Raw genomic sequence first — 55,881 nt, forward strand, 5'->3', positions numbered from 1 at the left:
GGACGCAGAAATCAGGCAGATAAGCGATGCCGATGCCTTGCAGGGCAAAGCAGATCCGCGCCTCTAAATTGTTGCAGACCATTGAGGGCGGCAATTGCAGATCGACTTCCTGACCGGCTTCGCGCAACGGCCAGACCTGCAACTTGCCGGTGTTGGGAAAGCGAAACTGGATGCACGCATGACTGAGCAAATCGATGGCGTGCTGCGGTTCGCCGTGGGCCTGAAAGTAGTTCGGCGCGCCCACCAGAATCATCCGGTAGCTGCCGATCAGGCGTGAGGTCAGGCTGGAGTCCGGGACTTCCCCGGCACGTAATACCGCGTCATAGCCTTCTTCGATCACATCGACCCGACGGTCATCGAAGGTCAGGTCGAGATCGACCGCTGGATAGGTTTTCTTGAATTGCGCCAGCACCGGCAGAAACGGTTCGCCGACCAGTGGCAGGCTGATTTTCAGGCGTCCGCGCGGGGTGGCGTTGGTCTGCGAAAACTCCATTTCTGCCGCTTCGATTTCACCGAGGATGCGCAGGCTGCGTTCCAGAAACCGCGTGCCGTCTTCAGTAAGTGTGACGCTGCGAGTGCTGCGGTTGAACAGCCGCACGCCGAAGCGTTCTTCCAGACGCACGATGCTTTTGCCGATGGCCGAGGCGGACACCCCAAGCAGGCGGCCGGAGGCGACAAAGCTGCGGGTTTCGGCGACCGACACAAAAACGTTCAACGCATTCAGACTGTCCATCACGGCGCTCGATTGAAGTGGCAGGCGTTACTTTACCTTAGCCACTGCGGACGAAAACGTCCGCATATAACGGAGTGTCGACCTACTTAATCCGCAAGGGTGACGGCTTTTATCATCGGTGCCACAGTCAACCACCGAGATTACCGTCATGTCCGACACTATGCAGCGCTGGGAAATTTCCGCGTTTGGCCTCGCCAACCTCAGCCAGGTCCAGGCCCCACGTCCCACCCCGAAAGCGGGGGAGATTCTGGTCAAGATCGACGCCGTCTCGCTTAACTACCGTGACACCCAAGTGGCGGAAAACGGCATGACCGCGGCACTGAATTTTCCCTTCACACCCGCCTCGGACATGGCCGGTACGGTCGTTGCGGTCGGCGAGGGCGTGACCCGGTTTCAGGTCGGCGAACGGGTGATCTCCACCTACATTACCAACTGGATCGACGGCAATCCCAAGACCTGGGCCGAGATGCCGACTCAGGGTGGACCGATCCCGGGGATGCTCGCCCAATACGTGGTGACTCCGGCTGACTGGTGCGTCCGTGCGCCGAAACATCTCAGTGCGGTCGAGGCCAGTACGTTGCCAATCGCTGCGCTCACCGCGTGGATGGCGTTGATTGAACTGGGCCATCTGCACGCCGGGCAAACCGTGGTGGTGCAGGGCACTGGCGGGGTTTCGCTGTTTGCCGTGCAACTGGCGGCGGCCAGCGGTGCCAAAGTCATCGTCACCAGCAGCAGCGAGGAGAAGATCGCTCAGGCCATCGCCCTTGGCGCCACTCACGGGATCAATCGCACGACCACGCCTGAATGGCAGACAGCGGTGCTGCAACTGACCGAAGGGCGCGGCGCCGATCACATTCTGGAAATGGCCGGTGGCGACAACCTCGGTCGCTCGTTGCAAGCGGTAGTGCCCGGTGGCCGGGTGTCGATTATCGGTCTGCTCGATTCTGATGAACTGCGCACGCCGATCATGCCGCTGCTGGGTAGCCGCGCTTCGATTGTCGCCGTGGCGGTCGGCCCGCGTCGGGCGCTGGAAGACATGGTGCGGATGATCGATCACCACGGGATCAAACCGGTGATTGATGCGACTTATGCTTTTGATCAGGTGCCGGAGGCGTTCGCCCATCTCAATCGCGGGGCGTTTGGCAAGGTTGTGGTCGATTTCAACAAGGTCTGATCACGCCACAAGTCCCTGTGGGAGCGGGCTTGCCCGCGATGACGGCTTACCAGTCGGCAGATCTATTGCCTGACCCACCGCAATCGCGGGCAAGCCCGCTCCCACAGGGTTCCAGGTTGCCTGACCGATCTTTACTTCTGTGATGAGTTTTTATGACCCGTTCCCCGCATCCCATGTCCGTCATGCCCTTTATCATTCTGGGCCTGTTCGGGCTGTACACCCTGGAACTCGGCGTGGTCGGCATCTTGCCGCTGATCGTCGAGCGTTTCGGCGTCAGCGTCGCTCAGGCCGGGCTGTTGATGAGTTTGTTTGCCTTTATCGTGGCGATTTCCGGGCCGTTTCTGGTGCTGGTATTTTCGCGTTTCGACCGTAAGAAAGTGCTGGTCGGCGCGCTGTTGTGCTTCTCCCTCAGCAGTGTGTTTTCCGCGTATGCGCCGAACTATTCGACGCTGATGGCGCTGCGGATTGTTCCGGCGATGTTGCACCCGGTGTTCTTTTCGGCGGCGTTTGCCGCAGCGATTTCGCTGTACCCCAAGGAGCGCGCAACCCACGCCACCACGGTCGCGTTCATCGGCACCACCCTCGGTCTGGTGTTCGGCGTGCCGATTACCGCGTGGGTGGCGGGGCGATTTTCTTATGAGGCTTCGATTCTGTTCTGCGCTGTCGCGACGTTGTTGGCAGGGCTCGGGCTGCTGCTCAAATTGCCGCGCCAGAACAGCGCACCGGAAAGCTTCGCCAGCCAGTTGTCGATCCTGAAAAAACCACCGGTGTGGCTGGCGATCATCGCCACCGTGCTGGTGTTTACCACCAAGTTTGCGGTGTACAGCTATGCCGCCGAATACCTGAAAAACCAGACCGGGCTGGACGGCGAAACCATCAGTTTTCTGCTGGTGATTTTCGGTGTGGGCGGGGTACTCGGTAATTTGCTGGCGGGGCGGATGTTGGGCAGTCATCTGGTGGCGACCGCGTTGCTGTTTCCGATTCTGCTGAGCGGCGCTTATCTGATTCTGGCGAGTTTCGGCAGCGCCTCGATCGGTTCGATGCTGCTGATCGTGTTGCTCTGGGGCGCGATTCACACCAGCGGCATGATCATTACGCAGATGTGGCTGACCAGCGCCGCACCCGAGGCGCATTCGTTCGCCACCAGTCTGTATGTGTCGGCGGCCAATGCCGGGATCGCCCTCGGCTCGTGGATCGGCGGGGTTTTCATAAACACCTGGGGATTGCCGGGGACGATCTGGTGCGGATTGATCTTCGCGCTGCTGTCGCTGATCACCATTGGCGCCAAGGCGATGTTCTACGGCGGAGCCGGTCAGCGCCCGAATCTGCGCGGCGCCAGTGTCGCTTAGTGCGCCTTGCGCAGGGCGCCGATAAACGCCTGCAACGCTGACGACATCTGCCGGTTGCTCGGGTAATACAGGTAGAACGCGGGGAAGGGTGTCGACCACTCTTCCAGCAGCGCCACCAGCGCGCCGCTGTCCAGTTCGTCCTTGATCCACTCGCGAATCCACACGGTAATGCCCAGCCCGTCCAGCGCCGATTGCAACGCAACGGCGCAATCGCTGACCACCAGCGAACCCTTCACACTCAACTCGAACGGCAGCCCGTCGCGGAAAAACCGCCATTTGTACAGCCCGGTTTCGCCGGAGCGGCGCCAGTTCACACAGCGATGCTGCAACAGATCAGCGGGTTGGTGCGGGCGACTCTTGTCGTGCAGATACTGCGGCGAAGCGATGGCGATCTGCGTCAGTGGTTCGCTGAGTTTGAGCGCGACCATGTCCTGTTCGATGAACTCGCCGAGCCGAATCGCCGCATCGTAGCCTTGGGCGACGATGTCGGCGGTGCTGTCGTCGGTGGTCAGCTCAAGTTTGATGTCCGGATAGGCAGCCTGAAACGCCGGCAGGATCGGCTGAATGAAATGCAGCATCGCCACCTGCGGCGCGCAGATACGTAAGGTGCCGACCGGTGTGTCGCGATATTCGTTGAGTTGCTCCAGCGCCGCGTCGAGGTCGGAAAAAATCTCGCCCAGACGTTCGAAGAGCTTGGTTCCGGGTTCGGTGGTGGACACGCTGCGCGTCGTGCGGTTGAGCAGTCGCACACCAAGGCGCTCTTCCAGGCCCTTGATGGTCTGGCTCAGCGCCGAAGGCGAGACGCCCAGTGCTTGCGCGGCGCGAGAGAAATTGCGCTCGCGGGCAACCGCAAAAAATGCCCTGAGATGGCCGAACTCTTGATCGCGCATTATGTATGTCCAGCTTCACAATGTTTGTAGATGTTTTGGCATTCTAAATAAAGCTTCCCGGTCAGACAATGCGGTTACAGGCCAATGCGCCGACCGCTACCGAGGAGCCTTCCATGTCTTTCAATGCCCATTTTGATGTTTTGACTTCCGCGCTCAAACCATTGCCCGACGCGCAGCGCTTGCTGCTGATCAAGGGCGGAACCCTTATCACCCAGGACCCGCGACTGGGCAATTTTGCCGAAGGCGATGTGCTGATCCGTGGCACCGAGATCGTCGAAGTCGGGCGCAACCTGGAGGCCCCGGACGCCGAGGTGATCGACGCCAAAGGCATGATCGTCATTCCCGGTATGGTCGACACCCATCGCCATGCTTGGGAAGGCCAGTTGCGCCGGATCAATCCCGACTCGCCGACGCTGGAAGATTACTGCAACGCCACGCATTTTTCGTTCGCCAAATACTACCGCCCGCAAGACATGTACGTCGGCAACATGCTGACGGCGCTGGGCGCGATCAATGCCGGCATCACCACCATCATCGACAACTCGCACAACGCCCGCAGCGGTGCGCATTCCGATGCCGCCATCGACGCCTTGCAGGATGCCGGCATTCGCGCCGTGCATGCGCCGGGCGCGCCGTTGTCGGGGGAGTGGGAATCGAGCCAGTGGCCGGGCGATCTGCGCCGTCTGAAAGACAAATACTCACGCTCGCCCGACTCGCTGGTGACGCTGGCAATGATGGCGCAGATCGATCGCGAACAATGGGCGGTCGCCCGAGAGCTGGGGCTGAACATCGTCACCGAGTTCTTCGGCGCCGGCATGGCGGCGGAACTTGAGGCTTTGAACGAAGAAGGTCTGCTCGGCCCGGACAACATTTTCAACCACTGCACCTGCCTGCCGGATCAGGGCTGGTCGATCCTGCGTCACGCCGGGGTCAAGGTGAACGTTTGCCCGCGCTCCGATGCGCATTACGGCCTGGAGGACGGGGTTTTCGCCTGGCAAAAAGCCGTCGATCACGGCATGCAGCCGGGACTCAGTGTCGACAACGAAAGCTCTTACGGTGGCGACATGTTTGGCGAAATGCGCGTGGCGTTTTACCTGCAACGGGCGGCTGCACACAGTGCGCGTTTCCACGGTCAGCCTGCGCCGGATCTGGTCAGCGCCGCGCAACTGCTCAAAGCCGCCACCCTCGACGGCGCAGCCTGCGCCGGTCTCGATGCGCACATCGGCAGTATCACGCCCGGCAAACAGGCCGACATCGTGCTGATCCGCACCGACAACCTCAGCGTCTATCCGTCCAACAATGCCCTCGGCACGGTGGTGCATGCCGCCGAACGTGGCGATATCGACACGGTGATCATCGCCGGGCGTATCCGCAAACAGGCGGGTGTGGTGCTGGGCGTGGATCGCGAGCAACTGGACCGTGCCACCGAAGAATCGCGCAGCCATCTGTTCAACGCTGCCGGCTATAGCCCTGATCCCTTCGCGGAGCATTTCGCCCCGCTGCATTCGCACTGAGAGGTGAGCGGTCATGATCATGATTTCCTTTGCTCTGGCCCTGCTGGCCGGAGTGGCGATAGCCGTGCAAGCGGCGGTTAACAGTCAACTGGCCGGGGCCATGACCGGCAACACATTGGCAGCGGCGTTCTACTCGTTTCTCAGCGGCATGCTGGTGCTTGGTGCGCTGGCGTGGCTGCGCGGTGGCCTCGGGGATGCGTTGAGCGTGATCCCGGCGCAACCGGGCTGGCGGCTGGTGGGCGGAGTGCTGGGGGCCGGGGCGATTTTCTGCACCGTGTGGCTGGCACCGAAAATCGGCCTGGCGAACCTGCTGGTGCTGGTGATTGCCGGGCAGTTGCTGTCCTCGGTGGCCATCGACCACTTCGGCTGGCTCGGCGCGGTGGTACGCCCGGCCGCGTCGATCAAGATTGCCGGCGCGGCGGTGGTACTGCTGGGCGTGGCACTGACGCTGTTTGGCGAACGCTTGATCGCGCTGCTGGCCAGGCCTTTCTGATCTACAAAAATCCCCCTGTGGGAGTGAGCCTGCTCGCGATGGCGTCAGCCCATTCAACATTTGTGGCGACTGACAATACGCCATCGCCAGCAGGCTAGCTCCCACAAGGATTCCGTGTGCCTTTTGATTCAACTTGATAGGTGTCGCCGTGTCTGCATTCATTGATTTCGGGATGCGCAATGGATTGTCGACCCTCGCCAGCGCATTGCTGCTGGCAGCTTTCAGCAACGGAGCGCATGCGGATTTTCTCGCTGATTCCCACGCCTCATTCGAAACCCGCAACGTCTATTTCAATCGTGACTTTCGCGACGGTCCTTCGACCCAGCAATCGAAACGTGAAGAGTGGGCGCAGGGCCTGATGTTCAAGTTCGAATCCGGTTACACCCCGGGGCTGGTGGGGTTCGGCGTTGACCTGCTGGGCATGGTCGGCGTGCGCCTCGATTCCAGTCCGGATCGCGCCGGCAGCGGATTGTTGCCAGTGCGCAGTGACGGTCGTGCCGCCAGCGAGTACGGCAAGCTCGGGGTAACGGCGAAGGTCAAGGTCGCTGCGACCGAGCTCAAGGTCGGATCGCTGATGCCGATCCTGCCGACGCTGCGCCCGCAGGACGGAATGATTCTGCCGCAAACCTTTCGGGGGGCGTTGCTGACTTCGCAGGATCTGCCTGGCGTGGTGCTGACTGCCGGGCAACTGGACCGGGTCAAGGGCCGCAACGACACCAGCTACGAACCGATTGCCCTGAACAACAAGAACAACCGCTTCGCGACCAATGCGCAAGGCGCGCATCTGAATCTGTTCGGCGTCGACCGGCAGCTGAATGACAACCTCAAACTCAGTTATCACTACGCGTCCCTGAGTGATGTCTACGACCAGCACTTTGTCGGACTGACCGATGCGCGCCCATTGGCGGCGGGCACGGTGAGCAGTGACCTGCGGTTTTTCTCCAGCGAAAGCCAGGGCGCGGCCAAGGCCGGAAAAATCAGCAATCAGTCGCTGAACGGCATGGTCGGTTATGCCGTCGGCGGGCACAAAGTCAGTGTGGGTTACCAGGTAATGACCGGCGATAGCGCCTTTCCGTATGTCGAAGGCAGCGATGCGTATCTGGTGAACTACGCGCAGATCGGTGATTTCGCCGAAGCCAAAGAGCGTTCTTGGCAAGTGCGCTATGACTTCGATTTCGAGCGGCTGGGCATCCCGGGTCTGACCTTCATGAGTCGTTACGTCGACGGCGATCACGCCCAGGTTGCCGGCAAGACGGGCGAGGAGTGGGAGCGCAACACTGAAGTGAAATACGTGTTCCAGAGCGGCACGCTGAAGAACCTCGCCTTGCGTGTGCGCAACGCGACTTATCGCTCGTCGTTCAGCCGTGATGCCGATGAAACGCGGATTCTGCTGACCTACACCAAGGCGCTGTGGTGAGGATGTCCGTTAACCGCGAAAGCGCAGCGCCTCCAGCAACAAGGCAAATGCCGGCGCTGCCTGACGTCGGCTCGGGTAATAAAGGTGATGACCGGCGAATGTCGGGCACCAGTCCTCCAGCACCTGCACCAGACGGCCGTCGGCCAGATACGGTGCGACGATGTTTTCCGGGATGTAGCTCAGGCCAAAACCGTCCAGCGCCGCGTCGAGCAACGGGTAAACGCCGTTGAGAGTGATCTGTCCGGCAACGCGCACCTTGAGGCGCTCGGCGTCTTTTTCGAACTCCCAGGTGTACAGCCCGCCATTGGTCGGCAAGCGCAGATTGTTGCAGGCGTGATCGGTGAGGTCGCGGGGTGTTTGTGGGTGAGCGCGGTTGGCGAAATAGGCCGGCGAGCCGACCACCGCCATGCGCATGTCCGGGCCGATGCGGGTGGCGATCATGCCTTGGGCGACGTCTTCGCCCAGTCGTATGCCAGCGTCGAATCCCTGGCCGGCGATATCGACGAAACCGTAATCGCAGCAAATCTCTACGGAAATGTCCGGGTACTTGGCGAGGAACTCCTTCAACACCGGGCGCAACAGCCAGTCCAGCGCGTGATCGGTGGCGCTGATGCGGATCTTGCCGGCCGGGGTTTCGCGCAGGTTGCTGAGGGCAGTCAGCTCCAGTTCGATCTCATCGAAGCGCGGGCCGATGGTTTGCAACAGATGTTCACCAGCCTCGGTGGGCGAGACGCTACGCGTGGTACGGGTCAGCAGGCGCAGGCCCAGACGTGCTTCGAGACTGCGGATCGTATGACTAAGCGCCGATTGCGAAACACCGAGTTTGGCCGCCGCTTTGGTGAAACTGCGTTCACGCGCCACGGCAAGGAAGGCGAGCAGGTCACTGGCGTTTTCTCGAAGCATTGATGAGTGTCCTGCATAAGTTTTTTCGAATTCTAGTCGATTATCTGAAGAGTACATCCCTCTAAAGTAACCACTGATCCTGTAGGAGCTGCGGAACGCTGCGATCTTTTGATCTTGTCTTTAAAAAACAAAGTCAAAAGATCGCAGCCTTCGGCAGCTCCTACAGGGGTTGTGTAGTGATTGGAATTTTTGAGGACATGTCATGAACCCGATTAGCGCCTGCGCTTTGACTCTTTCCATGTTGGCTGCCGATGCACAGGCCAGCGAACCGGCCCGTGTGACCATCACTCCGAACGGCTCGCAACCTTCGGCCAAAGGCCCGGCCAACTGGTTCACCGGTACCGTGCGGGTTGATGCGCCGTTCAAGGGCTCTGATGCGGCGCGGGTCAGTGGCGCGACGGTGACATTTGAACCGGGGGCGCGGACGGCGTGGCATACCCATCCGTTGGGGCAGACGTTGATTGTCACTGCCGGTGCCGGATTTGTGCAGGAATGGGGGCAACCGCTGCGCGAGATTCGACCGGGCGACACGGTGTGGATCGCCCCGGATGTCAAGCACTGGCACGGTGCTGCGCCGACCACTGCGATGACGCATATTGCGATTGCCGAAGTGCTGGACGGCAAAGTGGTGGATTGGATGGAGCAGGTGGGGGATGCGCAGTATCCGCGAGCCGAATAACCACGCGAACCGTGTAGGCGCTGCGGCACGCTGCGATCTTTTGATCTTGAAAGCTAAAGTCAAAAGATCGCAGCGTGCCGCAGCTCCTACATGGGGCGAGGTGTTCTTCAGATCATTTCCGGCAATGACGAAAGAATCTTGTCCAGCGTAATCGGATACTCCCGCACCCGCGCCCCGGTGGCGTTATAGATCGCATTCGCCACCGCTGCACTCACGCCACAAATCCCCAATTCACCGACCCCTTTGGCTTTCATCGGCGATGAAATCGGGTCGGTCTCCTCAAGGAAAATCACCTCCTGATGCGGGATGTCGGCATGCACCGGCACCTCATATCCAGCCAGATCATGATTGACGAAAAACCCCAGCCGCTTGTCCACCGCCAACTCTTCCATCAATGCCGCCCCGACGCCCATGGTCATCGCGCCGATCACTTGGCTGCGCGCCGCTTTCGGATTGAGAATCCGCCCGCTGGAGCACACCGCGAGCATCCGTCGCACACGCACTTCGCCGGTCGCTGCATCCACCGCCACCTCGACAAAGTGCGCGCCGAAAGTCGACTGCTGATACTGCTTGGCGAGGTCGCCGAATTCGATACTGTCCTCAGCTTCTATCGCACCGTTCTGCGCGGCACTGCGCAGCGCCACGCTCTTGTTGCCGAGGCGTACCTGACCGTCGACGAACTGCGCTTCGCCCGTTCCCATAGCAAGTTTGTCGGTGATCGCTTCGCGCAGTTTCATGCACGCGGCGTACACCCCGGCTGTTGAGCAATTACCTCCGAACTGACCACCAGACCCGGCGGACACCGGGAAATTCGAATCGCCCAGATGCACCGTCACGTCATGCAGACCCACGCCCAGCATCTCGGCGGCCGTCTGCGCGATGATCGTGTAGCTGCCGGTGCCGATGTCGGTCATGTCGGTTTCCACAGTAATCTTGCCGTCGCGCTCCAAACGCACCCGCGCACCGGATTTGACCAGCAGGTTGTTGCGGATTGCCGCGCCGACGCCCATGCCGATCAGCCAGCGACCTTCGCGGCGGCTACCGGGCTGCGCGTTGCGCTTGTCCCAGCCGAAACGCTCGGCGCCGGTTTGCAGGCACTCGATCAGGTGTCGCTGGGAAAACGGCCGCTCGGTTTTCACCGGATCGACCTGTGTGTCGTTGAGGATGCGGAACTGCACCGGATCAAGTTTTAGCTGCTCGGCCATCTCGTCCATGGCAATTTCCAGCGCCATCAGCCCCGGCGCTTCCCCGGGGGCGCGCATGGCGTTGCCTTCGGGCAGATCCAGCGGCGCCAGACGCATGCTGACCAGGCGGTTTTCAGCGGCGTAGAACAGCAGGCTCGGTTGCGCCGCGAGTTCGACTTTGCCGTCAGCCAGATTGCCCGACCAGCCTTCGTGAGCGATGGCGGTGAGCTTGCCGTCCGCCGTTGCGCCCATGCGGATGCGCTGGATGGTGGCGGGGCGGTGGGTGGTGTTGTTGGCGACTTGCGGCCGGGCGAGTGCGACTTTGACCGGTCTGCCGGCCAGCCGTGAGCCAAGTGCGGCGAGGATCGCATCGGCGCGAATGAACAATTTGCCGCCGAAACCACCACCGATGTACGGCGAAATCAGGCGCACTTTTTCCTTGGGCAAACCGAGTGTTGCGGCGATGTCGCCGACGCTCCAGGCGATCATCTGGTTCGACGTCCACAGGGTCAGTTGATCGCCGTTCCATGCCGCCAGTGTGGAGTGCGGTTCCATCATCGCGTGGGACTGATCGGGTGTGGTGTAGGTCTGATCGAACTGCACTGGCGCCGCTGCGAATGCCTTGTCGAAATCGCCGTGGCGGGTGTCCGGCAATTCGTCTTTGGGCTCGACGCCACGATCCCGCACGCTGGCCAGATCGAATTCGCCTTTGGCCGCAACGTAATCGACTTTGACCAATTGCGCGGCGGCACGCGCCTGCTCGAAGGTCTCGGCGACCACCAGCGCCACCGCCTGGTGATAGTGCTGCACCTCGGGCCCGGCCAGCAGGTGCGCGGCGTTGTATTTGCCCTTGCCGAGGTTGCCGGCGTTGGCGGCGGTGACGATGGTCAGCACCCCCGGCGCGGCTTTCGCTTCATCCAGATCAATGTTGGCGATGCGGCCCTTGGCGATGGCCGAACCGACCATGAAACCGTAAGCCTGATTCGCTACTGCCTCATGCTGCTCATAGGCGTAGGGCGCTTGGCCGCAGGTTTTCAGCGAACCTTCGATGCGCTCGGTGGGTTTGCCGACCACTTTCAACTGGTCGATAGGATTGGTCGTGGCCGGAGTCTCGAATTTCATGCCTCGTCCCTCGCTTGAGCCAACACCGAGGCCAGCGTGCGCTCGACCAGCGTCAGTTTGAATTGGTTGTCGTGGGTCGGTGTGGCGCCGTCGAGCAAGCGCTCGCTGACCGCTTTCGCGCCTTTGGGCAGCAATGATTCCGCCGCTTCGACGCGCCACGGTTTCGGTGCGATACCGCCGACGGCGACTCGGCCGCTGCCGTCCTTTTGCAGGATCAGACCGACTGACACCAGCGCGAACGCGTACGACGAGCGATCCCGTACCTTGTGATAAATGTGCGTGCCGCCAACCGGTGCCGGCAATGTCACCGCGATAATGAATTCGCCCGCGCCGAGGCCGGTTTCGATGTTCGGCGTATTACCAGGTAACTGATGAAAATCCGCCATGGCGATGCTGCGGGTGCTGCCATCGGGTTTGACCGTTTCAATCTGCGCATCGAGTGCGCGCATGGCGATGGCCATGTCGCTCGGATGGGTGGCAATGCACGCGTCGCTGACGCCGATGATGCCCAGTTGCCGAGTAACCCCGCCAATCGCCGCGCAACCGCTGCCGGGATTGCGTTTGTTGCAGGCCTGATGGGTGTCGTAGAAGTACGGGCAGCGGGTGCGTTGCAGCAGATTTCCGGCAGTGGTCGCCATGTTGCGCAATTGTCCCGAGGCCCCAGCGAGCAAGGCCCGGGAGAGCAGGGCGTAGTCTTTTCTGACGCGGTTGTCGGCGGCCAGATCGGTGTTGCGCACCAGCGCCCCAATGCGCAAACCGCCCTCGGGTGTGGCTTCGATCTGATCCAGCCCCAGGTGATTGATGTCGATCAGGTGCAGCGGGGTCTCGATGTCGAGTTTCATCAGGTCCAGCAGATTGGTGCCGCCAGCAATGAACTTGGCGCCGTTGACCTGCGCGGCCAGCGCGGCAGCGGCTGCGGGGGAGTCGGCGCGGCTGTAATTGAACGCTCTCATGATTGCACCTGCGCGACTTCACTGATGGCTTCGATGATGTTCGAGTAGGCGCCGCAGCGGCAGATGTTGCCGCTCATGCGCTCCTGTAATTCAGCGGCGATCAGTTGCGGTGGCTCGGTGAGGCTGGGGCTGGCGTGGCTGGGAATGCCGTCGCGGATTTCCTTGATTACCGCCACCGCCGAACAGATCTGCCCCGGCGTGCAATAGCCGCACTGATAACCGTCGTGTTTGATGAACGCCGCCTGCATCGGATGCAGGTTATCCGGCATGCCGAGGCCTTCGATGGTGGTGATCTCTGCACCGTCCTGCATCACCGCCAGGCTCAGGCATGAGTTGATGCGCCGACCATCGGCGATCACCGTGCAGGCGCCGCACTGGCCGTGGTCACAGCCTTTTTTGCTGCCGGTCAGATGCAGGTGTTCGCGCAAGGCGTCGAGGAGGGTGGTGCGCGTGTCTAACTGCAATTCGCGCGGCTTGCCGTTGACGTTGATCGTCACCTTCACGTTCATCGGTTGCTCCAGATTGGCGGCGTAGGCCTTGAGGCTGATGAACGGCGGCATCGCGAATGCTGTAGCGGTCACGGCGCCAAGGATCAGAAATCCGCGTCGGGAAATCGTCATGGTTCGATTCCTCTCTTTTCATCAGGACGGCAGGAAGTTGCTGGCGTGTTTGCCAGTCTCGTTCTAGGAGTGACCGTCGAAGAAAGGAAAAGGTTTTGTCGGATTTGCGTCATAGAGTTATGCGCAAGACTCATGAATCAATCCAGCGGCCTGTTTGCGCGGAGGTGGACGCGATAGTGGCAATTCAGTAGCATCGCCGCTTTTTTAGCCAGCTCTCTCAAGGATGAACATGCTCGTCGCTTCTGTTCTGCGTTCTTTCCCTGCACTTTTCAGCTCTGTGTTTACTGCTTGTTTACTCGCGGGTTGCGCACCGGTGGGAACCTATCAGGACGCCACGGAGGCTGACGCTGCCAAACTGCGTTTTGTGGCCAGCACGGACAATGCCACGGTGAGTTATTTTGATGCCGAGCATTGCGATGGTCTGACTACGGGCATCTTGAACAACCTGTTCCTCGCCGACAGTCCGCGTCGTGTGGGTATGAGCGTAGCGCCTCCGGAAAAGGCCCGCGGCTATCTCGAAATCAAGCTGACACCCGAAAAAGACGTGTATCTGCATATCAATACCCAGTCGGGTTACTTGGTTTGCGGTTTGGGGTTTAATTTCAAGCCTCAGCGCGGTACCGAGTACGAAGTGGCCTTCAGTCTGACTGGCAACGAGTGCTCAACACTGGTTCAGCGTCTGCAACGGATTGACGGCAAAGACGTGCGTACCCCGCTTATGGTTGACAGTGGTGGCCCGCCGGCCTGCAGTCGCAACCCGATCTCCTCGAAACCACCGCAGTTGCTGCCGGATACACCAGAGCGCACAGCCCTGATGGACAGGATTATCGACGGCAGCGCCATGTTCATAGCCCAGACTGATCCGAAAAAGCAGCCGGAAGCGAAATTATCTTCAGAGGCACTTGATGTATTGATCAGTGAACGCAAGGCCAAGCTTGGCTTTTCCATGCCGGATGATTACTGGGCCTTGTATCGCCAGAATCTCATCAAGTTTGATGAAGACAACTCGACCAAAATGACACAGGTGTTGCAGCGCACTTCTGACGAATATCGAAAGTTCCTGCGCAGTGTTGACGACAAAAAATTGAAAGAGTGGGCGCGCGTCGATGACACGTCAGGCAAGCGTGGCAATGCAGTACCTGTTGAACAAGAGAAGTCGATGATCGTGTTCTATTTTCAAGCGTCGAAAGCGGTGACTTTCGAAACCATTAACAAGCACGTCGAGCGTATGGCGAAAATGGACTCACAGTACGACGTCTGCTCGCGCCTGGACGATTGCTGGAAGCGCTGACAGGTATCGTCATCCCCGGTCAATAAAGCCCGCTGAGCCGAAATGGTCAGCGGGCTTTTTCATGTGGGGAAATTAAAAATGAGCGCTCGCCCGGACGCTGGTACGCGCAGGCGCAGGGGCCTCGATGTCCAGCAAATGGGTGGCGAGTATGTCGCTCAGAAAGCGGAATTGATCGTTGATGCCGACCACTTCATTGCTGAAATGATTGGTGGCGGCGGGCATCAGCAGATCTTCGAAATCTTCGTTGAATACCAGCGCTTGTGATGTACGTGATTGCACTTGCTGGTCGTAATAGTTGCTGCCGAAGTCCGGGAAACTCACGGAGAGATTGATGGTGCGAATCATGATGTGTACTCCTCGTTGCGTCTCGGATGGGTGAATCCTGAGCCAGATGCTTTTGCGGCGGAAAGGCAATCGTCGCGATGGTGAATATCGATGACAGTGATAATTGAGAGATATCTGTGGGTTTGATGGCCTCATCGCTGGCAAGCCAGCTCCCACAGGGTCTGAGTGTATGGCGCAGCTCACTGTGGGAGCGAGCTTGCTCGCGAAGAGGCCGGTACATCCAGCATCAATGGCAAATGACGCACCTATACTCAAATCCGCCACCTCCCAATCAAGGACGCCGCCACCGTGAATCTGCGTGCGCTGGCCATCGCCGCACCGTTGCTTTTGGCTGGCTGCGCCACATCAGCGCGGGCCCCGGCGCCGGCGCCTGCGGTAGTCGTCTCGCCCGCGACCTGGCAGCAGATCGACCGCGACATCGTCAGCGCCTCACAGCAAGCCACCGAGCAAACCAAACTGTTTGCCCGGGGTTCGATGGAACATTGGCGCATTCGCGTCTATGAGCAAACTGAAGAAAATTTCATCCCGTGGTTCAGCAGCTACTGGACCCAGGAATGGCTGTCGATGAAGGTCAGTTGGTACACGATCAGTGCCGGTGGCGAGCAGGATGCGTCGGCCACTCGACTAGCGTCGTATCTGCTTGAGCAATATCAGGAAAGGGTATTGGCGCCGGTGGCGGTGGAGATCGACCCGGATGCGATCCTCGGTCAGTCCACTGAGTTTTATGCGCAGCAGATGGCCACGCAAATGCCGCTCATCGCCCAGCGTTATGGCGTACCTGTCGCGCAACTCAACGGGCGATTGCAGAAAGTCCCGGCGATTGCCCTTGGCCCGCCACCGGCAAGGGATGCGTCGCTTTATCAGATCATCAGCACCACGCCGTTGAATACCTTGCCGGCGTATGCGGCATTGATCGACAAGATCCACACCGATGGCGGTGCCAAGGGCATTGCCTCGACCGACGCCGGCATGGCCCCGGTGGCCAAGCGTGCGAGCCAGCGCATGGAGTCGGAAATGGCTCCACGCGGCGCCGCCAGCGCGGTGGCGGCAGCGGCGGGCAAACTCGTCGGCGGGTTGATATCGGTCGGTGTCGTGGGCATCCGCGCAATCATTCAGGCCAATGACCGCCCTGACAGCGAAGCGCTGATCCGCAGCAGCCTGGGCAACACCTTCGACAAGGCCTGGCTGAAACTGGTGCAGAACCCGACCACCGGGGTCATGGCCGGCACGTTGCACATGGCGGGGCAGGTCGAGCGCAGTCTGGGCGGTGATGAACAACCGTCGGTCGGGTCGGGCGTCAATCGTGTCGAATGGCAGCCGCCGCAATCGACTAATCAGCAGATCGAACCCAACGTACAAGGAGAATGAGCATGTCTTACGTCGATATTTTTGTAGCGCCCGTGCCTTCCACCCACCTTGAACAGTATAAAAAACACGCTGAAATCGCTGCGAAACTGTTCAAGGAGTATGGCGCCCTGAACGTGGTGGATTGCTGGGGCGATGATGTGCCGGACGGCAAGCTCACGTCGTTTCCGATGGCGGTGAAACTCAAGGAAGGCGAAACCGTGGTCGCCGGCTGGTTGATCTGGCCGGACAAGGCTACGCGTGATGCCGGCATGGCAAAAATGATGGCAGATCCGCGGATGCAACCGGACGTCAATCCGATGCCGTTTGACGGGCAGCGGATGATCTTTGGCGGCTTCAAATTCATCATTCAAGCCTGATGCCGGTGTGAGTGACATCTGTGAATCCACAAAACCCTGTGGGATGCCTCGGTTTCTTGAACACCACAAATCCTTGTGGGAGCTAGCCTGCTAGCGATTGGGCCGGCCCGGTCAATATCTCTATCGACTGATCCACCGCTTTCGCCAGCAGGCTGGCTCCCACAGGTTTTGTGGTTAGTCTGAAGACGGCGTGATCCGGCAGCTCTTGCGGTTGCGGATCTGCTCGTCCGACGGTCGTTCCTGGACGAATTCGAAACGCGGTTCACCCTCGCTGTAATGCACCAGCCAGCCCCATTCCAGCTCGGTCTCGTCCTGCCCGGGGCTCGGCGGTCGGGCCCACCACGGTTCTTTGCTGAGGATCTCGCGCATGGCGGTCTCCGGTTGATGGCAATCCATGAACTATAGCTGCGTGTCACGGGTCGTCAGATAAGGCTGTGTAGAATCGGCCGACGACGAGTGAAGGAGCAGGGCCATGACCGATGAAAAACGCAGGGATGCCCCGTCAAAACGGCTGTTTTTCGCCTTGGATTGCTCACCTGCGCAGCGCAAGGCGATTGCCCAGTGGCGCGCAGAGTTGAGCCTGCGAACCGGCAAACCGGTGCCCGCCGACAACTTTCATCTGACTTTGCTGTTTCTCGGAGAAGTGCCATTTGCGCAGATTGGCGAAGTTTGCGAGGCAGCCGCCAAGGTCAGCACGCCGGGTGAGGCACTGAAGATTTCGCTGGATCGCTTGCAGGTCTGGCATCGCGCCGGGGTGTTGTCGCTGGCGCCGGAACAGGCGCCGCAGTCGTTGCTGCGATTGGTTTACGCACTGGAACAGGCGATGTTGCCTTTCGGCTTTGAGGCATCACCACGCGAGTTTCGCCCACACCTGACACTGGCCCGTGACTACCGTGCACCAGAGCCGGAATCGACCACGCCGCCAGAGTTCTTCCTGCGTGCCGAGCACTTCGCCTTGTTCGAGTCGCACAAGGGACATTACCGCGCACTGGCCGAATGGCCACTGACCTGAACCGACAAAAAAAGGCGCCCGAGGGCGCCTGAATTCACCCGAGCCGAGGGAGCCGGGTGAGGCCGTTCATAGAGAGGTTGCAGCGGTGGTAAGGCGCTGCGTGAACGGGAAAACAGCAAATTCTTGAACCGCACTGAATCCCTGTGGGAGCCGGGCTTGCCCGCGATGAGGCCGGTACATTCAACATCGTTGTCGTCTGAACCACCGCCATCGCTGGCAGGCCAGCTCCCACAGGTTCTTCAGTGCTGCCACAATCTTCAGTCAACCAATAAAGCTCGGGTTACTTGCCGAGTTTCACCCGGGTCCAGCCGCGGGTCATGATCCGCTGGGTGGCAATCGGTTGATCCGGCACCGCATACAACGTCGCCATCACATCCTGCGGCGGGTACGAGCCCGGGTCGTTGCGGATGGCTTCATCCACCAGTGGCGTCGCCGCTGCGTTGGCGTTGCTGTAGCCGATGCTGTTGGTGATCTCGGCGATGATGTCCGGGCGCATCAGGAAGTTCATGAACAGGTAAGCGTTCTCGACGTTGGCGGCATCACGCGGGATCGCGACCATGTCGTAGAAACTGCCGGCGCCTTCCTTGGGAATGCTGTATTTGATCTGCACTTTGTTGCCGGCTTCTTCGGCGCGAGCCTTGGCCTGCAACACGTCGCCGGAGTAACCGACCGCGACGCAGATGTTGCCGTTGGCCAGATCCGAGATGTACTTCGAGGAATGGAAGTACGCCACCGAAGGCCGAATCTTCATGAACAGCGCTTCAGCTTCAGCGATGTGCTTGGGCTCTTTGTCGTTCACCGGATAGCCCAGATAGTGCAGGGCGGCTGGAAGCATTTCAGTCGGCGAGTCGAGGAAGCTGATGCCGCAGGCTTTCAGTTTTTCGGCGTTCTCCGGTTTGAACAGCAAGTCCCAGGAATTGGTCGGGGCATTGGCGCCGAGCACTTCCTTGACCTTGTCCGGGTTGTAGCCGATGCCGATCGAGCCCCACATGTACGGGAACGCATGAGCGTTATCCGGATCACTGGCGGCGGCGTTTTTCAGCAGCACCGGGTTGAGATTCTTCCAGTTCGGCAGCCTGGATTTGTCCAGTGTCTGATAGACCCCGGCCTTGATCTGCTTGGCCAGAAAGCTGTTGGACGGCACCACGAGGTCGTAGCCGGATTTACCCGCGAGCAAGCGTGCTTCAAGGGTTTCGTTGCTGTCGAACACGTCGTAAGTCACGCGGATACCGGTTTCGTCCTCGAACTTTTTCACGGTGTCCGGGGCGATGTAATCCGACCAGTTGTAAACACGCAGAACCTTGTCGCTGGCCTGGGCGCCTGTGGCGATCACGCCTATCAAGGACAGTGTCAGCAGCGTTCTGCCAAACATTTTCATCGGTACAACTCCATTCTTTTTATTCAAAAGCTTTTAAGCAAAAGCACAAAGCTAAAACAGGTGCACACATAACCTGTGGCGAGGGAGTTCTGTGGCGAGGGGATTTATCCCCGTTCGGCTGCGAAGCAGTCGTAAAACCTTTGCACGCGATCTATCTGACTCTACGCAGTACAGGTTTTGGGGCCGCTTCGCGACCCTACGGGGATAAATCCCCTCGCCACATTGGATCTCCGTTAAATTTTAAGCTGCGGTGGCCGCACGTTGCGGCTGTTGCCACGATTCATTTGCGGTCTGATCCATTGCTTCCTGGATCGCACGTTTGCGGTTGGCTTCTGCCCTGCGACCGAAGTACCAGACCAGGAACGTCACCAGCGACACCGCCAGCAGAATCAGGCTTGCGACCGCGTTGATCTCAGGCTTCACACCCAGACGCACCGCCGAGAACACTTCCATCGGCAGAGTCGTCGAACCCGGGCCGGATACGAAGCTCGCCAACACCAGGTCATCCAGCGACAAGGCAAACGACATCATCCCGCCCGCCGCCAGCGACGGCGCGATCATCGGAATGGTGATCAGGAAAAACACCTTGAACGGCTTGGCACCGAGGTCCATCGCCGCTTCTTCGATCGACAGATCGAGCTCGCGAAGGCGGGCGGAAACTACCACGGCAACGTAGGCTGCACAAAACGTGGTGTGCGCGATCCAGATAGTGACGATGCCACGCTCCTGCGGCCAGCCGATCAGTTGCGCCATCGCCACGAACAGCAGCAACAGCGACAGACCGGTGATCACCTCAGGCATTACCAGTGGCGCAGTCACCAGACCACCAAACAACGTGCGACCCTTGAAGCGCGTGACGCGAGTCAGGACGAACGCGGCCAATGTGCCCAGCGCCACCGCAGCAATCGCGGTGTAGCAGGCGATTTCCAGCGAGCGCACTACCGAGCCCATCAGTTGCGTGTTGTCGAGCAGGCCGGCGTACCACTTGATCGACCAGCCGCCCCAGACCGTCACCAGTTTCGACGCGTTGAACGAGTAGATCACCAGGATCAGCATCGGCAGATAGATGAACGTCAGGCCGAATATCAGCATGAACTTAGCAAAACCGAAGCGTTTCATCCCCGTCCCTCCATCTCTTTGGCCTGGCTGCGGTTGAACAGCAGGATCGGCACAATCAGGATCAACAGCATCACCACCGCCAGAGCAGACGCCACCGGCCAGTCGCGGTTATTGAAGAACTCTTGCCACAGCACACGCCCGATCATCAGCGTCTCCGGGCCACCCAGCAGTTCCGGAATCACGAACTCACCGACCACCGGAATGAACACCAGCATGCAGCCGGCAATAATCCCGTTCTTGGCCAGCGGTACAGTGATTTTCCAGAAGTTGTTGAAGTTGCTCGAGCCCAGGTCAGACGCGGCTTCCAGCAGGCTGCCGTCGTGCTTCACGAGGTTGGCGTAGAGCGGCAGGATCATGAACGGCAGATACGCATACACCACACCGATGTACACGGCGGTATTGGTGTTGAGGATCTCGATCGGGTGATCCGTGAGCCCGGTCCACATCAGAAACGCATTGAGCAAACCATTGTTGCTGAGGATGCCCATCCACGCATAAACGCGGATCAGGATCGCGGTCCAGGTCGGCATCATGATCAACAGCAGCAGGACGTTTTGCGCTTCCTTGCTGGCTTTGGTGATCGCGTAGGCCATCGGGAAACCGATCACCAGACACATCAGCGTGCTCAGCGCTGCGACTTTCAGCGAACCGAGGTAGGCCGACAGATACAGCTCGTCTTCGCCGAGCATGGTGTAGTTGCCGATGTTCAGCAGCAGCTGGAATTTCTGTTCGGCGTAGGTGTAGATCTCGGTGTAAGGCGGGATCGACAGCGCGGCTTCCGAGAAGCTGATTTTCATCACCAGGAAGAACGGCAGCATGAAGAACAGAAACAGCCAGATGAACGGAATACCGATCACCAGTTTTCGCCCGCTGGGCACCAGGCGCAGGAATTGCTGATTGAAGGTTCTCATGAGCGCAGTACCACGCCGCTGTCGTCTTCCCACCAGACGTAGACCTGATCGTCCCAGGTCGGACGCGCACCGCGACGTTCGGCGTTGGCCATGAACGACTGGACGATCTTGCCGCCAGGCAGTTCGACGTAGAACACCGAGTGGCCGCCGAGGTAGGCGATGTCATGCACTTTGCCTTCGGACCAGTTGTAGCGGCCTTCGGGTTTGATCGTGCTGACCAGGGTTTTTTCCGGGCGGATCGCGTAGGTGATCGACTTGTCCTGCACAGAGGTGCTGACGCCATGACCGACGTAGATCTTTTGCTGCAAGTCCGGGCTGTGGATGATCGCGTGACCTTCAAGGTCTTCAACCACGGTGCCGTCGAACGAGTTCACGTTACCGATGAATTCGCAGACCATGCGGCTGACCGGCGCTTCGTAAATGTCCACCGGGCTGCCGATCTGTGCGATCCAGCCGAGGTGCATGATTGCGATGCGCTCGGCCATGGTCATGGCCTCTTCCTGGTCGTGGGTCACCATCACGCAAGTTACGCCGACGCGCTCGATGATCTGCACCAGTTCGAGTTGCATCTGCGAACGCAGCTTTTTATCCAGCGCACCCATCGGCTCGTCGAGCAGCAACAGCTTCGGACGCTTGGCCAAAGAGCGGGCGAGGGCGACACGTTGACGCTGACCACCGGACAACTGATGCGGGCGGCGTTTGGCGTATTGGGTCATGTGCACGAGGCGCAGCATTTCTTCGACGCGGGCGTCGATTTCGCTGGCTGACAAACGATCCTGTTTCAGGCCGAAAGCGATGTTCTGCGCCACGGTCATGTGCGGGAACAGCGCGTAGGACTGGAACATCATGTTGATCGGCCGCTCGTACGGCGGCATATCAGTGATGTCGACGCCGTCGAGGAAAATCCGTCCGTCAGTCGGCCGCTCAAAGCCGGCGAGCATCCGTAGCAGGGTCGATTTGCCCGAACCGGAGCCACCGAGCAGGGCGAAGATTTCGCCCTGATGGATCTCCAGGGACACATCGTCCACCGCAGTGGTCTCGTCGAACTTCTTGGTTACGCGATCGATTTTCACCAGAACCTTTTTCGGTTGCTGGTGACCTTCAAGAGCCTTCCTGTAAGTGCTGGAGGCGTTTGCCATGTGAAACTCCCAACAGGTTTCAGTCGCCGGGCCAAAAGTGGCCGGGCTTAAGTGGATTGCAAGCCTGCAAGAGCAACTTCAGTCGGATCACATTTCCTGTGGGAGCGGGCTTGCCCGCGATGGCGGCAGGTCAGTCACCTTTGATGTCAAAGGTGACGGCCTCATCGCTGGCAAGCCAGCTCCCACAGGGTTTTGCATTGATCCGCCTGACAACACTCCTGCCGATCCGGCTTGGTCGGCGCCGCCGTCCTGGCTGCCTGGTAGTACTTGTTGTTATTACGGTTTGTTGTAGTTACGGATGACGGATGCGCACACGCGCAGCCGCCGACCCCGTGGGGGCAGTAAATCGTTACGTGATGCTGGTTTTGTCAGCGCTTGTTGCGTTGCACAGCTCGTTGCCGGCAAGCCTCGCCGAACGCCTGGAAAATGCTCAGGTACACGGGGTTGTCGCGCACTTGCCATTCCGGGTGCCATTGCACGCCGAGGGCGAACGTCGGGCTGTGCTCCACCGAGATCGCTTCGATCAGGCCATCCGGCGCCACGGCTTCAGCCCGCAGGCCTGGCGCGAGTCGGTCGATGCCCTGACTGTGGATCGAGTTGACCTGAAACTGCGCAGGCAGCTCCAGCGCCTCGAACACACCGCCGGCCAGGACGCTGACCGCATGGGCCGGGGCGTATTGCACGGCAAGGTCCGGACTGTCGGCCTCGCGGTGATCGAGCATGCCCGGCAACTCATGCACCTTCTGGTGCAGGCTGCCGCCGAAAGCCACGTTCATTTCCTGGAAACCCCGGCAAATGCCGAGCACCGGAACGCCCGCCGCAATGGCTGCACGTAATAAAGGAAGGGTCGTGGCGTCCCGCGCCGGATCGTGATCCGTGCCGGGGGCGCTGGCCGGGCCTTGATAGTGGAAAGGTTCCACATTCGACGGCGAGCCGGTCAGCAACAGACCGTCGAGTTGACCCAGCAGGTCCTCGATTTCAGTCAGATCGCCTAAAGAAGGAATGACCACTGGCAACCCCAGCGCCGCAACGCTGACAGCACGCAAGTACTTGTCGCCGCTGACATGGTAGGGGTGCAGGCCAATCTGTTTGACGCACGCAGTAACACCGATCAATGGCTTGAATGCCATTTTTATTCACCTCGAAGTTTGACACTTGAACGAGCTTTTCCGGAGCTTATCCGCGTTTATTTTAATTAACAACTGCCATGTAAAAAATTCTAAACGCCGTTCATCAAATCTTCATGATTCTCGGGGCTCTGGCGATGGATTTGGCACGCAAGTGCCCTGAAAGCGCCTAAAAATAAACGCTGAGCGGCCAGGTGTTCGCTATTGACTTCACTTTGCCTTTCGGATTGACTGGGCTCGTGAAAGGGCAGTGAACATAATAATTAACAGCTAAAAAATAGGTGCATCATGTCGGTCCCTCTGCGTGCCGTTCAACTCAACGAAGCAAACGCATTCCTTAAGAAATATCCTGAGGTTTTGTACGTCGACCTTCTGATTGCGGATATGAACGGTGTGGTGCGCGGTAAGCGCATCGAGCGCACCAGTCTTCATAAGGTTTACGAGAAAGGCATTAATCTGCCGGCCTCGCTTTTCGCTCTCGACATCAATGGCTCCACGGTGGAAAGCACCGGCCTGGGTCTGGACATCGGCGACGCTGACCGTATCTGCTACCCGATCCCGGGCACCCTGAGCATCGAGCCGTGGCAAAAACGCCCGACCGCTCAACTGCTGATGACCATGCACGAAATCGAAGGTCAGCCGTTCTTCGCCGACCCGCGTGAAGTGCTGGCCAACGTGGTGCGCAAGTTCGATGAACTGGGCCTGACCATCTGCGCCGCGTTCGAACTCGAGTTCTACCTGATCGACCAGGACAACGTGAATGGCCGTCCGCAGTCGCCACGTTCGCCGGTTTCCGGCAAGCGTCCGGTCTCGACTCAGGTCTACCTGATCGACGATCTCGACGAATACGTCGACTGTCTGCAAGACATCCTCGAAGGCGCGAAAGAGCAGGGCATCCCGGCTGACGCCATCGTCAAGGAAAGCGCCCCGGCGCAGTTCGAAGTCAACCTGCATCACGTCTCCGATCCGATCAAGGCGTGCGACTACGCGGTCCTGCTCAAGCGTCTGGTGAAAAACATCGCCTACGACCACGAGATGGACACCACCTTCATGGCCAAGCCGTATCCGGGCCAGGCGGGCAACGGTCTGCACGTACACATTTCGATTCTGGATAAAGAAGGCAACAACATCTTCGCCAGTGAGGAGCCCGAGCAGAACGCCGCATTGCGCCACGCGATCGGCGGTGTGCTGGAGACCCTGCCTGCGCAAATGGCTTTCCTGTGCCCGAACGTCAACTCGTACCGCCGCTTCGGCGCACAGTTCTACGTGCCGAACTCGCCGTGCTGGGGCATCGATAACCGTACCGTGGCCGTGCGTGTGCCAACCGGTTCGGCCGACGCCGTGCGTATCGAGCACCGTGTAGCCGGCGCCGACGCCAACCCGTACCTGCTGATGGCCTCTGTGCTTGCCGGTATTCACCACGGTCTGACCAACAAGATCGAACCGGGCGCGCCAGTCGAAGGCAACAGCTACGAGCAGAACGAACAGAGCCTGCCGAACAACCTGCGCGATGCCTTGCGTGAGCTGGACGACAGCGAAGTCATGGCCAAGTACATCGACCCGCTGTACATCGACGTGTTCGTCGCGTGCAAGGAAAGCGAACTGGCCGAGTTCGAGAACTCGATCTCTGACCTTGAGTACAACTGGTATCTGCACACGGTCTAAAAGACCAACCCAAACCCCTGTAGGAGCTGCCGAAGGCTGCGATCTTTTGATCTTGTTTTTAAAATCAAAGTCAAAAGATCGCAGCCTTCGGCAGCTCCTACATGGATTGCGGTGCCTACCCAAATTCCCCCTTGTCGAGCCACAACAATGACAACTACCCGCAGCGACTGGGAACAACGCTTCCAGTCACTAACCATCGAAAACCGCGCCTTCATCAACGGCGAATACCGCCCGGCAATCAGTGGCGAAACGTTCGAATGCATCAGCCCCGTCGACGGCCGTTTCCTCGCCTCCGTGGCCAGCACCGATGAAGCCGACGCCAACCTCGCCGTTGAAGCTGCACGGCAGTCTTTCGAGTCCGGAATCTGGGCGAAAAAAGCCCCGGCCGAGCGCAAACGCATTCTGATCCGCTTCGCTGATCTGATCCTGCAACACCAGGAAGAACTGGCGCTGCTGGAAACCCTCGACATGGGCAAACCGATCAGCGATTCGATGGGCATCGACATCCCGGCGACCGCCAACGCGATCCGCTGGAGCGCCGAGGCCATCGACAAAATCTACGACGAAGTCGCCGCCACACCGCACGATCAATTGGGTCTGGTGACTCGCGAGCCGTCCGGCGTGGTCGCGGCCATCGTGCCGTGGAACTTCCCGTTGATCATGGCCAGCTGGAAGTTCGCCCCGGCGCTGGCTGCCGGTAACTCGTTCATCCTCAAGCCTTCGGAAAAGTCGCCGCTGACCGCGATTCGAATCGCGCAGTTGGCCCTCGACGCCGGTATTCCGAAAGGCGTGTTCAACGTCCTGCCGGGCTTCGGTCACACCGTTGGTAAAGCGCTGGCGCTGCACATGGATGTCGACGTTCTGGCGTTCACCGGTTCGACCGCCATTGCCAAGCAACTGATGATTTATGCCGGCCAAAGCAACATGAAACGCGTCTGGCTCGAAGCAGGGGGCAAGAGCCCGAACGTGGTGTTTGCCGACGCACCGGATTTGCGCGCGGCAGCACAAGCAGCGGCCGGCGCCATTGCTTTCAACCAGGGCGAAGTCTGCACCGCAGGTTCGCGTCTGCTGGTCGAACGCTCGATCCGCGAGCAGTTCATTCCGCTGCTGGTTGAAGCGCTGCAAGCGTGGAAGCCGGGGCATGCACTTGACCCGGCCACCACCGTTGGCGCCGTGGTCGATCAGCGTCAACTGGACAACGTGCTGCGCTACATCAGCATTGGTCGCGAGCAGGGCGCTGAACTGATTGCCGGCGGCAAACGCACCCTCGAAGACACCGGTGGCCTGTACGTGGAACCGGCGCTGTTCGACGGTGTGACCAACGCCATGACCATCGCCCGCGAAGAAATCTTCGGCCCGGTGCTGTCGCTGATCACCTTCGACACGGTTGAAGAAGCGCTGCACATCGCCAACGACAGCATCTTCGGCCTCGCTGCCGGTGTCTGGACCAGCAACCTGAGCAAGGCGCACAACTTCGCTCGTGGCCTGCGTGCCGGCAGCGTGTGGGTCAACCAGTACGACGGCGGCGACATGACCGCGCCGTTCGGTGGTTTCAAACAGTCGGGCAACGGCCGCGATAAATCGCTGCACGCGTTCGACAAGTACACCGAGCTGAAAGCGACCTGGATCAAGCTCTAATTCTTTTACAGCGGCGGCCGCAGGACCCCTGCGGCCATCGGAGAAACGTATGAAACAACAACACGTCAACAGCTACTACGCCGCCACTCGCAACGAAACCATCGACTTCCCGACCCTCGAAGAGTCGGTGGAATGCGACGTTTGCATCATCGGCGCTGGCTACACCGGTCTGTCCTCGGCGTTGTTCCTCACCGAGGCCGGCTACAAAGTCACGGTGCTGGAAGCGGCGAAAGTCGGCTACGGCGCCAGCGGTCGCAACGGCGGTCAACTGGTCAACTCCTATAGCCGCGACGTCGATGTGATCGAACAGCGTTACGGCGACAAAACTGCAGAAATTCTCGGCAGCATGATCTTCGAAGGCGCCGACATCATTCGTTCGCGCATCAAGGAATACGACATCAAGTGCGACTACCGCCCGGGCGGTATCTTCGCAGCGATGAACAAGAAACAACTGGGCGGATTGGCTGAGCAAAAACGCAGTTGGGAACGCTACGGCAACAAAAACCTGAAGATGCTCGACGCGGCAGAGATTCGTCGCGAAGTCGGCTCCGATGCCTACGTCGGCGGTCTGCTCGACTTGCAGGGCGGCCACGTTCACCCGCTGAACCTGGCCCTCGGTGAAGCCGCCGCCATCGTGCGCCTGGGCGGCAAGATCTACGAGCAATCCGCTGCCGTGGAAATCAAGTACGGCGAGCCAAACGTCGTGCGTACCGCCAAAGGCCAGGTACGCGCCAAGTACCTGCTGATCGCCGGCAACGCCTACCTGCCGCAAGGTCTGGACAACCGCGTGACCGCGAAAAGCATGCCGTGCGGCTCGCAGATCGTCGTCACCGAACCGTTGACCGAAAAGCAGGCGCGCAGTCTGATCACCAACAACTACTGCGTCGAAGACTGTAATTACCTGCTGGATTACTACCGCCTGACTGCCGACAACCGCTTGCTCTACGGCGGCGGCGTGGTCTACGGCGCACGTGAGCCGGACGACATCGAACAACTGATCCGCCCGAAGATCCTCAAAACCTTCCCGCAGCTCAAAGACGTGAAAATCGACTACCGCTGGACCGGCAACTTCCTGCTGACCATGTCCCGCATGCCGCAATTCGGTCGCATCGAGAAAAACGCCTACTACATGCAAGGCTACAGCGGCCACGGCGTGACCTGCTCGCACCTGGCCGGCAAGCTGATCTCGGAAATGATCCGCGGCGACGCCGAACGCTTCGATGCCTTCGCATCACTGCCACACATGCCAATGCTCGGCGGCCGGACTTTCTCCGCACCGCTGACCGCCATGGGCGCCGTGTACTACTCGCTGCGCGACCGTTTCGGTATCTAAGTTACCTCACCGGCGGCGGTCCCCAAGACCCCGCCGGTTTTTATCCTCGCAACACCGCAAAACCTGTGGGAGCTGGCTTGCCAGCGATGGCGGTCCTTCAGCAAAAGGGATGTTGAATGTGCCGTCTAATCGCTGGCAAGCCAGCTCCCACAGGTCTTGTGTCTGCCCCGGAATTACCACCAGCAGGCTCTTTTCCCCCACCGCCCATCGAACCTGCTGAGCAACACCACCAAACGTGATTTAATAGCCGCCTTTCACGGTTCCGGGACACGGGAGCAACGTGATCCGCGCCCCGGCGCGTCACCCGCCACCCACCCCCATCGCCCTTAAGTCGTTCTCACATAAGGCTGTCATGGATACGGGTTCTCGACTCAAACTAGTACGCGAAAGCTACAAACTCTCCCAGCGCGAGCTGGCCCGGCGTAGCGGCGTGACCAATGCCACCATCTCCCTGATCGAACAGAATCGCGTCAGCCCTTCCGTCAGCTCACTGAAAAAGCTGCTCGAAGGCATACCGATGTCCCTGGCCGACTTCTTCACCTTCGACCAGCCGCCGCGTGAGCATCAATACGTATTCCGCGCCAACGAACAGCCCGACCTCGGCCGCGATGGCCTGCGCCTGCTGCTGATCGGCGCCTCGGTGCCGAGCCGCCAGATGCGCTTGCTGCGCGAGCAATACGCGCCGGGCGCGAGTTCCGGGGAAGAGCCGATTGTGCATGCGGAAGGCGAGGAGTGTGGGTTGGTGACTCGTGGGACTGTGGAGCTGACGGTTGATGGGGCGGTGAGCGTGTTGAATGCGGGGGATGGATATTATTTTCCGACGACGCTGCCGCATAAGTTCCGGAATATCGGGGCGGATGAGGCTGAGATTATTAGTGCGAATACGCCGGCTAACTTCTGAATGGTTTTTAAGTAAAAGCCATAAGTTGCAAGTAAATCCGACGCCTTTTTAAAGGGTGTCGGATTTTTTTTGAGGAAAAGTTTGTAGGATTGCTGGTTTTAATTTGTAGGAGCATTCTGAATGCTTGCGTGATGATGCAAGGTTGATGACGTTATGGTTTTTCTGGCATGTTTACATTGCTTGGTGCCATTTTTTTTCGTTTGTCGGAATTGCAGTGCAGCTTTTTACGAGGTTGTTCTTACCTGTGTGTTCGGTTTGATTGTGTTAATGGTTTTCCATATTTTGGAGTTGGACTGTGAGGCTGGATGATCTTCGATATTACTTTAGCGTTGCAGGCTTGGTAGTCGCCTCTGCTGGATTTTACGCAATGATTTTTATGGGCGGTATGCGCCAGTTATTTGGAATAGAAGAGCCATTATTCTGGGTTTTTTTCTGGATGACTTTTTTGGTTTTTGCGATTTTTGGTCTTGTTTACTATGTTCCTCGTCTTCGAAATGCCTATCGTGGTGAGAGGGTTGAGGATAAGTACTACAGCTTGCGAGCGGTTTGGATTCAGATAGTTGTTGTGTCGATGGTCGCAACCTATATATTTGCCCCTTATTTCAAAAAAAATGATCTGCTAGCTGGTATTTCGGATTTTATAATTGCGGGAGGTTCGTTTTTGTTTTTTGTCGGGCTGTTTTGTTATTTGAGTTTTTATCAGCGATCATTTCGTCAGCGTAAATGAGGTAAGAGGTTCAACGGTCTTTGATTCTTTTTCAATGGAGTACAGTGTAATACTGTCCGCAATTACTTCGAGTGCCAACGCCAGAGTACCCGCTTGCTTATGTGCTCGTTCATAATTGATGGGGTCCTTGTTGAAGAGTTGTACGGAATGTTCTTTGCGAACAAAGCTCATCATCCCGTAAATGGATAGGTAAAGATCGACGGAGTAATAAGTCATGTTGCCCGTCTTGCTACCCAGGATATTCTGGTATGCCATTCTTATTGGGCCCGTTACTCCAGGTTCGCTGGGACCGTTATAAATGTTCCCAAAGCCCTCATAAATATTATTTGCGCCATGCCCTAACAAAAAGGCGGACGGAACAAGAGATGTCCCTCGACTGGTTCCAAGTAGTACGGCGCCAGCCTGAAACTGTAAACTTCCTGAAACAACGCTCACGCCATTCTGGAAATAGAACATGGACTTGGTAGAAAGCGCTGAATACTCCTCCCTGAGCTCCTGCAACCCTTGCTTCGCACTGATAACACCTTCATCCACCGCCCGGATAATCTCATTCGCATAAGCCCAAACGATCTCGCCAAACTTGAGCTGGGTGAAACTGTCGTACAACTGAGTTGCACCGATCTGGCATCCGAAAGCGACCAGATCGGAAGCTGCCCGTGTGACATCGTTAATGTCACAAGAATCCTCATTCATCGTTATTTCCCCACGAACTGAAACCGCTTGTGCCTGCCTGAATGTGTGTCCAACTGATCTCGCGATAAGTGAACGAGACCAATTCCTGCGGCTGTGCATCGTTTAAATGGATGGCGTGAGGAACCTGTAGGTTGATGTGCGCGATTTTTGCGCCGGCTATGTGGATTTTGAAGTATTTGTCCTGCGTGCCGGCGGGCGAGGTTCGATAGAAGTAGATTGTGCAGTCCAGCACTTCGCGCTCGTGAAGTGCGGTGGAGAGGAGGGGCGAGGATTTGTCGATGTTCTTGGTGATCATGATTGGCAGATGTTTGCCACGATCGGCGGTGACGCCGCCGTCATTGCCGGTGGTCATGTTGTGCGAATAGGCCAGAACCATGATTTCGTCGAGGTGACCTGACTGGCATTTGTTGCCGATTGAGTGCGTGCTGGAGCAGCCGGCGGAGATCAGTCCTTGCCGATTTCCGGTAATGCTCATGTAGCTGTGGTTGGCCATGGATGCTCTGCTGTATTGAATGGAAAACTCTTGTTTGAAGAGTAATCGTCAATAAAGCCAAGGCGCATAGACGCTGGTTTGCTTGTTACGATATTCGGAAGTGTCGTACAGCGTGAGCGGAAAGACGCTGGTGATTATTCTGAAATGCCTAAACCGAAAAACATTTGCCTGAACAGGCGTCGGTTTTTTTCACCCCTCCAAATCACCACTCGTCTGACACACCGCACCTTCGCGCCAACGGTTCTTCCAATGCTGTAACTCACCACGCAAAGGAAGAGCCAACATGCTGAATCAAAAAGTTGTGGCATTTGCCCTGGCGGCGCTCTTGTCTGGCAGCTCGTTATACGCGGTCGCTGCCGGCGAGACGCCAACACCGACAGCCAACGACGGCACCAGCCAGACCCGCCAGCCGGCGCCGGAGTCGACGAACGCGGATCCTGGTGCCGCATCGCTGCCCAAAGGCGCGGACGGCACTACGACCGATAACGGGCCGACACCTGCGGGTTCCAAACCCAGCGGTGCAGGCCAATCGACTGGCAGCAGCAGCGGTGGCAACGGTGGTGGCTAATGCATCGTAGAAAGACCAGGCCCGGCACAGTGCCGGGCTTTTTTGTGGATGTTCATAAGTGACTATTTAGCCTTCCACTCGCCACCACCGTTCTCACAATCAATTTTCGCCTGACTCAAATGTTCAGCCCCGTAGTAATAGGTGGTCACCTGCGCATTTTTCGGGATGTTCAGCGCCTTGGCGCTCTTGTCCTTACTGGTGGAATGCGGGTTTGCCAAGGACTCCTGAGTCAGAGTAGCAATGCACGTCGCCTCATAGTGATCGGCGCATTGCGGTACTTTTTTCTTGGTGCTGTTGAGCATGTCTTTGCTTTCGTTACTGCACGACCAGTCGATGGCATCGACCGGCACGCCTTCGTATTCGTAGCAGCTGTGGGTTTCCACCGCTGGCACCGAAGGGCTGGAGGAGCGGGTCTGGACGTCGCAGCCCTGGGCCATGACGCAACTCGGAATGATGCAAAACGGCGCGATCAGCAGCAAATGTCGGATGTTCATCGGCGGTTCCTCTCCAATGGCGCCGTGTCTGATCGATGATTTTGGCGCTTATTTGGTTTCGAGATTGCGCCGAGGGCCAAGGTTCAATCGGCTTTTTGATTTGCGCGGTGGCGCAGACTGAGAAACAATCGGAAACATCTAGCGCCAAGGATTGGAACATAACCCATGACCCAGACCCTCGAACGCGCTATCGCCATCGCCGCCACGGCTCATGCCGGGCAGGTCGACAAGGGCGGTGCGCCGTACATTTTGCATCCGCTGAAAGTGATGTTGCGCATGACCACGCTGGAAGAGCGCATCGTCGCCGTACTGCACGACGTGGTCGAGGATTGCGGCATCAGCCTCGATGATCTGCGCAAAGAAGGCTTCAGCGAAGAAGTGCTGAGCGCCATCGAATCGGTAACCAAAGTGCCGGGTGAATCCTATGGAGATTTCGTCGAACGCGCAGCACTGAATCCGATTGGCCGGTTAGTGAAACTGGCGGATCTCGAAGAGAACAGCGACCTGTCGCGAATAGCCTCACCGAGCTGGGAGGACCTTGAGCGAATCGAAAAATACCGCCGGGCAATCGGAAGACTGCGCTCGTAAAAACAAACGTGATCCCCTGTAGGAGCTGCCGCAGGCTGCGATCTTTTGATCTTGTCTTTAAAAAACAAAGTCAAAAGATCGCAGCCTTCGGCAGCTCCTACAGGGGGATATTTGATAGCCAGGAAGGCGACTATGAAATCCATTCTGTGTTTGTTGATCGCCGCAGGTTTCGGCGCGCTGTTGCAGCTTGAAGGCGTGCCCCACGGTTTGCTGTTGGGGTCGATTGTCGTTACCGCATTGTTCGCCAGTAAAACCGGTATCGCCCCGGCGACACCTTATGGACTGGGCTACATCCAGGTCACGCTGGGCATTGCCACCGGGCTGATGTTCGAGGCGTGGGACAGTGCGACAGCGTCGGCGATGTTACCGAGCCTCGGTGTGTTGCTAATTTGCCTGACCGTGCAAATCGCGCTGGCTGCCTTGTGGCTGACTCGCGGCGCAGGCTGGAATCGCACCGATGCGCTGCTGGCGGTTTATCCGGGAGCACTGGCGGCGGTGTTTGATCTGCTGGAGTCAGAAAAGGCATCAAGCAAGGTCATCATCGTGCACTTGATGCGGCTGTTGCTGATCACCGTGCTGGTGAGTTTTTTGATTCCGGGGCAGGCAGTGGTGGCGGTTGCCGACGGTGATCCTTTGACGACAGGCATGGCGCTGACTGCGTTTTCGGTTATCGCGTTGAGCGTGCTGCTCGGTCGATTGCTGTTGGTGATCGGCGTGCCCGCGCCGTTCATGCTCACGGCAATCATCATCACCGCTGTGTTCGTCAAATCGGGATGGCTGCACGGCTTTCACATGCCGGACTGGAGCCTGAATCTGGCAGCGCTGATTCTCGGCGTACGGATCGGTTCGCGTTTTCAGGGACTAGGAATTGCGGAGTTGGGGCGCCACGGACGTACGGCGTTGGTGTCGGTAGGGTTGATGATTGTGGTTGCGGCAGCCTTCGCGGAAGTCGCGGCGCGGTTCCTGGGCAGCGATCCGCTGTCGCTGTGGCTGGCGTACATGCCGGGCGCGATTGAAACGATTGCCATCGTCGCGTTTGGCGGCGGGCTGAATGTGGTGTTTATCCTGACTCATCATCTGAGCCGGATGGTGCTGCTGCATTTTGCTCCGGCTTTGTTGGTGCAGGTACGAAGAGTTCGCGAGGAAACCTGACGACACACTGAACCTGTGGCGAGGGAGCAAGCTCCCTCGCCACAGGGTTTATGCAGGTCTATCGGGTGTGGGCATCGAACCCTTCAATGCCCGGTGCAATTTCATCCTTCAACGTCAACGCCGGAATCTCATAATCCCCCGCATTCTGCTGCCGATACGCAATCGGCCGGGTGCTCCACAATTCATCCAGTCTCACGCCCAACTCCTCGCAAGTCGCGGCAAACTTCGCGGCATCCATTCGGCTGGTGCGATAGCTCACGAACGGTGGCACCACGTCGAAACCGGGGTAGTAAAGAATCCCGTGATTGATCGGGAACAGCAGGTCGTCAATCGGCCCGTTGATTCCGCGAGGACTGTAATGCGAATCCCAGCCACCGGCCGTGACCATCAGCATCGCCCGTTTGCCTTTCATCTTGCCTTCGCCATAACGCTCGCCCCAACGGGAGTCGGAATGTTCGCCGACGCCATAGGCAAACCCATAGGCATACACGCGCTCGACCCAGCCTTTGAGGATTGCCGGCATCGAGAACCACCACAGCGGGAATTGCAGGATCAGCGCATCGGCCCATAGCAGTTTTTCCTGTTCGGCAGCGATGTCGGCAGCCTGGGTGCCTTGGACGTAGGCGAGTTTCGAGTCGCGGGAGGCGTCGAAGGGGCGGCTGGTGTCGCGTGCCGGGGCGTCGTCGGCGTCGAGAGCGGCTTTCCAGTTCATCGCGTAGAGGTCGGAGACTTGCACGGTGTGGCCGGCGGCTTGCAGGCGCTGGACGGTGAAGTCCTTGAGTGCGCCATTAAGGGATTTTGGTTCAGGGTGGGCGTAGACCAGTAGTACGTTCATGTTCGCGTTCCTTGGTTGAATGTGAGCAGGATCAATCCTTGACCGGTATATTGGAAATGAATGTCTGATATGTCTGGTATAGCCATGAATAATTTGAGACGCATCGATATCAACTTGCTGTTGACCCTAGACGTGTTACTCGCGGAGCACAACGTAACCCGCGCCGCAGAGCGGTTGAGCCTGTCGCAGCCGTCGGTGAGCGTGCATCTGGCGAAGTTGCGCGACATCTTTGGGGATCCGCTGTTGTTGCCCGGTCCACGCGGGATGCGTCCGACGGCACGCGCTGATGAATTGCGTGAGCCGTTACGTGAGGCACTCGAAGCTTTGGAGAGGGCGGTGGCTCCGGCCAGTCCGTTTGATCCGGCGCTGGCGACCCACACCTGGAAAGTCGCGGCAACCGACTACGGCGAATCGACCATTCTCCTGCCGGCACTCAGAGATTTGCGGATGCAAGCGCCGGGTACACGTCTGGCGGTACTCGATCTGATGCCCGCGCAACTGGTGAAACAGGCCGAGCAGGGCGTGTTCGATCTGGCGTTGCACATCACCGAAGAGGCGCCGCTGGAACTGCATCAGCGGATTCTGTTTACCGAACGCTATGTGTTGGTCGGTCGTCATGGGCATCCGCGATTGCAAAAAAAACCGACCCGCGAGCAATTCTGCGCACTGGAACATGTGCTGGTGTCGCGTGAGGGCGGGGGCTTTTTCGGGGTGACCGACAAGGTGTTGGCCGAGGTCGGGTTGTCGCGGAAAGTGGTGCTGTCGGTGCCGCACTTTTTGATGGTGATGTCGGTACTGGCCAGCACCGATCTGGTGGCGATGCTGCCGTCACGCCTGGTGCGTGACAATCCGGCACTGCAAGTGGTCGAGGCGCCGTTGCCGGTGCCGGGCTACGAAATGGCGATGTTCTGGGGCGAACGTTCGCATCGCGATCCGGCGCACAAATGGCTGCGAGAGCACCTCGCGGCGTCAGTCTGACGGCTCAGGCGTGGCCCAGGGCAATCGCAAACGACACTACGATCAGACACGCAAACGCGAAATTGATATTCATCAGCTTTTCATCCTGAGCCTTTTTTGAAGTGGTGCCATTGTGAACAGGCCCAAGGCAAAGAAAAAATTCGGCTTGTTGATTTCGATGATCGAAACAATTGATACCAGCGCGTTTGTGTTTGCCTGAGGCTTTGGCTAATCTCGCACAAACCTGCAACTACAAGCACAAACAGGCATAACCATGCACGACCACTCCGTCACCGAACTGCCGTCCCTGCGCCGGCAGAAAATCCTGTTGATCCTCGAACGCGACGGCAAGGTCATGGCTTCCGAGTTGAGCCAGCACTTCGCGGTGTCCGAAGACACCATCCGCCGCGACCTTGCCGAACTGGATAACGCGGGCCTGGTGCAGCGCGTACACGGCGGGGCGTTGCCGCGACCCAAGGACACCGGGAAGGATTACTTCACGCGGCTGGACGAGACCGATGAAGTGAAGATTCGCCTGGCGCAGTTGGCGGCGCAGAAAGTCGAGGATGGACAGATTGTGCTGTTCGATTCCGGCTCGACGACGTTGCAGATCGCCCGGGCATTGCGTGCTGATGTGAGCATTACGGCGGTCACGGCGTCGCCGATGATCGCGATTGCCTTGTCGGAATTCAAAGAGGTGAAAGTGATTCTGGCAGGTGGGCAGTTGAATCCGCGCACGATGTCGGCGGGTGGGCATGAAACGCTGCGGATGCTGACGGGAATCAGGGCGGATCTGGCGTTTACCGGGGTCTGCGCGATTCATCCGGAGGTGGGCATTACCTCACTGTATTTTGATGAGGTGCCAGTGAAGCAGGCGATGCTCGATGGCGCGGCGCGGGTTATTGCGGTGACCACGGCGGACAAGCTTGGTGCGGTTGAGCCGTTTGTGGTGGCGGGGTGTGAGCGGTTGCATACGCTGATTACCGAGCGGCATCTGGCGTCGGGGAGTGTCGAGGATTATCGACGGTTGGGGATTGAGGTTGAGCAACTGCCGGACTGAAGTTGTGTGCTGCGGCTGATGGCCTCTTCGCTGGCAAGCCAGCTCCCACAGTGTCTGTGGTGTACACAAAATATAAGTACACCGCAAACCTGTGGCAAGCGAGCTCCCACAGTGTTCGTGGCGTACACAAAATATAAGTACACCGCAAACCTGTGGGAGCTGGCTTGCCAGCGATTAGGCCAGACCCGTCAGCGCAACTTTTCAAGCATCTGGTAGTACCACATCCCCGCAGCCAACAAAGGATTGCCCAGCAAATCGCCCATCGGCACACGAATGTGCTGGCACGCGGCAAACGTATCGAACTGTTCAAGTTGCCCGGTGATCGCCCGGCTCATGATTTCACCCATGATGTGCGTGGTGGCGATGCCGTGCCCCGAGTAGCCCTGGCAATACCAGACGTTGTCCGAGAGCTTGCCCAGTTGCGGAATGCGGTTGATGACGATGCCCATCGCGCAGCTCCACTGGTAGTCGATGGCCACGCCTTTGAGCGCCGGGAAAGTCTGTTCGATGCACGGTCGCAATTCAGCCGCGATATCCCGTGAATCCTTGCCGCTGTAGTTGGCGCCGCCACCAAACAGCAAGCGACCATCGGCAGTGAGACGGTAGTAGTCGAGGACGAAACGGCAGTCGTATACCGCGAGGTCTTCAGGGTTGATCTGCCGCGCCAGATCACCGAGCGGCGCGGTGGTGACGATGCCGCCCATGGCCGGGAAGATCTTGCCCTTGAGTTTGCCCGGTTCAAGCTTGTGATAGACGTCGCCGGCTAGCATCACCTGATTGGCGTCGATCTGGCCGTGGGCGGTGCGCACACCGGGGGTATCGCCGTGAATAATCTCCAGCACCTCACTGTTTTCGAAGATCAGCGCCCCGAGACTTTCGGCCGCACGCGCCTCGCCGATGCACAGGTTGAGCGGGTGCAGATGCATGTTGCGCGTATTTTTGACCGCGCCGTGATAGAGATCGCTTTGCAACAGATCGCGCACCTGGCTGCGGTCGAGCAGGCTGACTTCATCGCCCAGTCCACGGCGCACGGCTTCTTCGTAATCGTCGCGCAAACCGACCATGTGACTCGGCTTATAGGCCGCGTGCAGGTGACCGTGTTTGAGGTCGCACTGGATGCCATATTTCTCGACGCGCTGCTTGATGATTTCATGCCCGCGCCAGCGCAGGTGCCAGATGAAGTCATCGACCTCATCGCCGAGTTTCGGGCGCATCTGTTTACGCATCGCGCCGTCGCCGGAGAGGCTGCCGGTGACTTGTCCGCCGTTGCGCCCGGTGGCGCCCCAGCCGATTTTGTGGCTTTCGACGATGGCCACTTTCAGGCCTTTTTCGGCGAGTTCCACAGCCGTGGCGACGCCGGTGAAACCGCCGCCGATGATCACCACGTCAACCTTGTGCCGACCTTGCAGCGTCGGGTAGTCGGTGTCCTGATTGAGGGTGGCGGTGTAGTAGGAATTGCAGCGTTCGGTCATGTCAGCGTCCACACGAAATTCGAATTCGGTATGCGGTCCCCTGTAGGAGTGAGCCTGCTCGCGATGAGGACATGTCAGTCACATCATTGGTGAATGACACAGCGCTATCGCGAGCAGGCTCACTCCCACAGGGATTAGTGGCGATTCATCAGGCTTCGGTCAGGTACCAACGCCAATCCTGCTCGCCCACTTCAGCCATGAACTGCCGGTATTCGGCACGTTTCACCGCCAGATACACCCCGAGAAATTCCTGCCCTAACGCATCGCGTGCCCACGCTGAATTCTCCAGTGCGGTGAGTGATGTCAGCCAGTCAGTCGGCAGCAATTCCTTGGCCTGCGCATAACCATTGCCTTGCACCGGTTCGCCCGGGTCGATGTTTTCACTGATGCCGCGATGGATGCCGGCGAGGATCGCCGCTGCCGCCAGATATGGATTGGCATCGGCGCCGCAGATTCGGTGTTCGATGTGTCGGGTATTGGCCGGGCCGCCCGGTACGCGCAGGCTGACGGTGCGGTTGTCGACGCCCCAGGTTGGCGCCAGCGGTGCGTAGCTGTTGGCTTGAAAGCGGCGATAGGAGTTGGCGTTCGGGCAGAACAGCAGCAGCGAATCGAGCAAGGACGCAAGCATGCCGCCGATGGCCGTGCGCAGCAACGGAGTGCCAGCCGGGTCTTCGGACGCGAACAGATTGCGCCCCTCGGCGTCGGCGAGGCTGACGTGCATGTGCATGCCGGTGCCCGCCAGATCATCGAACGGTTTGGCCATGAATGTCGCTTGCATGCCGTGCTTGTGCGCCACGGCTTTGACCAGCCGTTTGTAGCGCACCGCTTGATCCATCGCCTCCAGCGCATCACCGTGTTCGAGGGTGATTTCCACCTGACCCGGCGCGTACTCGGAGATCGCCGTGCGCGCCGGAATACCGTGCAGTTTACAGGCGCTGTAAAGGTCGGCGAGGAACGGTTCGATCTGCTCCAGCTCACGCAAACCGTAGACTTGTGTGTGTCGCGGTCGGCCACCGTCGGCATCGAGTGCCGGTTGCGGGCGACCGTTGTGATCGCGCTTGGCGTCGAGCAGATAGAACTCCAGTTCACACGCCATCACCGGGTAGTAACCCTCGGCTTTCAAGCGATCAACGATTTTGATCAGCAGGTGGCGCGGGTCGGCAATACTAGCCGGCATCCCTTCAGTCGGGTGCATGCTGACTTGCACCGCAGCGGTCGGAATCTGCCGCCATGGCAGGCGCACCAGACTGCCTTCCAGCGGGTAGGCGCGGCAGTCGATATCGCCGACGTCCCAGACCAGACCAGAGTTTTCGACGTCTTCACCCTGTACGGTCAGACCGAGGATGGTGCTCGGCAATGGGCGACCGCTTTCGTACACCGCCAGCAGTTCTTCGCGGTGCAACAGCTTGCCGCGTGGCACGCCGTTGGCGTCGAGGATGAACAACTCGATCATGTCGATATCGGGGTTCTGTTCAAGGAACAGGCGTGCGTCTTCAATGGCTGCGAATTTCATGACAATCACTCAGGGGTGCGCCGCACAGGCGCGCAGATTCGGGCCGGACGCAGCACAGCAAAAGGCGCAGGCGTCTTGGCAGGGATATCAAGAAGTAAGGAGTTTTCGCTGATGCCGACAGTCAGGACCTAAAGACGGGACTGCTGCGCAGTCCAACGGGGATAAATCCCCTCGCCACAGGTCAGTGTTGGCATCAGTGACTAGCAGATATCCGGCGGGCGTGCGGAGTGACGCAGTTTTGAACGGAGCAGGGCCATGGGGAGATTGACGATACGATTCATACGCCGCCCCTGTGAGAGAGGGCGCGCAGAGTAGAGACGTTCAACGATTTTCGTTGTTGTGGGGACGTGCTCATGACGCGTGTTTCCGTTGGCGGAAAACGTCGGTGGCGGGAGAGTCCCGCCGACCGGTGTGGCTGGATAGTAAGGGGGAAGCCCCGGATAAGTAAATGACTGATTCCGGGGTATGCGAGGTAGCCACTGGTTCAGCGCAGCAGATAAAAGCCCAGCCCGGCGAGTGCGCAAACGATCAACACAGTGATCACACCGCGCTTGAAAACAAACAGCGCAAGGGCCGCCGCCACCGCCAAAACGATGGAAAAAACGTCCGGCCGGGCAGCAAATCCGTTCGGCCAGAACACGTGATAACCGAAGAAACAGGCAAGGTTGAGGATCACCCCGACCACCGCTGCGGTGATCGCGGTCAACGGGGCGGTGAACTTCAGTTCGTTGTGGGTCGACTCCACCAATGGCCCGCCGGCAAGGATGAACAGAAACGAGGGCAGGAAGGTGAACCACGTCACCAGCGTCGCAGCCAGTGCTCCGGCGGCGAACGCGTGCTCCGGGCCGAACACCGGTTGCACATAAGCGCCGACGAATCCGACAAATGCGACCACCATGATCAGCGGCCCCGGCGTGGTTTCGCCGAGGGCGAGACCGTCGATCATTTGCGTCGGTGTCAGCCATCCGTAGTGCCCGACCGCGCCCTGATAAACGTAGGGCAACACGGCATAGGCGCCGCCAAATGTGAGCAATGCCGCTTTGGTGAAGAACCAGGCCATCTGCGTTAACGTGCCGTCCCAACCGAACAGCGCAGTCAGCAACGCCATCGGCAAGCACCACAGAACAGCGCCGGTCAACGCCAGCCGCAGCAGCTTTGGCAGACTGAATCGCGCATGCGCTGGGGGTGGCGTGTCATCGTCGATCAGCGCCGGGCCGTAGGTTTTTCCAGCACTGCGATGTCCGCCATTGTTGAAGCGCTCGGGCGCCAGGCGTCCGCCGAAGTAACCGATCAACGCGGCGCCAAGCACGATCAGCGGAAACGGCACATTGAAAGCAAAAATCGCCGCAAACGAAGCCCCGGCAATCGCCCACAGCCAACCGTTCTTCAACGCTCGCGAGCCAATACGATGGGCTGCGTGCAGCACAATCGCGGTGACCGCCGGTTTGATCCCGTAAAAGATGCCGGCCACCACCGGCACGTCACCGAACGCGATGTACACCCACGACAGTGCGATCAGGATGAACAGCGACGGCAGCACAAACAGCGCACCTGCCAGCACGCCGCCCCAAGTGCGATGCAGCAACCAACCGATGTAGGTCGCCAGTTGCTGCGCCTCGGGGCCGGGCAGCAGCATGCAGTAGTTGAGCGCGTGCAGAAAACGTCGCTCGGAAATCCAGCGCCGACGCTCCACCAGTTCCTGATGCATGATCGCGATCTGCCCGGCTGGGCCGCCGAACCCGATGCAGCCAAGCTTGAGCCAGAAGCGCCAGGCCTGGCGCAGGCTGACCGATTCGGGGCGGGGTGAGTCCGGCGTTTTGCTCAAGTGCAGCTCCTGAACACATTCTTGTTGGAGGCGCTATCTAAGCAGGCTTTTGTTACCAAGTGCCAGTTAGATTGAGTGTCGCAAAACCTCAAGGCTGACAGTGCTTTTGTGGCGATTGATGATGTTGATTGAGTATTGATTTTTTGCCGACGAGACGAGCATGAAAGCTACCGATAGAGCCCGTCGATAATGTGGTAGGTCAGAGTGATTAGACAGTACTGATAGATGGCACTTAGGCTCCCGCGCCAATTGGACCGATAACTGCCGGAGATTCCCCCATGAGCGCAAAAGCGGAAGCCCTGTTTGTCCCGCTGAACATTGCCGTGCTGACCGTCAGCGATACTCGCGATTACGCTTGCGGGCCGCGCGGATGAGTCGGGAGCCGTTGATGTCGGTCGAGGATGCCCTCGATCAACTGCTGGCGATGGCCAATGAACAACGTTTGCCGGACAGCGAAACCGTGCCGCTCGATGAGGCTTGCGGGCGGGTGCTGGCGAGTGATCTGGTGGCGACCCTTGATCTGCCGCCGTGGCCGAACAGCGCCATGGATGGCTACGCCTTGAACCTTGCTGATCTGCATCGCCAGCCGTTGAAGGTGTCGCAAAAAGTCTACGCCGGCCTCGCGCCGGATGCGTTGTTGCCCGGGACCTGTGCGCGGATCTTTACCGGCGCGCCTTTACCGCCCGGCGCCAATTGCGTGGAGATGCAGGAAAATGTCGAAGTGCTGGAGGGCGGCCAGATACGATTTCTGCAACCGCTGAAAGTCGGGCAGAACATCCGGGCGCAGGGCCAGGAGAATCGCGTCGGCGATATTCTGCTGCGCGCTGGCAAACGCCTCGGCCCGTTCGAACTCGGGGTGGTGGCGGGGCAGGGTCAAGCGCATGTGCACGTCGTTCGGCGCCCGCGAGTCGCGCTGCTGTCGACCGGTGACGAGTTGGTCGAACCGGGTCAGCCGTTGCGTCCGGGCAGCATCTACAACAGCAACCGCGTGCTGCTCAGCCACTGGTTGCGCGAGCTGGGTTGTGAGGTGATTGATGCTGGAATTCTGCCGGATCGTCCGGCGCAGACCCGCCTCAAGCTTGAGCAGTTGCAAGTGGCCACGGATCTGATTCTGACCTCGGGCGGGGTATCTGCCGGCGATGCCGATTGCCTTGGGCAGGTGCTGCGTGACAATGGCAAACCGTTGTTCTGGAAGCTTGCGATCAAACCCGGCAAGCCGCTGGCGGTGGGGTATTTTGGAACGGTGCCGGTGATTGGTTTGCCAGGTAATCCGACTTCGGCGCTGGTGACTTTCGGTTTGCTGGCGCGGCCTTATCTGCTGCGGATTCAGGGGGTCGAAGAGGTCACGCCGTTGGGGTTTACGGTGAATGCCGGATTTGACTGGTTGAAATCCGGTAATCGTCGTGAGTATCTGCGTGCGCGTCTGGAGGCGGGCAGGGCGGTGCTTTATCCGAATCAGAGTTCGGGCGTGTTACTCGGTGCGAGCTGGTCGGATGGGTTGGTGGAGATTCCTGAGAACAGCACTCACAACGTCGGTGATCCGCTGCGGTTCATCCCGTTCAGCGAATTGTTCTGAAGCCAAGAGCAAAACCTGTGGGAGTGAGCCTGCTCGCGATTACGGTGGCACATTCAATACCTCTGGTGACTGGTCGATCGCTATCGCGAGCAGGCTTACTCCTACAGGGGTTTTGTGGGGGTTGCGGGAGTGGTGTTCAGCTCAGGACGTAGTCAACGGGCTTGAGTGGCGGTGGCAGTTCGGCGCCGAGTTCCGAGAGGATGTCGCGCTCGATGGTGCGTACCAGCGAGTCGGTCGCCAGATCATTTTCATCACGGCCAAACGGGTCTTCCAGTTCGTCGGCAATCGCATCCAGACCAAAAAACGTATAGCTGACAATCGCCGTGAACAATGGCGTCAGCCAGCCCAGCGGTTCGGCCATGGCGAACGGCAGCAGGATGCAGAACAGGTAAATCGTGCGGTGCAGCAGCAAGGTGTAGGGGAAGGGCAGTGGCGTGGTTTTGATCCGCTCACAGACTGCTTGCGCCTGGGTCAGGCTGGTCAGGTGATTGGCCAGCAGCATGTAGCGCCACTCAGTCAGTGCGCCGGACTGATGCAGATCGGAACATTGCTGACCGACTTGCTGCAGAATCCGCCCGCTGAAGTCCGGCACCTGCGCGTCGTGTTTCGGGGTGATCCACGCGCCGCTCGCCGCCGCTTCACTCTCATTGCGCAACCGCGCATTCAGCGCATGGGCGAACCCACAGAGGTTGAGCAGCAGTGGCCGACGTTCGCTGGACTCGCGAATGATCTGCGTCTCGCGGATCACCGAACGCACATGCACGATCACATCGCCCCAGGCCTTGCGCGCTTCGTACCAGCGGTCATAGCAGGCGTTGTTGCGAAAGCTCATGAAGATCGACAGCGACAAACCGAGCAAGGTGAACGGCGTCGCGTTGACCTTGGTGAAGTTGCTCGGATGGAGGATTTCCACCAGCACGATGGCCGACGCCAGCAGCGTCACCATCAACGTGCGCAGGGCAATACGTTTGGCAATCGAACCCTTGAGGGTAAAGAGGATGGCGAACTGGTTGACCTTGGGTCTGATGATCATGTTGTGCGATCCCGTTTACGCATGGAAGTGACGGCTCGGCCGCAGATTATGAGCAACGTTGAGGGGCGTCCAATCACTATTGATTAACGGGTGATTGACGGGATCGATGATGATTTTTTGTCTGCTCCTGGATTACTGACCACCGAACATCGCAGTCCAGTAGATCCCCGCATCGCTTTTCGGATCGGTCGCATAGGCGGCGCCGAGTTCGCGGTATTGCGGGTTCATCAGGTTGGCGCAATGGCCGGGGCTGGCGAGCCAGCCGTCGACGACCTTGCGCACGCTGTCCTGGCCGGCGGCGATGTTTTCGCCGGTTTGCTGACCGCTGTAACCGGCCAGTTCTGCGCGGTCGCCGGGAGTACGGCCGTCAGGATCTTTGTGGTCGAAGTAGTTCTTGTTGGCCATGTCGCGACTGTGATCCTGCGCAACCGTCCCCAGCGTTGCATTCCACGCCAACGGTGCCGCAGCGGCGAACGCCTGACCACCGCATTGACGCGCCTGACTGCGGGCGACGTTCAACTGCTCCAGCAGCTTTTGCCCTTCACCCTGCGCGTCGCCGAGTTTGGCTGACAGCAGTGGTCGCGCCAGCACAATCCGCCAGTCACGATCAGCGCGGCTGACACCGACATCGACAAACTGCGGATCGAGCACCACCTGACAGAAACTCTCCTGAATCGCCGTCATCGCCGATGCCGCATCACGCGGCCCGTTAAGGGTGATCGCCTGCACCTTGTTCATCGGATAACTGGCGCGAACCATGGCCTGTTGCAGATCGACAGCGCCGCTGGCTGGCAGAATCAATCGCGGATCGCTCGACAGCGGCGGCAGCTCACTGGAGGCCTGACTGCCACAACGCTGCGGTTCGCTGCGGTATTTATTGATCGACTCGACCAGTTGCGATTCATCGGTCGCCAGCGCCGAGGCGGCAAATGCCAGGCCAGCGGACAACGCAGCAAAACGCAAAACGGATGGCATGAAGCGCATGGAAATCTCCCTTGAGCTGAGTGCGCCCATGATGCGCGAAAGGCCCCCGGTGAGTGCAATGTCTTTTTCTTCATTGAGGGTGATTTGTTGCGGAACGTTGCGTCCGGGTTTGCCGTCTACACTCTCCGAAGACCCCGCAAACCGGGGGTCTCCCCCACGAAACACCTTGCCCCAAGCGGGCGCTGCCGGAAGCACTGACATGGGATTGAAATGGTTGTCTGGCTGTTTCGCATTAACCCTGATGGCTGGCGTGGTCATGGCCACCGATCAGGCCCCGGTCAAGGAGAAGGCTGAAGCCAAGGCCCAGGTGCTGGAGGAAAAAGCCGCCGACAAAGTCAGCGCTGCGCCAGCACCGAAGTCCGAGGCGATTACCCCCACCGAAGTGCAAGCCGTGGACCCGGCCGGCACCGCGCCGCTGGATGATCCGATCACCTGTCTGGCACGCAGTATCTACTGGGAAGCCAAGGGCAAAGACACTCCGGAAATGGAAGCTGTGGCCAACGTGGTGATGAATCGCCTGGGCCATGAGGGCTTCCCGGGCACCGTATGCGAAGTGGTCAAGCAGGGTTCGGAGACCAAGAACTGCCAGTTTTCCTGGTGGTGCGATGGCAAACCGGATCAGGTCAAGGAAGACGCCGAATACACGCTCGCCAAGGAAATCGCCGGCAAGGCGCTGAACCGGCAACTCCCGGATCGCACCCATGGCGCCTTGTATTTCCACGACCGCAACGTGCATCCGAGCTGGGCCAGACAGTACAAGAAGACCGCCGAAACCAAGAAGTTTCTGTTCTACAAACCGGCCGATGGTGACGCGCGTTAGGCGCAGACTTCCCGTACGCAATTGCGTAGCCAGCGATGGGCCGGATCGGCGTCCATGCGTGGATGCCAGAGCATGGAGACGCTGATGTCCGGCATCGTGAAGGGCAGGGCAAAGCTGTGCAGGCCCATCCGCAGTTTGCTGGTGTGCCGCTCCGGGACGGTAGCGATCAGGTCTGATTCTCGAACCAGCGTCAGCGCCGCAGAAAATCCGCCGAACGAGGTGACGATGTCTCGCGTCAGCCCCGAGGCGAGCAACGCTTCGTCTACCGGGCCGCTGCTGCGCCCGCGTCGAGATATCAGAATGTGCTGGCCCGAGGCAAAGCGTTTGGCGCTGAGCTTGCCCGAACTCAACGCATGTCCCTCGCGCACCACCCCGATCCACTGATCCTGAAAGAGGATTCGGCTGTGCAGCGTCGGGTCGGTGCTGTCGTCGACCACGCCCGTCTCCAGATCCACCCGGCCTTCGCGCAGCAGCGTGCTGTCCTTGTCGGCTTTCTGCACAAAACGCAGACGCACGCCGGGGGCCTCTTCAGCGATGCGAGCGAGCAGGGCGCCGGCAAAGGTTTCGACGAATCCGTCGGTGTTGCGCAAAGTGAATGTGCGTTGCAACTGGCTTGGGTCGAGCACCTCGGCGGGACGTAAAACTGCCTCGGCTTCCTGCACCAACAGACTGACTCGCTCACTCAATTGCAGCGCACGCGGCGTCGGCACCAGGCCGCGACCGGCGCGCACCAGCAACGGATCACCGGTGGTTTCGCGCAGACGGGCCAACGCGCGACTCATGGCCGATGGGCTCAGCCCCAGGCATTTGGCGGCGCGGGCGACGCTGCCTTCACGCAACAGCACGTCGAGGGTGAGCAGCAAGTTCAGATCCGGCGTGGTCATGATATGGCGTTCCATGCAGGTATTGAGTGCAAAGCATGCGTCTTGCGCCTTGTATTGTCGAGGCTCAGGCTATGGCGCATGACCTTTGCCATGAGAGCGCCCCATGCCCCGACAACCCCTGAGCACCACAGCCCGCTGGGCGCTGACCAGTCTGGCGCTGTCGATGCTGATGCCATCGCTGGACACCAGCATCGCCAACGCCGGATTGCCGACACTGGCGACGGCGTTCGATGCGACGTTTCAACAGGTGCAGTGGATCGTCCTCGCTTACCTGCTGGCGATTACGACGTTGATTGTCAGCGTCGGGCGTTTGGGGGACGGGTTTGGTCGGCGGCGATTGCTGTTGATCGGCATCGGCATTTTTACCGCAGCCTCGCTGTGCTGCGCGCTGGCGCCGGGACTGGGCTGGTTGATCGGCGCGCGGGCGGTGCAAGGCCTTGGGGCGGCGATCATGTTCGCGTTGACGCTGGCGCTGGTGACCGATGCGGTGCCCAAAGAGCGAGCGGGCAGTGCGATGGGATTGCTGGCAACCATGTCGGCAACCGGCACCACCCTCGGGCCTTCGCTGGGCGGCGTGTTGATGGCGCATGTCGGCTGGCAGTCGATATTTTTGCTCAACGTGCCATTGGGTTTGCTTAATGCCTGGCTGGTGTATCGCTATCTGCCGGCAGACCGCACGGCAGGGTCGCGCATCACGTTTGATTACCTTGGCACCGGGGTGTTGGTGATGACGCTGGCGGCCTACGCGCTGGCGATGACCCTTGAAGGTTTCACATTGGCATTGCTGCTGGTCAGCCTGTGCGGCGCGGGATTGTTCATCGTGGTCGAGATGAAGGCCAAGGCGCCGCTGATTCGAATGTCACTGTTCGCTGATCTGCGTCTGAGCAGCAGTCTGGCGCTGACGTTTCTGGTGACCACCGTGATGATGACCACGCTGGTGGTCGGGCCGTTTTACCTGAGTCGAGGGCTGGGGCTACCCAGTGCGATGGTTGGCTTGGTGTTGTCGGTCGGACCGTTGTTGGCTGCGTTTGGTGGTGTACCGGCGGGACGGCTGGTGGATCGCTTTGGCGCACGGCGGGTGGTGCCGGGCGCATTGCTCGGGATGGTCTGCGGTTGCGTTTTGCTGGCGCTGTTGCCGATGAGTTTCGGACTGCCCGCGTATTTGCTGCCGCTCAGCGTCATTGCCGCCAGCTATGCGCTGTTCCAGGCGGCGAATAACACCGGGCTGATGACCGGCGTCAGTCAGGGTCAGCGTGGCGTGGTCTCGGCACTGCTCGGGCTGGCGCGCAATCTGGGTTTGATCACCGGCGCGGCGGCGATGGGCGCGGTGTTTGCCTTCGCCACTGGCAATCCCGTCGAGGCGCCTGCCACGGTCATTGGTAGCGGATTGCACATCACCTTCGGCGTCGCCAGCGCAGTGATGGTCATGGCCCTGATCATCAGCCGAACGCAGACCAAATCCCGGGTCGAGCTGATACACCACGATCTACCGTAGGAGCTGCGGCACGCTGCGATCTTTTGATCCTGTTTTTATAAAACCAAAGTCAAAAGATCGCAGCGTGCCGCAGCTCCTACAGGGGTTTTTGTGGGTCAGTTGGGGTTTTGGCGGGCGGGGAAGTAGAGTTCGAAGCAGGTGATGCCATCCGCGCTGCTGGCGCTGTAGCGGCCATGGTGCAGTTGCATGATGGTCGCGACGATGGACAGGCCCAGACCGTTGGATTGTGCCGAGCGCTCGCGAGACGGATCGACGCGATAGAAACGCTCGAACAGCCGCGCCAGATGTTCAGCCGGGATGGTCGCGCCGTGGTTGCGTACCCGTAGATAGCTGCCATCAGGCTCGGCAATCGCTTCAACCTGCATCGTCGAATCCGCCGCGCCGTACTTGATCGCGTTGGCGCACAGATTGGCCAGGGCCCGCCGCAGCAACATCGGCTCAGCCCAGATCACCCCGCTGCCACGCGCTTCGATGTGTACGCCGACATCCGCCGCCAAACCTTCAAAATAATCGGCGATGCGTTGCATCTCATCGGCGGCATCCAGCTCCGGGTCGAGCCTGCTCGCGAACACCTCACGTAACTGATACACCACGATCTACTGTAGGAGCTGCGGCACGCTGCGATCTTTTGACTTTGTTTTTTAAAGGCAAGATCAAAAGATCGCAGCGTGCCGCAGCTCCTACAGGGGTTTTGTGTGGGTCAGTCGGGGTTTTGGCGGACGGGGAAGTAGAGTTCGAAGCAGGTGATGCCGTCCGTGCTGCTGGCGCTGTAGCGGCCATGGTGCAGTTGCATGATGGTCGCGACGATGGACAGGCCCAGACCGTTGGATTGTGCCGAGCGCTCGCGAGACGGATCGACGCGATAGAAACGCTCGAACAGTCGCGCCAGATGTTCAGCCGGGATGGTCGCGCCATGGTTGCGCACTCGCAGATAGCTGCCATCGGGTTCGGAAATCGCCTCAACCTGAATCGTCGAATCCGCCGCGCCGTACTTGATCGCGTTGGCACACAGGTTGGCCAGGGCCCGCCGCAGCAACATCGGCTCAGCCCAGATCACCCCGCTGCCACGCGCTTCAATGTGTACGCCGACATCCGCCGCCAGACCTTCAAAATAATCGGCGATGCGTTGCATCTCATCGGCGGCATCCAGCTCCTGACGTTGGCTCATGGCGCTCGCCGGATCGGTACGGGCGAGGAACAACATGTTGTCGAGCATCCGCGTCAGCCGTTCCAGCTCTTCGACATTGGAGGCGAGCAATTGCTGATAGGCCTCGCTGCTGCGTTGCTGTTGCAGCGCGACCTGGGTTTCGCCCAGCAGATTATTGATCGGCGTGCGCAGTTCATGCGCCATGTCGGTCGACACCTGGCTCAACTGCGCGAAGCCCTTGCCGAGTCGATCAAGCATCGCATTGAAGGCATCGATCATCGGCACCAGCTCGCGAGGCGCGCCTTGGCTGTCGAGGCGTTCGTCGAGATTACCGACGCCGATCCCGTGCGCATGCCGGGCCAGTCGGCGCAACGGCAGCAGGCCGCGATACACCAGCAGACAACCGATCAACGCCAGCACGATGGCTGCCAATGTCGCCAAGCCATAAACGCTGAGGCGATAGGTGGCGAGCATCGCTGTGCGCTCGCTCATCAGCCGCCCGGTGAGCACTTGCAGGTTGCCCAATTCCCCGGAATCGATGCTCGCCACAACCGCCGAAAACGGCACGCCGTTGACGCTGGGCAAATGCTGCACATCTTTCAGCGACATCGGTTGGTCGATGGGCACGGCAGGCAAAGTCGGCATGCTCAGATTGCCGGGGTTGACCACCAACAATGGCGGTTGCCCTGGCGCACCAATGCTCAGCAGCGCTTCGCGATTGCCGAGCATGTTCTGGAACAGCGCCGGTTTGTTCTTGATCAGCTCAAGGGTGTTGCTGTCGTTGAGGAACGTACGCAACTGATCGACGCGGCTGACCAGCGAAATGTCGTCGCGCCGAATCAGTTGTTCTTCCAGCTCGCCATACAGCGCCGCGCCGAGGCCGGCCAGCGATGCGAAGGCGAGCAGGGCGAACACCAACGCCAGGCGCAAGGTCAGGGAATAAGTGCGAGCTGTCTTCATGGTTGAGTGTCGAAGCGGTAGCCGATGCCGCGCACGCTGTGGATCAGCTTGAGCTGGAACGGGTCATCGATTTTCGCCCGCAAGCGCCGCACGGCGACATCGACGACGTTGGTGTCACTGTCGAAATTCATGTCCCACACCCGCGAGGCAATCAGCGAGCGCGACAGCACCTGGCCGGTGTGAGTGGCGAACAATTGCAACAGCGCGAACTCTTTATTGGTCAGGGTGATCCGCGTTCCGGCGCGGGTCACGCGGCGCTTGAGCACGTCGATTTGCAGGTCGGCCACTTGCAGTTGTTCTTCTTCATGAATCGGCCCGCGCCGGGTCAGGGTGCGCAGGCGCGCCACCAGTTCGGCGAAGGAAAACGGTTTGATCAGATAGTCGTCGGCACCCAGTTCCAGGCCTTTGACGCGGTCGGCGATGTCGTCGCGGGCGGTGAGGAACAGCACCGGCGTGTCGGCTTCCTTGCGCAGCCGGCGCAGCACTTCCCAGCCGTCCATTTGCGGCATCATCACGTCGAGCACGATCACATCGAAACTGTGCTCCAGCGCCAGGTGCAGACCGTCGGCACCGTTGCGCGCCAGGCTCACGCTGTAACCCAGTTCCTGCAAGCCATTGAGCAGGTAATTGCCAGCCTTGGGTTCGTCTTCGACTACCAGAATATTCATGCGCGATCAGTCTCAATGGTCATTGGTGCAGCCGCTGCCCTGCACGTCATAGTTCAGCACATGCTCGCGGCCCTGGTGATCGAGGTAGTTGAGTTTCGCCGGAATCACCCCGCAGGCCTGGGAAATATCGGTGCTGGACAGGACTTTGTCGATATCCAGATGGACGAAGAAACCGGTTTTGTCCTGAATTACGCTGGTGTCGGGCATGGTCGAGGCAAACACGGAACCGCTGGCGAGGAGGGCGGTGAAGGCGAGGATCAGGGTTTTCATGATGGGTCACTCAGTGTGGAAGTTGATCGGCATTGGCGCCGGGACAATTTCAGGCTACCGAGCGATCCGCTCGGCAAACCGACAACTGAATGACAAAGTTGTAATGAAAGAGCTGGGGGGAATTTATCGGGTTGAACTCGATCACTGTGGGAGCTGGCTTGCCAGCGATGGCGGTGGTTCAGGCAACATCAGTGCTGGACGTGCCGGCCTCATCGCTGGCAAGCCAGCTCCCACAGGGTTTTGCGTGTTCTGGTCAGCTACCGTGGGTGTTGAGGATGCTCGCGACTTGCTGCGGATGGCAGTTGAGGTACGGCGAGGTCTTCAGCCAGCGCTGATCCGGATACCAGGAAAACATGTACTGGCCGTCCTTGAGTTTATCGATCACCTGTTTCGCAATTTGCGGACGAACCGCCGGGCAGCCCTGACTGCGACCGATGCGACCCTGACGTTTGCTCCACAGCGGATTCACGTAATCGGCGGCGTGGATCACGATGTCACGGTCGCGGGCCTGATCATTGAAACCCGGCTCCAGGCCGTCCATGCGCAACGAGTAGCCGTGGGTGCCTTCGTAACTTTCCTGGGTGCGGAACAGCCCGAGGCTCGACTGATAACTGCCCATGCGGTTGGAGAACTGGGTGGCGAAGTTTTCCCCGGAATTGGAGCCATGAGCGACCAGATCGCGCAGCACCAGTTTTTTCCGGGTCAGATCGAAAATCCACAAGCGGCGCGCCGTGGACGGTTGCGAATAATCGATGATCGCCAGGTGACGGGACTGCTTCGCGCCGTTGTTGATCGCGCATTGCATGGCGTTCAATGCACCTTTCAGCGCTTGGGGATTGAGTTCCGGCGCGGCGTGGGCGAGGCTGTTGTAGAGAACCGGCGATGGTTTGCCGGCGGCAAAAACTGGACTGCACACCACGACAAGGGCTGCGGTGCTCAGAAAAAGTCGGCGCAAAAACGTCAACATTTAGAGAATTTCCTCACGAATGACTCATTTGTTACTTTTTCTCCTGACTCCCAGTCATACCGGCGGGACCGCAGAAACGAAACTGACTGTGCACCGCGCCTGATGTAAGGTTGACCGTCATCAAGACGGCCATGGATTGGAGTAAAGCAGTTGTTCAAAAAGTACGCATGCTACTTGAGCATTTGTCTGATCGCTGCGCCGTTTGTCGCTTGCGCCGAAGAGCCCTTGCCGCCGCTCGAAACGCTGCCTGCGCCAGTGCCGGTCGAGCCGCAAAGTCCGTTGCAGGCCGTATTGATCGGCTTGCCGCAGGCCTGTCCGGCGATTGCCGCCAATCTTGGTGCGGCGGCGTTGCAACAGTTGCAAGCGTTCTATCAGCAGCAGGACTGGCTGCCGGTGTGGGCGGTCGAGTCCGCACGTTTGCCGGCCTTGCATGCGCAATTGCAGTTGTTGGCCGACGATGGCCTCAATCCCAAGCGCTATCCAGTGGCAATGAATGCGCCGCAGGACGGCGAGTTGTGTGCCGATATCGAGATCAGCCGTTACTACCTGCAAGCGCTGCAGGATCTGCATTACGGTCGTCTGCTGCAATCGCATTTCGAGCCGTTGTGGCATGCCGATGAAACCCCGCGTGACCGTCAGGCCGAATTGCTCGCCATCGCGGTGCCGGGCATGCATGACATCCCGGCGGCGTTCGATCAGGCGCGGCCGCGTCTGGCGCAATATCAGAATCTGCGGCACCTCTACGCCAAACAACGCGAACAGGCCTTGCCGCGCTGGCAATCGGTCGGCAACGGGCCGCTGCTGCGCCCGGCGATGGAAGACAAGCGCGTGCCGGAACTGGCGCAGCGTTTGTACAACGAAGGTTATCTGGCGCACATCGTCGGCACTCCTGACAATGCGTATGAAGGTGTGCTGGTCGAAGCGGTGAAAAGCTTTCAGGCCAACCATTCGTTGCAGGCCGACGGGGTGGTCGGGCCGGGGACGATTGCCGAGCTGAATATCAGTCCGCTGACCCGTCGCGAACAACTGCGGGTCAACCTCGAACGCTTCCGTTGGCTGGCTCAGGACATGGAGCCCAATGGTTTGCTGGTCAACGTCGCCGCCGCTGAACTGACCCTGTATCAGGGCGGCGTACCGGTGTGGCAAACCCGCACCCAGGTCGGCCGCGCCGAGCGTCAGACTCCGCTGCTCAAATCCCGCGTGACACGCCTGACCCTGAACCCGACCTGGACCGTGCCGCCGACTATCTGGAAAGAAGACAAGCTGCCGGCGATTCGCAAGGATCAGACCTTCCTCAGCCGGCAGAATCTGCAAGTGCTCGATGCCAACGGGCATCCGCTTGCTGCGGCGGATATCGACTGGGATAACCCTGGCAACATCCTCCTGCGTCAGGACGCCGGGCCACGTAATCCGTTGGGGCAAATGGTCATCCGCTTCCCCAATCCGTTCTCGGTGTACCTGCACGACACGCCGAGCAAGGCGCTGTTCGACAAGGGCCCGCGTGCCTTCAGTTCGGGTTGTGTGCGGGTCGAGCATCCGATGAAACTGCGTGATCTGCTGCTGACGCCGGCGGAAGTCGCGCGCACCGACACCTTGCTCGCCACCGGCACTACTCACGAATTCCGCCTCGCCGCTCCGGTGCCGATCCTGATGACGTACTGGACGGCGCAGGTCGACAGCGCCGGGCGCGTGCAGTACGCGCCGGACATCTACAGCCGTGACGTGGCATTGCTCGCGGGGCTGGATCGGGCGCATTGAGCGTTGGCGGTTTCGCAGCCTTAGGCAGTTCCAGCAGTGAGCGGTGTGATTCGGCATTGATCCGCAGCGTCTAGCCCCAGTGTCCCCGCGATCCCATGGGGCGAGACTTCGGAACCCGGCATGCAAGCGCTGTTGAACGAGATCCTTGAAGCTGTCCGGCCATTGATCGGGCAGGGCAAGGTGGCTGACTACATTCCCGCCCTCGGCACCGTGCCGGCCAATCAGTTGGGCATCGCCGTGTACGGTAACGACGGCGAGATGTACTGCGCCGGTGACGCCGAGACGCCGTTCTCGGTGCAGAGTATTTCCAAGGTGTTCAGCCTGGTGCAGGCCATCGATCATTCCGGCGAAGCGATCTGGGAACGCCTCGGCCATGAGCCGTCCGGCCAGCCATTCAATTCGCTGGTGCAACTGGAATTCGAACGCGGGCGCCCGCGCAATCCGTTCATCAATGCCGGTGCGCTGGTGATCTGCGACATCAATCAATCGCGCTTCGCCGCACCGACGCTGTCGATGCGTGATTTTGTCCGGCGTCTGTCGGGTAATCCGCAGGTGATGATCGACGGGAAGGTAGCTGATTCCGAGTACCAGCACCGCGCACGCAACGCGGCGATGGCTTATCTGATGCAGTCTTTCGGCAACTTTCACAATGACGTTGAAGCGGTGTTGCGCAGCTATTTCAGCCACTGCGCGATGCGCATGAGTTGCATCGACCTGGCCCGGGCGTTCTGCTTTCTGGCCAATGACGGTTTCTGTAAACACAGCAGTGAACAGATCCTCAGCCGCCGCCAGACCCAGCAGGTGAACTCGATCATGGCCACCAGCGGGCTGTATGACGAGGCGGGTAACTTTGCTTATCGCGTCGGGCTGCCGGGCAAGAGTGGCGTTGGTGGCGGGATCGTCGCGGTGGTGCCGGGGCAGTTCACGGTGTGCGTGTGGTCGCCGGAGCTGAATGCGGCGGGTAATTCGCTGGCGGGGATGGCGGCGCTGGAAATGCTCAGCTCGCGGATTGGCTGGTCGGTGTTCTGATCAGGGCGCTGTAATTCCTGTGGGAGCTAGCCTGCTAGCGATTGCTGAGTGTCAGCTGGCATTAATTTGCCTGATCGACCGCATTCGCTAGCAGGCTAGCTCCCACAGGGGTTGTGTGTCGGTTCTGCAAGGTAAGTCCCACAGGGTTTTGTGTTGCTTGAGGGGTAGGTGTTCCTATACATTTTCCGGCCGCCCTCTGCATGGTGAATCCGTTTTATGTCTCTCGCGCTCGAACGTCTCGTCGCTGGTACGCCGATCCCTTTCGCTGGTAACCGCGTCACCGTGGTCAGCCCCGAACTGGCCGCGCGTTTCCAGCCCGGTGACCACCTGCTGGTGGAGCAGGTGAGTGGCGAGTTGTTGCTGATTCCGGTGGTCGATCAACAAGCGGCAGCGGTGGCCATCGAACGCGCGGCGGCAGCCTTCACAGCGCTATCGACGGTGTCTGATGAGGCGATCAGCCGTTTCTTCGATCTGTTCGCGCAGCGTCTGGAATCCGCGGAATGCTGGACGCAGATCGAATCCGCCAACCTCGCCGACATCGAGCGCGCCAAAGCTCGCGGGCGCTCCACCACCCGACTGTTCGCCGATGAGCGCATGCGCCGCGACATGATCGCCGGCCTGCGTGCCTGGCGTGATGCGCCAGCCACTCGCGGCAAAGTCATCAGCAGCGTCGAACATGACGGCTGGAAGGTCGAGCAAGTGGTGTCGCCGCTGGGCATCGTCGCGTTTGTCTTCGAAGGGCGGCCGAACGTTTTCGCCGACGCCGCTGGTGTTCTGCGGACCGGCAACACCGCTGTATTGCGTATCGGCAGCGATGCGTTGGGCACCGCAAAAGCCATCGTCAGCCACGCACTGAACCCGGCGCTGGTCGATGCTGGTCTGCCGGCGGGCGCGGTGTCGCTGGTGGAAAGTGTCAATCACGCGGCTGGCTGGGCAATGTTCGCCGACCGTCGTCTGTCGTTGGCGGTGGCCCGTGGTTCGGGGCGTGCGGTCAGTCAGTTGGGCAGCATCGCCCAGCAGGCCGGCACCGCCGTCAGCCTGCACGGCACCGGTGGCGCGTGGCTGGTCGCGGATCGTGATGCCGACGCCAAACGCTTTGCGGCGGTGGTGCGCAATTCGCTGGATCGCAAGGTTTGCAACACCCTCAACGTTTGTCTGATTCAACGTGAGCGTGCCGCTAAGTTGGTGCCGCTGTTTCTTGAAGCGCTGAAGCAGGCTGGCACCGCACGGGGGCAGGGTTGCAAGTTGCACATCGTCGAAGGCAGCGAAAGTTACCTGCCGACCGATTGGCAGAACGCG

Annotated in this window: 53 protein-coding genes and 2 pseudogenes (2 of these 55 cut by a window edge); 27 read left to right on the forward strand and 28 right to left on the reverse strand. The window is 59.5% G+C overall.

What is annotated here, in order from left to right; translation table 11 throughout:
- On the reverse strand, positions 1–733 hold the 5' portion of the coding sequence (locus tag ACIOZM_RS04820; RefSeq protein ID WP_401210068.1) for a LysR family transcriptional regulator. 164 nt of this gene lie to the left of the window's left edge; 733 of the gene's 897 nt are visible here — the first part of the coding sequence; it begins with the start codon at positions 731–733; the stop codon falls past the left edge of the window.
- A gap of 148 nt (positions 734–881) precedes the next feature.
- Between ACIOZM_RS04820 and ACIOZM_RS04825 the strand changes: the two genes are divergently transcribed.
- Both ACIOZM_RS04825 and ACIOZM_RS04830 read left to right on the forward strand, forming a co-directional pair.
- On the forward strand, positions 882–1,907 hold the full coding sequence (locus ACIOZM_RS04825) for an NAD(P)-dependent alcohol dehydrogenase (protein WP_401210070.1): 1,026 nt from the start codon (positions 882–884) through the stop codon (positions 1,905–1,907).
- A 152-nt stretch (positions 1,908–2,059) separates the two neighbouring features.
- A complete protein-coding gene (locus tag ACIOZM_RS04830) occupies positions 2,060–3,256 on the forward strand; it encodes an MFS transporter (protein ID WP_401210073.1) in 1,197 nt (398 codons plus the stop codon).
- Here the strand turns inward: ACIOZM_RS04830 and ACIOZM_RS04835 are convergent.
- A complete protein-coding gene (locus tag ACIOZM_RS04835; RefSeq protein ID WP_401210076.1) occupies positions 3,253–4,146 on the reverse strand; it encodes a LysR family transcriptional regulator in 894 nt (297 codons plus the stop codon). The two genes, ACIOZM_RS04830 and ACIOZM_RS04835, sit on opposite strands and share 4 nt — an antisense overlap.
- Positions 4,147–4,259: 113 nt before the next feature.
- Here ACIOZM_RS04835 and ACIOZM_RS04840 point away from each other — a divergent pair, with 113 nt between their 5' ends.
- From ACIOZM_RS04840 to ACIOZM_RS04850, 3 genes are all read left to right on the forward strand, one after another.
- The gene (locus tag ACIOZM_RS04840) at positions 4,260–5,660 is read left to right on the forward strand and encodes an amidohydrolase family protein (protein WP_401210079.1); all 1,401 of its coding nucleotides are present in this window, start codon (positions 4,260–4,262) and stop codon (positions 5,658–5,660) included.
- 13 nt (positions 5,661–5,673) lie between these two features.
- Complete coding sequence (locus ACIOZM_RS04845; RefSeq protein WP_401210082.1) at positions 5,674–6,153, forward strand: DMT family transporter; 480 nt, start codon at positions 5,674–5,676, stop codon at positions 6,151–6,153.
- A 172-nt stretch (positions 6,154–6,325) separates the two neighbouring features.
- Entirely contained in the window at positions 6,326–7,570 is a 1,245-nt protein-coding gene (locus ACIOZM_RS04850) for an OprD family porin (protein WP_401210416.1), read from the forward strand.
- A 9-nt stretch (positions 7,571–7,579) separates the two neighbouring features.
- Here the strand turns inward: ACIOZM_RS04850 and ACIOZM_RS04855 are convergent, their stop codons facing one another.
- On the reverse strand, positions 7,580–8,473 hold the full coding sequence (locus tag ACIOZM_RS04855) for a LysR substrate-binding domain-containing protein (protein ID WP_401210084.1): 894 nt from the start codon (positions 8,471–8,473) through the stop codon (positions 7,580–7,582).
- Positions 8,474–8,675: 202 nt separating this feature from the next.
- Between ACIOZM_RS04855 and ACIOZM_RS04860 the strand changes: the two genes are divergently transcribed.
- A complete protein-coding gene (locus ACIOZM_RS04860) occupies positions 8,676–9,152 on the forward strand; it encodes a cupin domain-containing protein (protein ID WP_401210087.1) in 477 nt (158 codons plus the stop codon).
- Between the two features lie 107 nt (positions 9,153–9,259).
- On the opposite strand, the gene paoC is transcribed toward ACIOZM_RS04860, so the two are convergent.
- Genes paoC through paoA form a run of 3 tightly spaced genes read right to left on the reverse strand, consistent with a single transcriptional unit; the run spans position 9,260 to position 13,031 of the window.
- Positions 9,260–11,458 (reverse strand): aldehyde oxidoreductase molybdenum-binding subunit PaoC, encoded by a 2,199-nt coding sequence (gene paoC / locus ACIOZM_RS04865; RefSeq protein ID WP_401210090.1) that lies wholly within the window; start codon positions 11,456–11,458, stop codon positions 9,260–9,262.
- A complete protein-coding gene (locus ACIOZM_RS04870; RefSeq protein ID WP_401210093.1) occupies positions 11,455–12,411 on the reverse strand; it encodes an FAD binding domain-containing protein in 957 nt (318 codons plus the stop codon). Before ACIOZM_RS04870 ends, paoC begins: the two co-directional genes overlap by 4 nt.
- Positions 12,408–13,031 carry an aldehyde dehydrogenase iron-sulfur subunit PaoA gene (gene paoA / locus ACIOZM_RS04875; RefSeq protein ID WP_401210095.1) on the reverse strand — a complete coding sequence of 208 codons (624 nt, stop codon included), beginning with the start codon at positions 13,029–13,031 and terminating at the stop codon, positions 12,408–12,410. The genes ACIOZM_RS04870 and paoA overlap by 4 nt, the downstream gene beginning before the upstream one ends.
- A 229-nt stretch (positions 13,032–13,260) precedes the next feature.
- On the opposite strand from paoA, the gene ACIOZM_RS04880 reads away from it, so the two are divergent.
- Positions 13,261–14,322 carry a hypothetical protein gene (locus ACIOZM_RS04880; protein WP_401210098.1) on the forward strand — a complete coding sequence of 354 codons (1,062 nt, stop codon included), beginning with the start codon at positions 13,261–13,263 and terminating at the stop codon, positions 14,320–14,322.
- Between the two features lie 72 nt (positions 14,323–14,394).
- Here ACIOZM_RS04880 and ACIOZM_RS04885 read toward each other — a convergent pair whose 3' ends face one another.
- Complete coding sequence (locus ACIOZM_RS04885; protein WP_401210101.1) at positions 14,395–14,667, reverse strand: hypothetical protein; 273 nt, start codon at positions 14,665–14,667, stop codon at positions 14,395–14,397.
- A gap of 288 nt (positions 14,668–14,955) precedes the next feature.
- On the opposite strand from ACIOZM_RS04885, the gene ACIOZM_RS04890 reads away from it, so the two are divergent.
- Both ACIOZM_RS04890 and ACIOZM_RS04895 read left to right on the forward strand, forming a co-directional pair.
- Positions 14,956–16,035 (forward strand): hypothetical protein, encoded by a 1,080-nt coding sequence (locus ACIOZM_RS04890; protein WP_401210104.1) that lies wholly within the window; start codon positions 14,956–14,958, stop codon positions 16,033–16,035.
- 2 nt (positions 16,036–16,037) lie between these two features.
- Complete coding sequence (locus ACIOZM_RS04895; protein ID WP_401210107.1) at positions 16,038–16,391, forward strand: DUF1428 domain-containing protein; 354 nt, start codon at positions 16,038–16,040, stop codon at positions 16,389–16,391.
- A 174-nt stretch (positions 16,392–16,565) separates the two neighbouring features.
- Here the strand turns inward: ACIOZM_RS04895 and ACIOZM_RS04900 are convergent, their stop codons facing one another.
- The gene (locus ACIOZM_RS04900) at positions 16,566–16,760 is read right to left on the reverse strand and encodes a hypothetical protein (protein WP_401210109.1); all 195 of its coding nucleotides are present in this window, start codon (positions 16,758–16,760) and stop codon (positions 16,566–16,568) included.
- 103 nt (positions 16,761–16,863) lie between these two features.
- Between ACIOZM_RS04900 and thpR the strand changes: the two genes are divergently transcribed.
- Positions 16,864–17,403 carry an RNA 2',3'-cyclic phosphodiesterase gene (gene thpR, locus ACIOZM_RS04905; protein ID WP_401210112.1) on the forward strand — a complete coding sequence of 180 codons (540 nt, stop codon included), beginning with the start codon at positions 16,864–16,866 and terminating at the stop codon, positions 17,401–17,403.
- 280 nt (positions 17,404–17,683) lie between these two features.
- Here the strand turns inward: thpR and ACIOZM_RS04910 are convergent, their stop codons facing one another.
- The 5 genes from ACIOZM_RS04910 to ACIOZM_RS04930 all read right to left on the reverse strand — a co-directional run bounded on the left by ACIOZM_RS04910 (position 17,684) and on the right by ACIOZM_RS04930 (position 23,080).
- Positions 17,684–18,781, reverse strand: coding sequence for a polyamine ABC transporter substrate-binding protein (locus ACIOZM_RS04910; RefSeq protein WP_401210114.1), 1,098 nt, complete (start codon positions 18,779–18,781; stop codon positions 17,684–17,686).
- 240 nt (positions 18,782–19,021) lie between these two features.
- Positions 19,022–19,900: an ABC transporter permease subunit gene (locus ACIOZM_RS04915; RefSeq protein ID WP_401210117.1), complete on the reverse strand. Its 879-nt coding sequence runs from the start codon at positions 19,898–19,900 to the stop codon at positions 19,022–19,024.
- A complete protein-coding gene (locus ACIOZM_RS04920) occupies positions 19,897–20,778 on the reverse strand; it encodes an ABC transporter permease subunit (protein WP_401210418.1) in 882 nt (293 codons plus the stop codon). Before ACIOZM_RS04920 ends, ACIOZM_RS04915 begins: the two co-directional genes overlap by 4 nt.
- Before the next feature lie 29 nt (positions 20,779–20,807).
- Entirely contained in the window at positions 20,808–21,950 is a 1,143-nt protein-coding gene (potA, locus tag ACIOZM_RS04925) for a polyamine ABC transporter ATP-binding protein (RefSeq protein ID WP_401210120.1), read from the reverse strand.
- 368 nt (positions 21,951–22,318) lie between these two features.
- Positions 22,319–23,080 carry a gamma-glutamyl-gamma-aminobutyrate hydrolase family protein gene (locus ACIOZM_RS04930; RefSeq protein WP_401210123.1) on the reverse strand — a complete coding sequence of 254 codons (762 nt, stop codon included), beginning with the start codon at positions 23,078–23,080 and terminating at the stop codon, positions 22,319–22,321.
- A gap of 285 nt (positions 23,081–23,365) precedes the next feature.
- Here ACIOZM_RS04930 and ACIOZM_RS04935 point away from each other — a divergent pair, with 285 nt between their 5' ends.
- The 5 genes from ACIOZM_RS04935 (at position 23,366) to ACIOZM_RS04955 (ending at position 29,341) form a co-directional block, all read left to right on the forward strand.
- On the forward strand, positions 23,366–24,742 hold the full coding sequence (locus ACIOZM_RS04935) for a glutamine synthetase family protein (RefSeq protein WP_401210125.1): 1,377 nt from the start codon (positions 23,366–23,368) through the stop codon (positions 24,740–24,742).
- 147 nt (positions 24,743–24,889) lie between these two features.
- Positions 24,890–26,380, forward strand: a complete 1,491-nt coding sequence (locus ACIOZM_RS04940) for an aldehyde dehydrogenase (RefSeq protein ID WP_401210128.1) — start codon at positions 24,890–24,892, stop codon at positions 26,378–26,380.
- Between the two features lie 49 nt (positions 26,381–26,429).
- On the forward strand, positions 26,430–27,713 hold the full coding sequence (locus ACIOZM_RS04945) for an NAD(P)/FAD-dependent oxidoreductase (RefSeq protein WP_401210131.1): 1,284 nt from the start codon (positions 26,430–26,432) through the stop codon (positions 27,711–27,713).
- 352 nt (positions 27,714–28,065) lie between these two features.
- Positions 28,066–28,614 carry a cupin domain-containing protein gene (locus tag ACIOZM_RS04950; RefSeq protein WP_401210134.1) on the forward strand — a complete coding sequence of 183 codons (549 nt, stop codon included), beginning with the start codon at positions 28,066–28,068 and terminating at the stop codon, positions 28,612–28,614.
- A gap of 295 nt (positions 28,615–28,909) precedes the next feature.
- Positions 28,910–29,341, forward strand: a complete 432-nt coding sequence (locus ACIOZM_RS04955; protein ID WP_401210136.1) for a hypothetical protein — start codon at positions 28,910–28,912, stop codon at positions 29,339–29,341.
- On the opposite strand, the gene ACIOZM_RS04960 is transcribed toward ACIOZM_RS04955, so the two are convergent.
- On the reverse strand, positions 29,321–30,034 hold the full coding sequence (locus tag ACIOZM_RS04960) for a DUF4225 domain-containing protein (protein ID WP_401210139.1): 714 nt from the start codon (positions 30,032–30,034) through the stop codon (positions 29,321–29,323). The genes ACIOZM_RS04955 and ACIOZM_RS04960 overlap by 21 nt on opposite strands.
- Positions 30,027–30,527: an Hcp family type VI secretion system effector gene (locus tag ACIOZM_RS04965; protein WP_401210142.1), complete on the reverse strand. Its 501-nt coding sequence runs from the start codon at positions 30,525–30,527 to the stop codon at positions 30,027–30,029. The genes ACIOZM_RS04960 and ACIOZM_RS04965 overlap by 8 nt, the downstream gene beginning before the upstream one ends.
- A gap of 283 nt (positions 30,528–30,810) precedes the next feature.
- Here ACIOZM_RS04965 and ACIOZM_RS04970 point away from each other — a divergent pair, with 283 nt between their 5' ends.
- Entirely contained in the window at positions 30,811–31,095 is a 285-nt protein-coding gene (locus ACIOZM_RS04970; protein WP_401210145.1) for a hypothetical protein, read from the forward strand.
- Positions 31,096–31,157: 62 nt separating this feature from the next.
- On the opposite strand, the gene ACIOZM_RS04975 is transcribed toward ACIOZM_RS04970, so the two are convergent.
- Positions 31,158–31,589: a hypothetical protein gene (locus ACIOZM_RS04975; protein WP_401210147.1), complete on the reverse strand. Its 432-nt coding sequence runs from the start codon at positions 31,587–31,589 to the stop codon at positions 31,158–31,160.
- A 165-nt stretch (positions 31,590–31,754) separates the two neighbouring features.
- On the opposite strand from ACIOZM_RS04975, the gene ACIOZM_RS04980 reads away from it, so the two are divergent.
- Positions 31,755–32,177 (forward strand): HD domain-containing protein, encoded by a 423-nt coding sequence (locus ACIOZM_RS04980; protein ID WP_401210149.1) that lies wholly within the window; start codon positions 31,755–31,757, stop codon positions 32,175–32,177.
- Positions 32,178–32,309: 132 nt separating this feature from the next.
- Complete coding sequence (locus ACIOZM_RS04985; protein ID WP_401210151.1) at positions 32,310–33,329, forward strand: AbrB family transcriptional regulator; 1,020 nt, start codon at positions 32,310–32,312, stop codon at positions 33,327–33,329.
- A 58-nt stretch (positions 33,330–33,387) separates the two neighbouring features.
- Here the strand turns inward: ACIOZM_RS04985 and ACIOZM_RS04990 are convergent, their stop codons facing one another.
- Entirely contained in the window at positions 33,388–34,164 is a 777-nt protein-coding gene (locus tag ACIOZM_RS04990; protein WP_401210153.1) for an NAD(P)H-dependent oxidoreductase, read from the reverse strand.
- Between the two features lie 84 nt (positions 34,165–34,248).
- Between ACIOZM_RS04990 and ACIOZM_RS04995 the strand changes: the two genes are divergently transcribed.
- Together ACIOZM_RS04995 and ACIOZM_RS05000 are read left to right on the forward strand one after the other, a co-directional pair.
- Positions 34,249–35,142 carry a LysR family transcriptional regulator gene (locus ACIOZM_RS04995; RefSeq protein WP_401210156.1) on the forward strand — a complete coding sequence of 298 codons (894 nt, stop codon included), beginning with the start codon at positions 34,249–34,251 and terminating at the stop codon, positions 35,140–35,142.
- A 253-nt stretch (positions 35,143–35,395) separates the two neighbouring features.
- The gene (locus ACIOZM_RS05000) at positions 35,396–36,181 is read left to right on the forward strand and encodes a DeoR/GlpR family DNA-binding transcription regulator (RefSeq protein ID WP_401210158.1); all 786 of its coding nucleotides are present in this window, start codon (positions 35,396–35,398) and stop codon (positions 36,179–36,181) included.
- Between the two features lie 188 nt (positions 36,182–36,369).
- Here ACIOZM_RS05000 and ACIOZM_RS05005 read toward each other — a convergent pair whose 3' ends face one another.
- From ACIOZM_RS05005 to chrA, 3 genes are all read right to left on the reverse strand, one after another.
- A complete protein-coding gene (locus tag ACIOZM_RS05005) occupies positions 36,370–37,653 on the reverse strand; it encodes an NAD(P)/FAD-dependent oxidoreductase (protein ID WP_401210161.1) in 1,284 nt (427 codons plus the stop codon).
- A 148-nt stretch (positions 37,654–37,801) separates the two neighbouring features.
- Complete coding sequence (locus tag ACIOZM_RS05010) at positions 37,802–39,166, reverse strand: glutamine synthetase family protein (RefSeq protein ID WP_401210163.1); 1,365 nt, start codon at positions 39,164–39,166, stop codon at positions 37,802–37,804.
- 484 nt (positions 39,167–39,650) lie between these two features.
- Positions 39,651–40,991 (reverse strand): chromate efflux transporter, encoded by a 1,341-nt coding sequence (chrA, locus tag ACIOZM_RS05015; RefSeq protein WP_401210166.1) that lies wholly within the window; start codon positions 40,989–40,991, stop codon positions 39,651–39,653.
- Positions 40,992–41,269: 278 nt separating this feature from the next.
- Here chrA and ACIOZM_RS05020 point away from each other — a divergent pair.
- Positions 41,270–41,338 (forward strand): annotated as a pseudogene (locus ACIOZM_RS05020) (molybdenum cofactor biosynthesis protein); the annotation flags it as partial.
- Positions 41,339–41,361: 23 nt separating this feature from the next.
- The gene (gene glp / locus ACIOZM_RS05025) at positions 41,362–42,567 is read left to right on the forward strand and encodes a gephyrin-like molybdotransferase Glp (protein ID WP_401210169.1); all 1,206 of its coding nucleotides are present in this window, start codon (positions 41,362–41,364) and stop codon (positions 42,565–42,567) included.
- 136 nt (positions 42,568–42,703) lie between these two features.
- Here the strand turns inward: glp and ACIOZM_RS05030 are convergent, their stop codons facing one another.
- A complete protein-coding gene (locus ACIOZM_RS05030; RefSeq protein WP_401210172.1) occupies positions 42,704–43,600 on the reverse strand; it encodes a bestrophin family protein in 897 nt (298 codons plus the stop codon).
- A 132-nt stretch (positions 43,601–43,732) separates the two neighbouring features.
- Positions 43,733–44,584 carry a CAP domain-containing protein gene (locus tag ACIOZM_RS05035; RefSeq protein ID WP_401210175.1) on the reverse strand — a complete coding sequence of 284 codons (852 nt, stop codon included), beginning with the start codon at positions 44,582–44,584 and terminating at the stop codon, positions 43,733–43,735.
- A gap of 199 nt (positions 44,585–44,783) precedes the next feature.
- Here ACIOZM_RS05035 and ACIOZM_RS05040 point away from each other — a divergent pair, with 199 nt between their 5' ends.
- Positions 44,784–45,404, forward strand: coding sequence for a cell wall hydrolase (locus ACIOZM_RS05040; RefSeq protein WP_401210177.1), 621 nt, complete (start codon positions 44,784–44,786; stop codon positions 45,402–45,404).
- Here the strand turns inward: ACIOZM_RS05040 and ACIOZM_RS05045 are convergent.
- Positions 45,401–46,288 carry a LysR family transcriptional regulator gene (locus ACIOZM_RS05045; protein ID WP_401210179.1) on the reverse strand — a complete coding sequence of 296 codons (888 nt, stop codon included), beginning with the start codon at positions 46,286–46,288 and terminating at the stop codon, positions 45,401–45,403. The two genes, ACIOZM_RS05040 and ACIOZM_RS05045, sit on opposite strands and share 4 nt — an antisense overlap.
- 103 nt (positions 46,289–46,391) lie before the next feature.
- Between ACIOZM_RS05045 and ACIOZM_RS05050 the strand changes: the two genes are divergently transcribed.
- Complete coding sequence (locus ACIOZM_RS05050) at positions 46,392–47,783, forward strand: MFS transporter (protein WP_401210181.1); 1,392 nt, start codon at positions 46,392–46,394, stop codon at positions 47,781–47,783.
- A gap of 95 nt (positions 47,784–47,878) precedes the next feature.
- Here ACIOZM_RS05050 and ACIOZM_RS05055 read toward each other — a convergent pair.
- The 5 genes and pseudogenes from ACIOZM_RS05055 to ACIOZM_RS05075 all read right to left on the reverse strand — a co-directional run.
- Positions 47,879–48,355: pseudogene (locus ACIOZM_RS05055) on the reverse strand (ATP-binding protein); the annotation flags it as partial.
- Positions 48,356–48,483: 128 nt separating this feature from the next.
- Complete coding sequence (locus ACIOZM_RS05060; protein ID WP_401210184.1) at positions 48,484–49,890, reverse strand: heavy metal sensor histidine kinase; 1,407 nt, start codon at positions 49,888–49,890, stop codon at positions 48,484–48,486.
- Complete coding sequence (locus tag ACIOZM_RS05065) at positions 49,887–50,558, reverse strand: heavy metal response regulator transcription factor (RefSeq protein WP_401210187.1); 672 nt, start codon at positions 50,556–50,558, stop codon at positions 49,887–49,889. Before ACIOZM_RS05065 ends, ACIOZM_RS05060 begins: the two co-directional genes overlap by 4 nt.
- Positions 50,559–50,570: 12 nt before the next feature.
- Complete coding sequence (locus tag ACIOZM_RS05070) at positions 50,571–50,828, reverse strand: DUF2790 domain-containing protein (protein WP_401210190.1); 258 nt, start codon at positions 50,826–50,828, stop codon at positions 50,571–50,573.
- A gap of 253 nt (positions 50,829–51,081) precedes the next feature.
- On the reverse strand, positions 51,082–51,795 hold the full coding sequence (locus ACIOZM_RS05075) for a murein L,D-transpeptidase catalytic domain family protein (RefSeq protein WP_401210193.1): 714 nt from the start codon (positions 51,793–51,795) through the stop codon (positions 51,082–51,084).
- A 150-nt stretch (positions 51,796–51,945) separates the two neighbouring features.
- On the opposite strand from ACIOZM_RS05075, the gene ACIOZM_RS05080 reads away from it, so the two are divergent.
- The 3 genes from ACIOZM_RS05080 to ACIOZM_RS05090 all read left to right on the forward strand — a co-directional run.
- Positions 51,946–53,553, forward strand: a complete 1,608-nt coding sequence (locus ACIOZM_RS05080) for a murein L,D-transpeptidase (protein WP_401210196.1) — start codon at positions 51,946–51,948, stop codon at positions 53,551–53,553.
- A gap of 120 nt (positions 53,554–53,673) precedes the next feature.
- Positions 53,674–54,582, forward strand: coding sequence for a glutaminase B (gene glsB / locus ACIOZM_RS05085; RefSeq protein WP_401210199.1), 909 nt, complete (start codon positions 53,674–53,676; stop codon positions 54,580–54,582).
- Between the two features lie 216 nt (positions 54,583–54,798).
- Positions 54,799–55,881, forward strand: partial view of an aldehyde dehydrogenase family protein gene (locus ACIOZM_RS05090; protein ID WP_401210202.1) — the 5' portion only. 420 nt of this gene lie beyond the right edge of the window; the window shows 1,083 of its 1,503 coding nt (coding positions 1–1,083); its start codon is at positions 54,799–54,801; the stop codon falls past the right edge of the window.

The sequence above is a fragment of the Pseudomonas sp. NPDC087346 genome, assembly GCF_044744235.1.
Lineage (GTDB): Bacteria > Pseudomonadota > Gammaproteobacteria > Pseudomonadales > Pseudomonadaceae > Aquipseudomonas.

Bases quoted from the DNA above. Each gene is read 5' to 3' on its own strand.
- ACIOZM_RS04825 (WP_401210070.1), top strand. From the start codon at position 882: ATGTCCGACACTATGCAGCGCTGGGAAATTTCCGCGTTTGGCCTCGCC.
- ACIOZM_RS04830 (WP_401210073.1), top strand. From the start codon at position 2,060: ATGACCCGTTCCCCGCATCCCATGTCCGTCATGCCCTTTATCATTCTG.
- ACIOZM_RS04835 (WP_401210076.1), bottom strand. From the start codon at position 4,146: ATGCGCGATCAAGAGTTCGGCCATCTCAGGGCATTTTTTGCGGTTGCC.
- ACIOZM_RS04840 (WP_401210079.1), top strand. From the start codon at position 4,260: ATGTCTTTCAATGCCCATTTTGATGTTTTGACTTCCGCGCTCAAACCA.
- ACIOZM_RS04845 (WP_401210082.1), top strand. From the start codon at position 5,674: ATGATCATGATTTCCTTTGCTCTGGCCCTGCTGGCCGGAGTGGCGATA.
- ACIOZM_RS04850 (WP_401210416.1), top strand. From the start codon at position 6,326: ATGCGCAATGGATTGTCGACCCTCGCCAGCGCATTGCTGCTGGCAGCT.
- ACIOZM_RS04855 (WP_401210084.1), bottom strand. From the start codon at position 8,473: ATGCTTCGAGAAAACGCCAGTGACCTGCTCGCCTTCCTTGCCGTGGCG.
- ACIOZM_RS04860 (WP_401210087.1), top strand. From the start codon at position 8,676: ATGAACCCGATTAGCGCCTGCGCTTTGACTCTTTCCATGTTGGCTGCC.
- paoC (WP_401210090.1), bottom strand. From the start codon at position 11,458: ATGAAATTCGAGACTCCGGCCACGACCAATCCTATCGACCAGTTGAAA.
- ACIOZM_RS04870 (WP_401210093.1), bottom strand. From the start codon at position 12,411: ATGAGAGCGTTCAATTACAGCCGCGCCGACTCCCCCGCAGCCGCTGCC.
- paoA (WP_401210095.1), bottom strand. From the start codon at position 13,031: ATGACGATTTCCCGACGCGGATTTCTGATCCTTGGCGCCGTGACCGCT.
- ACIOZM_RS04880 (WP_401210098.1), top strand. From the start codon at position 13,261: ATGCTCGTCGCTTCTGTTCTGCGTTCTTTCCCTGCACTTTTCAGCTCT.
- ACIOZM_RS04885 (WP_401210101.1), bottom strand. From the start codon at position 14,667: ATGATTCGCACCATCAATCTCTCCGTGAGTTTCCCGGACTTCGGCAGC.
- ACIOZM_RS04895 (WP_401210107.1), top strand. From the start codon at position 16,038: ATGTCTTACGTCGATATTTTTGTAGCGCCCGTGCCTTCCACCCACCTT.
- ACIOZM_RS04900 (WP_401210109.1), bottom strand. From the start codon at position 16,760: ATGCGCGAGATCCTCAGCAAAGAACCGTGGTGGGCCCGACCGCCGAGC.
- thpR (WP_401210112.1), top strand. From the start codon at position 16,864: ATGACCGATGAAAAACGCAGGGATGCCCCGTCAAAACGGCTGTTTTTC.
- ACIOZM_RS04910 (WP_401210114.1), bottom strand. From the start codon at position 18,781: ATGAAAATGTTTGGCAGAACGCTGCTGACACTGTCCTTGATAGGCGTG.
- ACIOZM_RS04915 (WP_401210117.1), bottom strand. From the start codon at position 19,900: ATGAAACGCTTCGGTTTTGCTAAGTTCATGCTGATATTCGGCCTGACG.
- potA (WP_401210120.1), bottom strand. From the start codon at position 21,950: ATGGCAAACGCCTCCAGCACTTACAGGAAGGCTCTTGAAGGTCACCAG.
- ACIOZM_RS04930 (WP_401210123.1), bottom strand. From the start codon at position 23,080: ATGGCATTCAAGCCATTGATCGGTGTTACTGCGTGCGTCAAACAGATT.
- ACIOZM_RS04935 (WP_401210125.1), top strand. From the start codon at position 23,366: ATGTCGGTCCCTCTGCGTGCCGTTCAACTCAACGAAGCAAACGCATTC.
- ACIOZM_RS04940 (WP_401210128.1), top strand. From the start codon at position 24,890: ATGACAACTACCCGCAGCGACTGGGAACAACGCTTCCAGTCACTAACC.
- ACIOZM_RS04945 (WP_401210131.1), top strand. From the start codon at position 26,430: ATGAAACAACAACACGTCAACAGCTACTACGCCGCCACTCGCAACGAA.
- ACIOZM_RS04950 (WP_401210134.1), top strand. From the start codon at position 28,066: ATGGATACGGGTTCTCGACTCAAACTAGTACGCGAAAGCTACAAACTC.
- ACIOZM_RS04960 (WP_401210139.1), bottom strand. From the start codon at position 30,034: ATGAATGAGGATTCTTGTGACATTAACGATGTCACACGGGCAGCTTCC.
- ACIOZM_RS04965 (WP_401210142.1), bottom strand. From the start codon at position 30,527: ATGGCCAACCACAGCTACATGAGCATTACCGGAAATCGGCAAGGACTG.
- ACIOZM_RS04970 (WP_401210145.1), top strand. From the start codon at position 30,811: ATGCTGAATCAAAAAGTTGTGGCATTTGCCCTGGCGGCGCTCTTGTCT.
- ACIOZM_RS04975 (WP_401210147.1), bottom strand. From the start codon at position 31,589: ATGAACATCCGACATTTGCTGCTGATCGCGCCGTTTTGCATCATTCCG.
- ACIOZM_RS04980 (WP_401210149.1), top strand. From the start codon at position 31,755: ATGACCCAGACCCTCGAACGCGCTATCGCCATCGCCGCCACGGCTCAT.
- ACIOZM_RS04985 (WP_401210151.1), top strand. From the start codon at position 32,310: ATGAAATCCATTCTGTGTTTGTTGATCGCCGCAGGTTTCGGCGCGCTG.
- ACIOZM_RS04990 (WP_401210153.1), bottom strand. From the start codon at position 34,164: ATGAACGTACTACTGGTCTACGCCCACCCTGAACCAAAATCCCTTAAT.
- ACIOZM_RS04995 (WP_401210156.1), top strand. From the start codon at position 34,249: ATGAATAATTTGAGACGCATCGATATCAACTTGCTGTTGACCCTAGAC.
- ACIOZM_RS05000 (WP_401210158.1), top strand. From the start codon at position 35,396: ATGCACGACCACTCCGTCACCGAACTGCCGTCCCTGCGCCGGCAGAAA.
- ACIOZM_RS05005 (WP_401210161.1), bottom strand. From the start codon at position 37,653: ATGACCGAACGCTGCAATTCCTACTACACCGCCACCCTCAATCAGGAC.
- ACIOZM_RS05010 (WP_401210163.1), bottom strand. From the start codon at position 39,166: ATGAAATTCGCAGCCATTGAAGACGCACGCCTGTTCCTTGAACAGAAC.
- glp (WP_401210169.1), top strand. From the start codon at position 41,362: ATGAGTCGGGAGCCGTTGATGTCGGTCGAGGATGCCCTCGATCAACTG.
- ACIOZM_RS05030 (WP_401210172.1), bottom strand. From the start codon at position 43,600: ATGATCATCAGACCCAAGGTCAACCAGTTCGCCATCCTCTTTACCCTC.
- ACIOZM_RS05035 (WP_401210175.1), bottom strand. From the start codon at position 44,584: ATGCGCTTCATGCCATCCGTTTTGCGTTTTGCTGCGTTGTCCGCTGGC.
- ACIOZM_RS05040 (WP_401210177.1), top strand. From the start codon at position 44,784: ATGGGATTGAAATGGTTGTCTGGCTGTTTCGCATTAACCCTGATGGCT.
- ACIOZM_RS05045 (WP_401210179.1), bottom strand. From the start codon at position 46,288: ATGACCACGCCGGATCTGAACTTGCTGCTCACCCTCGACGTGCTGTTG.
- ACIOZM_RS05050 (WP_401210181.1), top strand. From the start codon at position 46,392: ATGCCCCGACAACCCCTGAGCACCACAGCCCGCTGGGCGCTGACCAGT.
- ACIOZM_RS05060 (WP_401210184.1), bottom strand. From the start codon at position 49,890: ATGAAGACAGCTCGCACTTATTCCCTGACCTTGCGCCTGGCGTTGGTG.
- ACIOZM_RS05065 (WP_401210187.1), bottom strand. From the start codon at position 50,558: ATGAATATTCTGGTAGTCGAAGACGAACCCAAGGCTGGCAATTACCTG.
- ACIOZM_RS05070 (WP_401210190.1), bottom strand. From the start codon at position 50,828: ATGAAAACCCTGATCCTCGCCTTCACCGCCCTCCTCGCCAGCGGTTCC.
- ACIOZM_RS05075 (WP_401210193.1), bottom strand. From the start codon at position 51,795: ATGTTGACGTTTTTGCGCCGACTTTTTCTGAGCACCGCAGCCCTTGTC.
- glsB (WP_401210199.1), top strand. From the start codon at position 53,674: ATGCAAGCGCTGTTGAACGAGATCCTTGAAGCTGTCCGGCCATTGATC.